Below are 41,668 nucleotides of genomic sequence, written 5' to 3' on the forward strand. Positions count from 1 at the left end.
TGCTTCGGGATGTGGTGCCGGCGGTCAGAGTTGGTCTTGAACGGCATGCCGGCATCCAAACTGCAGGGACAGAGACCCGACCCATAACTTCCCGGGCCTCCACCTCCAAGCCGCCAGTCCGTGCAACAAGGTCTGCGTGGATGAGAAGTCCCAGATCCAGGCACTCGACCGCACCCCGCCCCTGGTGCCGATGCGTCCCGGCCAGGCGGAGCGGCGCACGCATGACTATACCCGCCATGGCACCACTTCGCTGTTTGCGGCGCTGGACATCGCGACCGGGGCGGTGATCGGCCGCTGCGATCCGAAGCATCGCTCCACCGAGTTCCGGAAGTTCCTGGATCAGGTGGAGAAAGCCGTGCCCCCAAATCTCGACGTCCATCTCGTGATGGACAACTACGCCACCCACAAGACCAAGCCGATCCGCGACTGGCTGCTCAAGCGCCCGCGCTGGCATGTCCATTTCACGCCCACCGGCGCCTCCTGGATCAACCAGGTCGAACGCTTCTTCGCCCTGATCACCGACAAGCAGATCCGGCGCGGCGTCCATCGTTCCACCCAGGCGCTCGAGCGCGACATCCGTGCCTTCATCGAAGCCCATAACGTCGATCCCAGACCGTTCCGCTGGACCAATTCCGCCGATGACATCCTCGCTGCCATACAGCGCTTTTGCCAGGGCACCCAGCAGATCAGAGGAACTACAGAATCAGGACACTAGCGCAGGCTGGATTAAGCTGTAGAGTTATTCGCACGCTGCTCCGGTGAAAGGCCGGCCAGCTAAACTATCGCGATGGCCCAATGAATACTCCAAATCAAAAACTCCGCAAAAGCGCCTACGAGCTCCTTATCCAGGCTACGGCAGGTTCCGCCATCTATATGCTTGACCTAGATGGGCGGGTAATCAGCTGGAACCCTGGTGCCGAGCGGATCAAAGGCTATACGGCGGGCGAGATCATCGGCGAGCACTTCTCCCGGTTCTATACAGACGAAGAACGTAGATCTGCTGCTCCTGAGAGGTCGCTGAAGACCGCGGCCGAGACAGGCCAGTTTACGGCCGAAGCCTGGCAAGTTCGCAAAGATGGTAGCCGCTTCTGGGCCATGGTAGCGGTTGAACCCATTCGCCAGGATGGCGAGCTGGTGGGCTTCGCGATGATCACCCGAGACATCACGGAGCAGCGTGAAGCGCAGCTTGCAGCTCTTGAGACTGAGAGCCGCTTCCGCCTTCTCATCCAGAGTGTCACTGACTATGCCATCTTTATGCTCGACCTGGACGGCCGTGTCAGCAACTGGAACTCGGGTGCAGAGCGCATCAAGGGCTACGCCGCTTCCGAGATTGTCGGCAGCCACTTCTCTCGTTTCTACACCCCTGAAGATATCGCTGCGGGCCTGCCCGCAAAAGCATTCGATACGGCGCGCCGAGATGGACGGTTTGAAGCGGAAGGATGGCGGGCTCGGAAGGATGGCAGCCGCTTCTGGGCCAGCGTGGTCATCGATGCCATTCGCGATGGTGGCAAGCTGATTGGCTTCGCCAAGATAACCCGAGATCTGACCGAGCGGAGGGAGGTCCAGCTCCAGCTAGAACAGTCGCGTGAACAGCTGTTCCAGGCGCAGAAGATGGAGGCGGTGGGCCAGCTCACCGGCGGGCTGGCGCATGACTTCAACAACCTACTCACCGGCATCAGTGGCAACCTGGAATTGCTGAGCGCCCGGGTGGCCCAAGGCCGGGTCAAGGACCTGGACCGCTACGTCAATGCCGCCCAGGGGGCGGCGAAGCGGGCCGCGGCGCTGACGCACCGGCTGCTCGCCTTCTCCCGTCGCCAGACATTGGACCCGAAGCCCACCGATGCCAACAGGCTGGTGGCCGGGATGGAGGAATTGGTGCGTCGCACCATGGGACCCGCCATCACGGTGGAGATGGTGACGGCCGGCGGGCTCTGGCCGACGCTGGTGGACCCGCATCAGCTGGAGAACGCGTTGCTAAACCTCTGCATCAACGCGCGCGACGTCATGCCCGCCGGCGGCCGGCTGACCATCGAGACCGCCAACCGCTGGCTGGACAGCCAAGCGGCGCGGGACCAGGACCTGCCGCCCGGCCAGTATATCTCGCTCTGCGTCTCCGACACCGGCACGGGCATGACGCCGGAGGTGGCGGCCAAGGCCTTCGACCCCTTCTTCACCACCAAGCCGCTGGGCCAGGGCACCGGGCTCGGCCTGTCCATGATCTATGGCTTCGCGCGGCAGTCGGGCGGGCAGGTGCGCATCTATTCCGAGCCCGGCCAAGGCGCCAATGTATGCATTTATCTCCCCCGCCATCGCGGCGAGGCCGAGGCCGCCGAGGCACCGCCAGAGCGCTCCACCGCGCGCCGCTTCGGCCAGGGTGAGACGGTGCTGGTTGTGGATGACGAGCCAACGGTCCGTATGCTGGTGACGGAGGTGCTGGAGGAGCTGGGCTATGCCGCGTTGGAAGCCGCCGATGGCCCCGCCGGGCTGCGGCTGCTGCAATCCGATGCTCCCATCGACCTGCTGGTGAGCGATGTCGGCCTGCCCGGCGGCATGAACGGCCGCCAGATGGCCAATGCCGCGCGCGAGGTGCGGCCGGACCTGAAGGTTCTCTTCATCACCGGCTATGCCGAGAATGCGGTGGTCGGCAATGGCTACCTGGAACCCGGCATGCATGTGATGACCAAGCCCTTCGCCCTGGATGCCCTGGCCACCCGCATCAGAGACGTCATCCGCGGCGCCTGAGGCATTGCCAAGTTGAGCGGCAGTAGCCGGGGCTGGCTGGCTGGCTGGGCGAGGCTGGTGGGATGAGGCAAGACCCCGCTACCTACCCTGGATACCGCTTCCCTGCGGAGATCATCAGCCACGCCGTTTGGCTGTATCACGTGTTCAGCCTGAGCCTGCGTGATGTGGAGCTGATCCTGGCGGAGCGGGGCATCACCGTCACGCATGAGAGCATCCGGAGCTGGTGCCGGAAGTTCGGTTCGGAGTTTGCGGCCAAGCTGCGGCGACGCCGGCCGAAGCCGGGCGACACCTGGCACCTCGATGAAGTGTTTCTGCGCATCAATGGCGTGCTCCACTATCTCTGGCGAGCGGTGGACCAGCACGGCGTGGTGCTGGACATCCTCGTTCAGGATCGGCGAAACGGCAATGCGGCCAAGCGGTTCTTCAAGCGCCTCCTGGCAGGCCTCAAGTACAAGCCACGTCGGCTGGTTACAGACAGGCTGAAGAGCTATGGCGTGGCGCAGCGCGAGTTCCTGCCCGAAGCCCAACATCGGAGCTGCCGCTATCTGAATAACCGGGCGGAGAACTCGCATCGGCCGACCCGACGGCGAGAGCGGCAGATGCAACGGTTTAAGTCAGCCGGGCAGGCCCAGCGGTTCCTCTCGGCGCACAGCATGATCTACGGCCATTCCCGTCCTCGCCGGCACCTCATGACGGCCGGCAAGTACCGCCATGCTCGGAACAAGGCTTTCCGTATCTGGCGGCAGGAAATGTGCGCCCAGGCGGCATCCTGATCCTGCCGCACCCTCAGTCACGCGGCCAAACTCGCCTTCTTGTCAAACAACTTGCCAATGCCCCACGTCCGATAGAAGGGCTGTCGATCCGTGCGACGTCGCGCGACACGAGGGTGGTTGTCATGGTGGCCTCCATGGATTGTCTCTTTCAAGGTCTGGCCGGGCTGCGCTTGACCAGGATTCTGACCTGGAAGGCGTGGCTAGATGCGAGCCTAAGTGGAATTCACGCCTTCGCGGGCATGGGTGACAAAGCTTCGCGATTTGCCGACAGAACCGCCGCGTACCTGGCAATGCGCTCCCCTTGGAAGCGCGCCGCTGCGAGTTGGGCGGCAGGCATCTCACCACCTTTGGGATCCGTGAAGCTCACGCCGTAGGGATTACCGCCAGCGGCGTAGAGGGACGGGTCGGTGTAGCCGACCGGAACGATCACAGCGCCCCAGTGATAGAAGACGTTCTGCAGCGCGAGCAGCGTTGCTTCCTGGCCGCCATGGATATTGCCAGCGCCACCGAATGCCCCGGCCGCCTTGTCCTGCAACTTGCCGGTGAACCACTTGCCGCCACACAGGTCGATGAACTGCTTCAGCTGGGCCGCTGGCAGGCCGAAGCGCGTCGGCGTTCCGAGCAGGAAACCGTCCGCCCATTCCAGGTCGTCCGGCGTCGCTACGGGGACATCTTGGGTGGCTTCGACATGCGCCCGCCACAACGGGTTGCCATCGATTGCAGCTTCAGGAGCCAGTTCGGCGGCCTTGCGAACCCGGACCTCACCGCCGACCGACGCTGCACCCTCGGCAGCCGCCATGGCGATGCGGTGGGTGCCACCGGTGCTGCTGTAATAGACGATCGCGATCTTGACCAAGGTCTGTTCTCCGTTGGTGAGAGGATATTGCTGGGCAGGGCCCCAAGGTCGGCGACAGGGGCCTGCCCACCACACCTACGTAAGCCGGGGACAGTGTGCCGATTAGATCGGAGCTTCCGGACTGGGCGTTCCGGCAGAAGGCAATCAATATCCCGTCCGCTCGCCGATGCACTTAGTGACCGCTGGCTGAGCTTTTTGGGCGCGACTAAGGCTTTGCTGCGCCTCAACCATCCTGTGCGGCGATCCGGTGGTGAAGCGGCAAAACATGCTCACGCCCGAGCGACGCAACCTTATCCACGCCCAGATGCAACATCGTTTCGACGAGTTCCCGCTGGAAGTAGTCCATGAGTCCGGAGACGCCTCCGGCTCCTCCCAGGGTGAGTGCCCACCATACCGGCCGACCGACCGCGACGGCGCTGGCGCCAAGCGCGAGCGCCTTCGCCACATCCGTGCCCCGGCGTATGCCGCTGTCGAGCATGACCGGCACCGCGCCCTGCACAGCGTCCACGATCTTGGGGAGGACACTGATGGATGCGGGGGTGCCATCAAGCGCCCGGCCGCCATGGTTCGAAACCTGGATCGCCCCCGCACCGGCTCTGACCGCCTCGGCGGCGTCTTCCGGCCTCGTGAGTCCTTTTATGACGACCGGCAACCCGGTGACGCTCCGGACCATCTCCAGTTCCCGCCAGGATAGATCCGTCTTGAAAGAGGGTGCCCTGCCTTCCGGATAATTCCCGTAGGGAAGCCAGGGTCTCGGGCGCCCCATGTTCGCATATTGATCCGACGAGCCTTGGCCGATGGCGTCCACGGTAAGTACGATCGCCTTGAACCCGGCGGCACGCGCACGCTGGAGGATCTCCCTCGAGCGGCCCTCGTCCTGGTCGAGATACATCTGGAACCACTTCGGCCCGTCAGAGGCCCGGGCGATGTCCTCCATGGGGATTGTCGAAGCGCTCGAGACGGCCACCAAGCCGCCCGACTTCCCCATGCCCCGCGCAGTGGCGACCTCCCCTTCCGGATGTACGAGACCATGGCTACCCATGGGCGAGACGAAGATCGGGAAGGGCAGGCTCTCGCCGAGAAGCGTTACGGCTGTGTCGATCCTGTCTCGCACGACGCCACCCATCCGGTGCGGAGCGAAGGCGTAGTCCCCGAAGGCGCGCCGGTTCTCCCGCAAGGTCCACTGCTCGCCGTTTCCGTTGGCGATGAACACGTGGACGCCCTCGGGCAGCTTCCGCTTTGCCTCCTCCTCCAGAAGGTCGACGTTGATGACCGCGAGATCCTTGTCGATGCCCTTCCGGATGATCGTTACCGATGGACGGCTGGCTTCTTCCCGCACCTGGGCGCGGGCCGACCCCGCTGTCGACAACGCCACTGCAGATGCCAGACCAGCACCAGCGATCTGAAAAACGTTTCTGCGTGAAGAGATCATGTCCCGACGGCCTCTAGATGTAAGTGGGGAAGATGAGATGACGTGCTTGGCCACCCCGGCCGGGCAACCAACATTGGCTTCACTTCTCAATCTAGGCTGTGGATAGTTGGGCGATTAGGACGCCATTTCTGGACACGGCGTTTCCGTACGGAGACAATCAACGCGCACAACGCAGCTCCGAGCGATGAACGACCTAAACGACCTGTATTATTTTCATGCTGTGGCGACCCATCAGGGCTTCTCCGCCGCGTCCCGGCACATCGGTGTTCCTAAAGCAACGCTCAGCAAGGGTGTTGCAAGATTGGAGGAGCGCCTGCAGGTGCGCCTGCTCGAGAGAACTACCCGGAGCCTGCGCACCACCGAGGTCGGTCGCGCGTTTCTTGAGCACTGCCAGACGATGCTCGCGGGAGTGGAGGCCGCCGAGGCAGTCGCGGCGCAGGCCCAGGCGGAGCCGAACGGCATCGTTCGCATGAGTTGCCCGCAGGGGCTTATCCAGAACTTGGTCGCTGACATCCTGCCGACCTTCATGCGGGCCTACCCGCGGGTGCGGGTGCAAATGAAGGTGCTAAACCGGCGCGCTGACCTGATCGAGGACGGGGTCGACATTGCACTCAGGGCCCGAACGCTGCTTGAGGGTGACGCGTCGCAGATCGTGCGGCCCCTCGGACGGACCCATCTGGTGTTTGCAATAAGTCCGCTGCTGCGGGACAGGCTTGGCGCTGAACTCAGTATCGAGCATCTCACCGAACTGCCGACACTGTCGATGACAGAGGATGCCGACGAAGACACCTGGAATGTGGCGGGCCCGGCAGATGAGGCGCGCACGATCCGCCACCGGCCGCGGCTGCAATGCAGCAACTTCGACCTGCTGCTGGCGGCGGCGACCGACGGCCTCGGTGTGGCACTGCTCCCCGAGCACATCTGCCGGTCCGCCTTCGTCTCAGGAGAACTCGTGCACGTCCTGCCGGACTGGCATACGACGCATGGAACCATCTATGCCGTGTTCGCGAGCCGGAAGGGACTCGTCCCCGCGGTACGGGCCCTGATCGACCATCTTGCGGTGGAGGTGGCGCGAAGGGCGTCACCCCTCTCCCCATAGAGATCCTTTCCAGATTTCCAGGATTGCAGAGTGCTGGCCGAGGATGGGCAATCATTTTGACCGTTGTCATGAATGACCGTCGTGGTGGACAGCAGGCAGAGACAGGACGGTCTCCGAGGGGGGGGGTGTACGCTTATCTCGGCCATCCCCGAGGTGCAGTCCGCACCCCGAAAGCGGATAATATCTTTTATCCTGTTGATTGCCACTGAGAGCCGGGATCTCCCGCACTTTCCGTGCTGCGCCTAGGGCAAACTTATCTGCAAGTGCTTGGAGCTGCTCGGAAACCCCATACTCAATCCGCATCAACCGCTCAACTTTCGGGAATGGCCACCATTTGCCGAATTCCCGTCCGCAATCAGTGGTTTGCGCTGCCTTTTCCGGATCTGCGAACACGGAAAGTGCGGGAGATCCAGTATTCACCCTGCGCCTACAGCGCTGCGCGCGCTTCACTCGGACCGCCGTCTGGCTGCAGCACAATAGCCGGTCTTGCTTCGGCGCGTGGCAACCACAGTTCGGCAGTCGTGCCTTCGGCCTTGTGGCTGTGGAGGACAAGCCGGCCACCAGTCTGCGCAGCGAGCCCGTACACCATGGAAAGGCCGAGCCCGGTTCCCTTTCCAACCCCCTTGGTCGTGAAGAACGGGTCCAGGCAACGGGCGAGTGTCGCCTCATCCATGCCCTCCCCATTGTCTATGACAGACAGCACCACGTAGTCTCCCGGCGGCAGGTCGCTGACCTGCCGGACACTAACCTGCTCCTCGCGGCCGGAGATCGTCAGTTGGCCGCCTTCCGGCATCGCATCCCGTGCGTTCACGACCAGGTTCAGGAGTGCCAATTCCAACTGGTTGGCATCAACGTAGGCTGGCGCCAGGGCGAGTGGAAAGCGGGTCTCAACTTGCACAACCGGGCCCGATGAACTGCGCAACAGATCTGCCATACCCCGCACCAACTCTGGGATGTCCACCACGCCCGGCTTGAGCGCTTGACCGCGGCTGAAGGCTAGCAGACGTTGGGTGAGCGACGCCCCACGTTCTGCGCCCTGCACCGCATTGTCCACCAGTCGCAGGGCACGTTCATCGCCTGCTGGAACGCGCTTACGCAGCAGCGACAGGCTGGCGAGTATGACAGTGAGGAGGTTGTTGAAGTCGTGCGCGATCCCGCCTGTCAGCTGACCCACGGCCTCCATCTTCTGCGCCTGGCGCACGCGTTGCTCGGCCGCCTCACGCTGCGCTGTTTCGCGTTGGAGCTCATTCATGGTCGCAGTCAGGCGCGTCATCGCCATCGCTGTTGACTTGACGCCGCGAAGTGCCATCCAAGACATCAGCAACAACATGAGCGATGCCACGCCTGCAACAGCGCCGAACGAGATCAGATTGGCGTACCAGCGATTCAGCAGTGCCGCCATGTCCGCGCTGAAGACCACATAAAGCGGGTACGTTCCCACTGCACGATAGGCATAGGCCTGTTCTTTTCCTCCCTCGCCCGCATCGCTGACGAAGAAGCCACCTTGCGGCGCTTGCTCGATCCGACGCTTGAAACGATCTCTCGTTGGTAAGGGGACATTGATATCATGCGGGGATGTGCGCGCGATAACGAGGCCATCGGCCCGCAGCAAAGTTGCTATTTGGCCAGGTTCAAGGATTGTGGTTGCATAGTATTGTGTAAAATAGTCCGGGCTGAGGGCGATATGGATGATGCCATCGAAGTGTCCGTCGGACGTTGAGCGACGCCGGCTGACAGCAAAGCTGGCGATCTGCGTGGCCTTGCCGCGGAACGGCGCGCTGATATAGGTGCCGACGTCGCGCTCGCGCTGAGCCTGGAAGAAATCACGGCCCTCGATGGTTACTCTTGGATCCCAGTTCTGACTGCCTGCGCGTACCACACCCTGAGCATCTGCGACCCAGATCGAGACGACCTGCTCCAGCGGAGCCTTGAGCTGGGCCAGGAACGCGCTGGTTTCTGGTGCGGAGATTTCATCCCAGCTTAGGTGGTGGATACGGTCGTCCAAGCGCCCAAGCGCGAGTTCCCCTGTCTCGAAGACCTTTTGGGCATGCTCATCCATCACCGCTGTCGTGCGAATGATGGCGTCTTGTCCCTCGCGGAGGGTTTCTGCCCGATTATGGAGCGCCGCTGCAGTGAAGAGGCCAGCCGGCACGATCAGAGAAGCGGCAATCAACAGCTTGTGCAGGCGAAGCGTAAGTTTGGGCATAAAGATCCAGGCAGCCGCTTCAGGAGCGGTGGCGAGCGGGCAACGAAATGCTGCGCTTCCTACCATAGGCATGAGTCACAACGGTACTTATTAGCTGGAATGGCCAGGCCTCTCGGAGCGCCTCCCCTGCTCGCTCGCCCAACACGATAAGGGGGATTATCGACCGCTCGTCAGCAAAGGCGTCCGCCTCAAAGAGGCCGCAACGGTGAAAGGCCGTAGCTGACAGCCCTCCGCCTCTCATCACACGAGCGTTACATGAACAGTGTGATCAGAGATTGACGAACGCAGACTCAAAAATGGACATTAAAGGAAAGAAATTTTGTGGCCATGTCGGGGCGGCAGCCTGCCGAGCCCTGGTCGGGAGAGGGATGTACAGGTGGATCTCAGCGTCCTACGCCCTGCTCTCAATGCAGCGCCCGATGCGATCTGCTCCTGCGCGCAGGCGGGTCGCGGACAGGCTAAGCTATTATGAGGGCTTCCTGATGATGGCGAAGCTCTCGGTGTTCGCGCCGCTGCATTACCTGCCGCAGCCTGTTTATGGCTGGCGGCGTGGTATGGGCGACCTCACCACCTCCCGCGCAGCAGGCGGGGCATTCGGTGCGGATAGTCAGCATGGCGGCCACGGACTCGCTGCTGCGCGGGCCACGGCGATGGAAAGCGGCGACTGCTATAGCGGCGCCGAGCGTTTTCATGTGGGAGCCGCCGCATGATCCCCACCACGATGCGTGAGACCGCGTTGCGTGCCGCCTGCGCTGGGCTGCGGATGTATTTCCAGCATGCACCTTTCGCCTTCGGGAAGCAGCGACTCTGGGACCAGGTGGTGCAGCGCTACATCGCTTGGCGGCGGCTGGAGATCGAGGCACGCACACGCTTCGGCGCCCGCTTCGCCGGCAGCTTTCCCGATGCGGTCCATAGCTACGCCTATTTCTTCGGAGTCTGGGAACCCGCCGTCACCGCCTTCTACCACCAAGCCCTACGGCCGGGCGACGTGGTGGTGGATATCGGCGCCAATGTCGGCATGCATGCGCTGCTCGCTGCCCATCTCGTCGGTCCGGACGGCCAGGTGCATGCCATCGAAGCCTCGTCCTGGATTCATGAGCGCCTGCGCCAGAACCTGCGGACCAATGGCATCTACAACGTTGCCACCTACAACATGGCGGTGACGGAAGTACCAGGCATGGTGCCGGTCTTCGTGCACGACGACACCAACCTGGGTGGCACTACCATCGTGGCGGCCGAGGCCTCCAAGACGCAGCGGCAGGAACTCGTGGAAGGCCGCTCCCTGGGCGATATCCTGCCCGTCGAGGTGCTACGCGCCGCCCGGCTGATCAAGATCGACGTCGAGGGTGCCGAGATCATGGTGGTGAAGGGCATGCGCGGTCTGCTGCCGCTGCTGCGGCAGGACGTGGAGATCCTGGTGGAGGTGAAGACGGCCGCCCTGGCGGCCCTGGGCAGTTCCCTGCAGGAATTCCTCAACATCTTCGCCGAGGCCGGCTTCAAGCCATTCGAGATCGCAAATGCCTATGACGGCGCCTTCTATATCGACCGGAAGCACCAAGCCGCGCCAGCGCCACTGCAAAGGTATGACTTCGAGATGGCGGACCTGCTCTTTCGCCGCGTGGCCGGCCATTGTCCTGATCGCAAGATCCCTACGATCTCAAGCCCGGAAGGCCGCGTAGGAGGACGGCGACTGTCCTTCTCAGCATCGTCAGCCTGAGGCAGTTTCGAGTGATAAGTGTTCCTCAGCAAAGCTTTCCCAACACCGCCTTCCGCAGCGTGTCATTGACGCGGCTCTGCCAGCCTGGCCCACTGTCGCGCAAAGCCCGCACCAAGTCTGCGTCTAACCGCAGCGACACCGCCTCCTTCACGGCGGTCTTCTGTCGCCCGCGGCGCCGCACCAATGAGGCTACTACGCGCTCCCCCAACACCTCGGCGGCTGGCCGCGCTCGGGCGAAGTCCTCTTCCGTGTATGCATCCGGTGAGCACCGCGGTCCTGCCTATTTGGTATCGCAGGGCTGAGGAGGGGCTTTCCCCGCTACCCGTTCATCCTTGATGATCTGTTTCAGGTTATCGATGCCGTCCTGGGTGAATGCGGTCACGCCATCCTCGCCGACGCCGTAGACGTGCAGGCAGCCGTCTTCGGGGAACATGTCGATGGAAAGGTCGTGCAGCCAGTCTTCGTCTTCACCGAGCAAGGCGGCGACATGGCTGATCGTGAATACGGCCGAGATGGCAGCCACCTCAGGCTGCCTGGTCGCGCCGCGCCTGGCGGGCCTGCCAGTTCCAGGGCAGCAGCTCGTCGAGCTTGCTGGCCGGGTGCTCTGCGATTCGGTCCAGCACATCGGCCAGCCAGGCCTGGGGGTCGACATCGTTCAGCTTGGCGGTGATGATCAGCGAGTACATCGCCGCGGCACGCTGTCCCCCGCGGTCCGAACCTGCGAACAGCCATGACTTTCTGCCCAGGGCGATACCGCGCAGGGCGCGCTCGGCCGCGTTGTTCGACAGGCATATCCGGCCGTCGTCGAGAAAGCGGGTGAATGCCACCCAGCGCTTGAGCATGTAGTCCATGGCGCGCGCCAGGTCGTTCGTGCGTGACAGCCTCGCACGCAGTTCGCGCATCCAGAGCTCGAGATCGGCCGCCAGGGGGCGCTCAACGTCTGTCTTACGGCACGGCGCCGCTCGGCACTCTCGCCGTTGATGTCACGCTCGATATCGAACAGGGCGTCGATCCGCCGAACCGCCTCCAACGCGATGGGCGAGATCACCCCGGGCGACTTGCCCTCGGCAACACGCCAGGCGTTCTGCGCCAGATCCGCCAGCGCAAAGAACGGCCGCCGTGCATGCACCCAGCAGGCCGCCTCCAGGATCGGTCCCGGCTGGCGATTGGCCTCGTAGAGCTTGCCATAACCGCTATAGGCGTCGGCCTGAAACAGCCCGGCATAGTTGGCCAGATGCGCCTGCGGATGCGTGCCGCCGCGATCGCGCGAGTAGTAGAACATGGCCGCCGGCGCCGCCGTGCCGCCAAATGGCCGATCGTCGCGCACATAGACCCAACATCGCCCCGTGTCGGTCTTGCCGCTGGCCAGCACCGGCACGGTCGTATCGTCGCCGTGCAGACGCCCGGCGGCCAGGACATGCGCCTCGAGACGCTGCGACAGGGGCGACAGCATCGCGCAGCAGGCCCCCACCCGGTCGGCCAGGGTCGAGAGGCTGAGCGGTACGCTCTCCCTGGCGTAGCGCTCGGCCTGGCGGTTCAGTGGCTGGTGCTGGCCGAACTTCTCGAACAGCACCATCGCCAGCAGGTTGGGGCCGGCCCAGCCGCGCGCAATCACATGGAACGGCGCCGGCGCCTGGCTCACCTTCTCGCAGGCCCGGCAGGAGAACTTCTCCCGCACGTGCTGGATGACCTTCCAGCTGCGCGGGATCACCTCCAAGGTCTCGGCGATATCCTCGCCCAGTTTGTGCAGCCGTGCGCTACCGCAGCACAGGCAGGTGGTGGGCGCGGGCTCGACCACGCGCTCGCGCGGCAGATGGGCGGGAAACGGCTGGCGTGCCGGGCGCCTGCGGGTGAAGGGTGCAACATCCGTGGTCCGCGCGGTCGCTTGCTCGGCAGCCATCTCGTCCGCGGTCGCGGAGCTCTCCAGTTCATCGAACCTCAGGGCCAACTGATCGAGCAGCCGCGCGCTGCGCTCCGACCGCTGGCCATAGAGTTGATGCCGCAGCTTGGCGATCTGCAGCTGCTGGTGTGCGATCATGGCCTGGTCATCGGATGCCCGGGCAGTGGCAATCGCCAGATCCGCCTCAACCTGCAGGGCGTGCGCCGTCGCTGACAGCAGCGCCGCCTTTAGCGCATCGATATCGTCCGGCAGGGCATCGGAGGGTCTGACCACGGCGAGGATGGAATCACAAAATCCCACCGCTTGCCTCTGAAAACTGCGCCGCCAACCGGCTGTGTTGCATGGATCGGCCTACCGATCCGTGTGGGCTAGGGTCCTGGGGGGCGACAGCCCAGCGTCGTCCCGGGAGAGTTCAGCTTGCCATTCAAGGCCAACACAGACCGCCGGCACCACATTCCGAAGCAGCGGTTCCGAGCGACGAACTGGGCAGAGTACGATGCGGCTCTCCGCGGGCGCGGCAGCCTGACGGTGTGGTTCACGGATGCAGCAATCGTGGCCTGGAAGGCCGAGCCCCGGATCACGCGGGGCGGCCAGCCACGCTATTCGGAGCTGGCCATCACCATATCCCTGACGCTTCGGGCCGTGTTCCGCTTGGCTTTGCGCCAGACGGAAGGCCTGATCGGCTCCATCATCGCCCTGCTTGGTCTCGACCTGGCCGTGCCAGACCACAGCACCCTCAGCCGCCGTGCAGAGACGTTGGAGGTGCAGCAGCTTCGGTCTGGCACCCGCCCCGTGCACCTGCTGGTGGACAGCACAGGGCTGCGGCTCTGTGGACCGGGCGAGTGGCTGGCCGAAAAGCACGGGAGCAGGGCACGCCGGTCATGGCGCAAGCTGCACATTGGTGTGGACACCGACAGCGGACGGATCGTCACGGCCAAATTGACAGCGCACGACGTCGATGACGCCTCACAGGTTGGCCCCTTGCTCGATCAGGTCGCGGCCCCGATCGCCTCGTTCACCGCCGATGGCGCCTACGACGAGGACGGCGTCTACCGTGCGGTGGCGGCGCGGCACCCCGATGCTGCCGTGATCGTCCCACCACGATCCAGTGCCGTGCTGAGCGAGACAGCCGAAACAGCGCCAACTCAACGTGACCAGCACCTCCGGATCATCGCGGAGCGCGGACGCATGGGTTGGCAGAAGGCTTCAGGGTACAACACACGCTGCGTAATCCGGTGGATCGTGATCAGCGATTCCGTTTGATCGTGATCAGTGGATCCGGTGGATGCTGATCAGCGATTCCGGTGATCATGATCACTGGAATTGGGGTGGGATGGAGGAGTGACGCGGCCGGCAAGTCTCAACCAACGGTAGTTTCGTCCCGGTGCTGAGCAGGGGGACGGGATGCCAGGCGAGAGGGTGCCGATGCGCAAGATCCGGGATGTTCTACGGCTTGGCTGGGGTCAGGGTCTGTCCCAGCGGATGATGGCTCGCAGCCTCGGGCTGAGCCAGGGAGTGGTGCACGCCTATCTGAGGCGGGCCCGCAGCGCTGGGCTGACCTGGCCACTGCCAGAGGGGCTGAGCGATGCGGGGCTGGAGGCGCTGCTGTTTCCACCGGCCAGCGGCGCCGCGGCCGAGGAGCGGCCGCAGCCCGACTGGGCCTGGGTGCACCGGGAACTGCGGCGTCCAAACGTGACGCTGTCGCTCCTGTGGGAGGAATACCGGGCGGGAGCGCCGGATGGGTTTGGTTATTCCTGGTTCTGCGACCTCTACCGGTCCTGGGCGGGCCGGCTGAAACCGACGCTGCGGCAGGTCCACCCGGCCGGGGAGCGGATCTTCGTCGACTTCGCCGGCAGCACCATGCCGGTGCTGGAGGGGGTGAGCGGGGAGGCACGGCGGGCGGAGATCTTCGTCGCCGTGCTGGGGGCGTCGAGCTACACCTTCGCCTGCGCCGTCTGGAGCCAGGCGCTGCCGGACTGGATTGACTGCCATGTGCGGGCTTTCGCGCATTTCGGGGGTGTGGCGCGGCAATTGGTCAGCGACAATCTGCGCGCCGGGATCAGCCGGGCCTGCTTCCATGAGCCGGCGGTGAACCGGACCTATGCGGAGATGGCGGCGCATTACGGCACGGCCGTGCTGCCGGCGCGGCCCTACAAGCCACGCGACAAGGCCAAGGCCGAAGTTGGTGTGCAGGTGGTGCAGCGATGGATCCTGGCGCGGCTGCGGAACCAGAAGTTTTTCTCCCTGGCCGAGCTCGATGCGGCGATCCAGGCCCTGGTGGCGCAGCTCAACGAGCGGCCGATGCGCGCCCTGGGCACGACCCGGCGAGCGCTGTTCGAGGCCCTTGACCGGCCGGCCCTCTGCCCCTTGCCGGAGTCCGCCTATGAGTATGCGGCCTGGAAACGCTGCCGAGTGGGGCTCGACTACCATGTGGAGGTCGAGCGGCACTTCTACTCGGTGCCGCACGCCCTGGTGCGCCAGGAGGTGGAGGCGCGGATCACCACCGCGACGGTGGAGATCTTTCACCGTGGCCAGCGCGTGGCCAGCCATCTCCGCAGTCTCCGCCGCCATCAGCCCCGCAACCTGGCCGAGCACATGCCCAGCTCCCATCGCCGCTACCGGGAGTGGAGCCTCGAGCGCATTCATCGTGAGGCAGGCACCATCGGGCACGACACGGCGGCGCTGGTGGAGATCATCCTGCGCTCCAGGCCGCATCCGGAGCAGGGGTTCCGCTCCTGCATCGGTATTCTCGGCCTGGTGAAACGCCACGGCGCCGAGCGGGTCGATGCCGCTTGCGCCCGGGCGCTCGCCTTGGGGACGCGCTCCTACAGCTCGGTCGCCGCCATCCTCAACAACCGCCAGGAGCAGCGGACCATGCCGGACGAGCCGGCCATGCTGCTGCACGAGAATATCCGCGGCCCCGGCTATTACCATTGAAAGGCGATCCGATGCTGATCCATCCCACGGCCGAGCGCCTGCGCGGGCTCGGCCTGAACGCCATGGCCCAGGCTTTTACCGAACTCCTCGGCGTCTCCGAGGCGGCGGCGCTTTCCCGCGAGGACTGGCTGGGCCTGCTGGTCGATCGCGAGGCAACCAGCCGGGAGAACAGCCGCCTTGCCCGCAGGCTGCGTGAGGCCCGGCTGCGCCAGGCGGCGGTGATCGAGGACACGGATTTCCGCACCCCGCGCGGCCTGGATCGGGCGATGTTCCTCCGCCTGGCCGGTTGCGGCTGGATCCGCGAGCACAGCCATGTGGTGATCACCGGTCCAACCGGGGTCGGCAAGTCGTGGCTGGCCTGCGCGCTCGGCCACAAGGCCTGCCGGGAGGGCTACTCCGTCCTCTACAAGCGGGCGCCGCGGCTGTTCGCCGATCTGGCAACCGCCCGGGGCGAGGGACGGCTGCCCAGGATGATGGCGGCGATCGAGCGCACCCGCCTGCTCATCATCGATGACTGGGGCCCGGAACCGCTCAGTGCCGAGCAGCGCCGGGACCTGCTCGAGATCGTCGACGACCGCTACGACCGCGGCTCCCTGCTGATCACCAGCCAGGTGCCCGCGAACCGCTGGCACGACCTCGTGGGCGATCTGACCCTCGGAGATGCCATCGTCGACCGCATCATCCACCGTGCCCACCGCATCGAACTCAAGGGCGCCAGCTTGCGTCAGCGCCAAGCCGGCAATGATGCCTTGACCGACAAAGCTGGCGAGTGAGATCTACAACCGCCGGCCGTACCGCTCCCGGCCCCATCCCCTGCCACGCCCAACGCGCGGCAGGTGATCATGATCACCGGATTACGTGATCACCTTCGGCTGGAACAGCCGATCATGATCGCCGGAATACGCACACACGCGCCTTGGTCGAGGCTGACATCAGCAGGTTCAAGCGCATCATCGGCGGCGCGCTGCGTTCACGCACCGACGAGCGCCGTGCAACCGAGGTGGCCGTCACTGTCAGGGCGCTGAACCGTATGCTTGAGCTTGGGCGACCGGAGTATGTCCGTATCGCGTGACCGCGCATGCGCCGCGGATCACTGCGCTTGCAAGCTGATCCATGCAACGCAGTCGCAGCCGACGGCGGATCTGGTTGGCAAAAGCCTGGCCGAACTTACGGCCCCACTGCCGCAGTGTCTCATGGCTGACGACGATGCCGCGGAAGGCCAGCATTTCCTCCACCATCCGCAAGCTGAGGGGAAAGCGGAAATAGAGCCACACCGCCTGGCTGATGATCTCGGACGGGAAGCGATATCCGGCGAAGCTGGGGCAGGCAGGTGCGGTCATCCCACCCGACTACCCGGAGGTGGAACGCTCGGGCAAGCTGGCGGCCGGCCAACCTGACGGTGCCAATCCACCTGCTGAACGCAAAGGCGCGGCGGGAGGCAGGGCTAACGTTCGCTGATGATGTTCAGGATTCTGAACAAATACTGGTGGAAGCGTTCGTAGATCTCAACATCTCTCCTGACCCCTAGCGCCGAAGTTGTTGACTTTGCTTGCTCTCTGCTCTGGCAAAGGTCTTGCACAGTGGCCGCCGATGTACGACGCCAAGGCCCTACCGCAGTTATGCATGTCAGCTGCCCCCCAACAGGCGGCAGGTGCACAAGCTGCGACTGACCGGCAGAGCTTTGCTGCGCCGGTTGGACACGGACCCGCCGGAGCATGCCTGACGTCCATGATTCCTCACCTTCGTTCGCTTCCCCTGGCCGTGCGGCTGCCGCTCCTGGCAGGGCTGGCGGTGTTCATCTCCTCTGTTGGAACCACACACCTCGCCCTGAACTTCATGCAGCGGGAGCTAAACAGCAGTGTGGCCCACATGGCTGATGTCTACATCGACAGCCTGGCTGGCACCGCCCTGCCCTGGCTGCGCGCTGGCGACATCGCGGGGCTGGAGGCTGCGCTGGAGCGCAGCATGGGCTTCCAACGTGGCGTCAGCGACCTGGCCATCATCGTGGCTGATCCGAGCGGTCGCGCCTTGGCCCATGTTGGTGAGCCGCAGGGCCGCCCGCCTGTAGGCCTTGGGCAGGGCGGCTCGCACTGGTCGCTCAACTCCGCCAACGACACAGCTTGGGTACAGCGGGAGCTGATGCTGGATGAGGAGGTTGTGGCGCTGGTGGCGGCGCAACTCGCTTTCCCCGAGCAGGCCAGCCGGCAGCGCCACGTGACCTGGATGCTGGCGGTGGCCGACCTCGTGCTGGCCACGCTGGCCGCTGGCCTCGCCATGTTGGTGGCGCGCCGGCTGATGCAGCCCTTCCTGGCCCTGAGGGTGGCACTGCACCGTGCCGGTGCCGGGCGATTCGAACCCCTCCCTCTAGCCCCGCGTGACGCCGAAGCCAACCAGTTGGCAGAAGCCTTCAACCTGATGGCCGCTCGTCTGCGTGAGCGGGAGGAGCTGTCTGGCCGCTTGGCCGAACGAGAACGTGCCGCCATGCTCGGCCGCCTTGCCGCCAGCGTGGCGCACGAGGTGCGCAATCCGCTCGCCGGCATGTTGACGGCCCTGGAAACCGCGCGTCGTTTCGGTGACGACTCAGAAGTGCGCAGCCGGGCGCTTGACCTCGTAGAGCGAGGGCTGCGACAGATCGAGGCGGTGGTTCGCAGCACTCTCGCCACCTACCGGCAGGATGGCGAACGCCGTCCCCTCTCGGCCGAGGACCTGGAAGATCTGCGCCTGCTGGTCATGCCGGAGGCGCGACGCGGCCAGGTCGGGCTGGACTGGCACGTTTCTCTGCCGGAGCCCTTCCCCACTGATGCGCTGCGCCTGCGCCAGCTCCTCCTCAACCTGCTGCTGAATGCCGTGGCCGCCACACCGCCGGGCCGACAGGTCCGGCTGCGTGTGGACCGTGCAGCGGATGCACTCCTGACGGTCCGCGTTGAGGACGAGGCGGGCGGTCTGCCCGCAGAGGCGGAGCAGCGCCTCGCAGGCAGCGGCCCGGGCGCCACTGGCGGCGTCTCCGGTGGACTGGGGTTGGAAATCGCGGCGCAGCTCGCCGCCAGCCTGGGCGCCCGCATCAGGGTGGAGAATGTGACACGAGGCAGCCGTATCACGCTGGACCTGCCGGCCCGCGAGGAGGAGATGCCATGAGCCGGGTTGCCACCCCGCATTCCGTGGTGTTGATCGAGGACGACACGGTGCTGGGCGAAAGCCTGGTGCAGCGGCTGACGCTGGAGGGCATTGCCACCTTCTGGGCACGCACCGCGCATGAAGGCGAAGCGCTGCTCCGCCGCCAGCGGCCTACCCTGATCGTTTGCGACATCCGCCTGCCCGACGGCAATGGCGAGGCGCTGCTCACCCGGCTGATGCCGGAACTGGGCGGCACGCCCATCATCGTTGTCACCGCCTATGGTGACGTGGCACAGGCGGTGCGCCTGCTGCGTGCCGGCGCCGATGACTATGTGGAGAAACCCTTCTCGGCGCAGCTCCTGATCGACAAGCTGGCGGCCTACGCCGGCTGGGCGGCGCCCGCCCCGCCCGCCGCGGACATGGCCGGCTGGTCGTCGCCGGCCATGCGCACGCTGCGCCGCCACCTGCTGAAGCTTGGCCTCGTGGATACCACCGTGTTGCTCGGCGGCGAAAGCGGAGCCGGCAAGGAGGTGGCGGCACGTGCGCTGCACGACAATGGCAGCCGTGCCGCAGGCCCGTTCGTTGCCATCAATTGCGCGGCCATTCCCGCCGAACTGCTGGAAAGCCAGATCTTTGGCCATGAGCGCGGGGCCTTCACAGGTGCGATGGAGCGGCAGACGGGCCTCGCCGAGCATGCCGCCGGAGGCACACTGTTCCTCGACGAGGTAGCGGAACTGGGGCCAGCCCCACAGGCCAAGCTGCTGCGCTTGCTGCAGGAGCGGCGCTTCACGCGCCTCGGCGGACGGGAGGAGCTGCCGCTCCAGGCGCGTATTGTTGCTGCGACCAATGCCGACCTTCGTGAGCGCGTGGCAGAGGGCCGCTTCCGGGAGGACCTGTTCTATCGCCTCGCCGTGGTGGAACTGACGGTGCCGCCACTGCGTGAACGGCCAGAAGACCTCGGCGCGCTGGCAGCGCATTTCCTGCGCCACTTCGCCTCGGCCTTTGGGCAGGAAGAGCCTCAGCTTTCAGCGCCGTCTTTCGATGCCATGCTGGCACATCCCTGGCCTGGCAATGTGCGCGAACTGCGCAACCGTATCGAACGCGCCATGGTGCTGGCGGAGGGCACGCGGCTGGAAGCAGCCGACCTGTTTCCCGAATCCCAGGCGCAGGAGGCTCCGCCACTCTCGCTGGCCGAGGCCCGCGATGCCGCAGAGCGCGAGCATATCCGGCGCGTGCTGGCCCGTGCCGGCAGCCGCGTGGGCGAGGCAGCCCAGTTGCTCGGCGTCTCCCGCACCACGTTGTGGGAGCGGATGAGGCGCCTCGGCATCAAGGGCTGAAATTTCCGAGTTCAAAGGAGGAGCGCCGTTGAAAGGCACAAGAGACTATAATGATATCATCGGCGGTGCGCTGATGATGGCGGGAGGCGCGTGGTTCTCGCTCTACGCGATGAACTACAATCTTGGCACGCTGCGCCGCATGGGGCCCGCTTACTTCCCGCTCTGCATCGGCCTGCTGGTGATGCTTTTCGGCCTGCTGCTGCTGCTGCCTGCCCTCCGCCGGCCAGGCAGCATGCCACTTCCCGAGTGGCGGCCATTCCTGGCCATCTGCACTGCGGTTCTTGCTTTTGCGCTGACGGTGGAGCGCTTCGGCTTGGTGCCAGCCACCTTTGTTCTGACCGCTCTCGCGGCCTTGGCTGAGTTGCGCCCCAATCTGCGCCTCACCGCCGTCCTTGCCGTGGCGCTCAGCGCCATTGCCGTGGCCATGTTCACGCAGGGGTTGGGTATTCCCATTCCTGCCTTCCGTTGGAATCACTGATGGATATGTTCGCAAACCTCGCGCTGGGCTTCAGCGAGGCCTTCGCACCGCAGACTCTGCTCTACTGCTTCATCGGTGTCTTTCTCGGTACCTTCATCGGTGTGCTGCCGGGAATTGGCGCACTGGCCACCATCTCGATGCTGCTGCCGCTCACCTTCCATGTGCCGCCCACCGCGGCGCTGGTGATGCTGGCTGGCATCTACTATGGCGCGCAGTATGGCGGCTCCACTGCTTCCATCCTGCTGAACCTGCCAGGCACACCTTCGGCTGCCGTCGCCTGCCTCGACGGCTATCCGATGGGGCAGCAGGGCCGCGCTGGTGTGGCGCTGCTGATGACCACGGTGGCTTCCTTTGTCGGCAGCAGCCTGGGCATCATCATCCTGACGGCCTTCTCGCCGCTGCTGGCGGATGTGGCACTCTCCTTCGGCCCGGCCGACTACTTCGCCATGATGCTGCTCGGCCTGGTGGCTGCGGCGACCCTGGCGCAGGGATCGCCGGTGAAGGGCATCTCGATGGTGCTGCTGGGCTTGGCGCTCGGCATGGTGGGCACCGACGTGCAGACCGGCCAGCAGCGCTTCACCTTCGGCATCCCGCAGTTGTCCGACGGCATCAGTCTGGTGGCACTTGCCATGGGGCTCTTCGGAGTGGCCGAGGTCATTGCCTCGATCAACCGCATGCTTGTTGGACAGAAGGCAAAGGAAAAGATCACGCTGCGCTCCATGGTGCCGACCGCGCGCGACATGAAGGACTCCGCCCTGCCGATGCTGCGCGGCACGGGCGTTGGCGCCATCTTTGGCGCGCTGCCAGGTGCGGGCGCCACCATCGCCTCCTTCATGTCCTATGCCATCGAGAAGAAGGTGGCGCGTGATCCGAGCCGGTTCGGCAAGGGCGCGATCGAGGGTGTGACGGCTCCGGAATCCGCCAACAATGCCGCCGCCCAGACGGCCTTCATCCCGACGCTGACCCTGGGCATTCCTGGCGACGCGGTGATGGCGCTGATGCTGGGGGCCATGATCATTCAGGGCATTCAGCCCGGACCGCGCCTCGTGACCGAGCATCCGGAGCTGTTCTGGGGGCTGATCGCCAGCTTCTGGATCGGCAACGTCATGCTGGTGATCCTGAACCTGCCGCTGATCGGTATCTGGGTGAAGATGCTCTCCATCCCCTACCGCATCCTCTACCCAGCCATCCTGCTGTTCATCTGCATCGGCGTGTACAGCGTCAACAACAGCGCCTTCGACATCCTGCTGGTCCTGATCTTCGGCATCGTCGGCTATGGCATGATGCTGCTGAAGTTCGAGCCAGCGCCATTGATCCTGGGCTTCATCCTGGGCCCGCTGATGGAGGAGCACCTGCGGCGTGCCATGCTCCTCTCACGTGGCGACCCGATGGTGTTCCTGGAGCGGCCGATCAGCGCCAGCTTCCTGGCCGTTACCTTCGCGCTGCTCGCCTGGGCCATCTTCGCCCTGTTGCGGCAGCAGCGCGCCCAGCGCCGCGCGGCCCTGGCAACCAGCCTGTAGCCAAGGCGGCACGATGCAGGAGCGGATCATCGGCCCCTTCCTGGACTGGGTCTCCTACTACCAGGACTGGGCGGGGCCGGTGGCCTTCCTGCTGGCCTTCACCGAATCCCTGCCGGTAGTGGGGCTCTTCATTCCCGGCTCGGCACTGCTCTTCGCGGCGGGCATGCTGATCGTCAGCGGTACGCTGCCGGCATGGCAGGTGCTGCTGGGCGCTGGCCTTGGCGCAGCTCTGGGCGACAGCACCGGCTACATCATGGCGCGCCGCTGGGGGCCAGGGATGGTGCGCCGCCGCCTGCCGCGGCGCTATCGGCGGCTTTATGCCCGGGCGCGAATTGGCTTTCGGCGTTGGGGATTGTGGGCGGTGTTCCTCAGCCGCTTCTTTGCCCCGCTGCGCGCCTTCATTCCGGTAGTGGCCGGACTGTCAGGTATGCGGCACTGGCACTTCCAACTTGCCAACATCTCATCCGCCATGGTTTGGGCACCGTTACTGTTGATGCCTGGTCGGGTTGCAGGCTGGGCTATGGGACTGTTCAGCGAAATGGAAGGCTGGCCGAATGCGCTGCTCGCCAGCCTGGCTATAGTGGGTACAGCCCTGGTCGCTTGGCACCTGTTCCGGTTCCTGCGCAGAACTGCGCCGTAAGCCCTGCCCCCATATTCGAGGAGGCAGACCCGGCAGGAGTTGTCAGAACCGGCATCCCGCCCCACCGCAGCAGAAGAGCAGGGCCGGCACGCCTTCCCAACCTTGGGCTCAGCATGACGGAGTTCCTGGCCAATCCTGCGGCGCCACGCGCAGCAGGGCATAGCCCAGGAGCCCTGCGAGGAAGGAGCCGCCGAGGATGCCAATCTTCGCCTCCGCCTGCACAGCGGGTGACCGGGAAAGGCCAGAAGAGTCATGAACAGGCTCATGGTGAAGCCGCTTCCGCAGAGCAGCGCCGTCCCTGCCAGCTGGAGCCGCCTCGCATAAGCTGGCATGTCCGCCCGTCCGAGGCGGATGGCCAGCATGAAAAAGCCCATTACGCCGACCACCCTGCCGACCAGCAGCCCCAATCCGACACCAAGCGTAACAGGCGCCGCCAGCGCTTCGGCAGGCAGGCCCAGGAAAGGCACACCGGCATCGGCAAGCCCGAAGATCGGCACGATGAGGAAGCCGACAGGCAGATGCAGCTGCTCCAGCCGGTGCAGAGGGCTGCCGTGCCCCGCGTCCGGCCGCCCGGGCGTACCTTGCAAGGAGATCGTGAAGGCAAGGATCACCCCGGCGAGCGTGGCATGGACGCCGGAGCGGAGCACCAGCACCCAGAGCAGAAGCCCGAGAAGAAGGTAAGGTGCCAGGTGGCGCACGCCAAGCCGATTCATGGCGAAGAGCACAGCAACCACCGCGGCGGCATTGTCACGTTGTTTGGTGACCAGGCGAGTTTGGTGGCGCGACGCAGCCTGCGCGCCCGGTCACCAAACAACGTGACAATGCCCCCAGCATGGCTGCGAACACCTCGACCTGCAAACGATACAGCAGAACCTCCCGTCTCGCCCGAGGCGGTGGAGGCCCTGGCGCGCGACCAGGGCCTGATGGTGCTGCGCCGGATGACGGCGGCCGACCAACAAGCGCGGCCGGAGGCCTCCTAGAGCGGGATGGCGCTCTACGCTAAAGGGCCTCCCCGGCGCCGGTACCTTCCCGTGGTGTCGGAATGCACCATTCCTCTCCCCGCGGAGTGGAGACGTATTCCGGCCAGCGCAAGTCGACCGGCGGCTCGAAATCTTTAGGGAGAAGTGGTCCGACCCATTGCGTGCCGCCCACGCCGCCACCTGTACGTTCCCGGAACTCGGCCTGCGCTGCTTGCAGCGCGCCGGGCTTCGCAGCGAGATCCAGGAGGGTCAGCGCCATGGTGCGGCCAGCCACAAACATGCCCGGATCAACCGCGGCCGGCAGTCCACCCAGCGCGTTGTAAGCCCATGCTGGATAGGCATAGCCTGGCGTCGGCGGGCGCAGCCGGGGCCGAGCGGCCAGCAGCCGCACCGTTGGGCAATGCCAGGAATACTCGACATAGTCGTCAGCTGAGAGGTGCTTCTGCCAGGGCGGAAGGCCATCGCGCAGCTTCGCTTCATTCTCCTCGGGCGAGGTGAGGCGCGTAACGCCTGGGATGAACGGATCGGCCATCGGCTCCAGGCCCAACTCGCGTTGGATGGCCCGACCGAATTTCAATGCCTCCTCAGAATAGGATGGCGCGCCCACGGCCTGCAGATTGGCCCAGGTTAGCTCGGTCATTGCCGTGTTGGGCAGGCCGACCCGCGTCTTCGTCACCCATCGCACAAAGGCACCGCAGCCCGTTGTGGCCGCTACGTGCCGAGCATTGTTGGCCAGCACCTTCCAGATCTGCTCCTGAATTCCGAGCGACGAGGATCGCCAGGAATATTGGATCTGGCTGAAGCGTGGGGTGAGATTGTCCGAGGTGGCGCCGCCGTCGCCTAGAATGAACTCGTTCAGCGTCCAGGATCCGCTGTGCGGGAACATTGCCTCTTTTGTGTACTTTGTTGTGGTATACATCAGGCACAGCGCATCAACCGCACCCGGACAACGCGCGATGGCATGCGAGGCGTCAATCGGCATCAGGCGCGGGTCGACCCATTTCTCGGGTGCCTCAGCCTCGAAGCTGATAATGGCGCTCCAGTAGGCGCCGAAATGCGTCTCTCCAGTCACGGTGTTGCTGGGCCAGGGGTGCCAGACCACGGCGGCGTCCAGGCCATCGAAATAGCCCTTGGCGGCATGGATCGGCTTGGAGCCGCACACCTTCTCAGCCGGCTCGCCGAACAGCTTCAAGGTGCCAGAGACGCCATGCGCTTGCATCGCGGCCTTCGCCGCAAGGATGGCGGTCAGCGAGGCGGTTCCGAGAACAGAGTGCGGATCGGTATGCCCCGCGGCATAGGGATGCAGTCCTTCGCGCGGCGCCCGGTAAGGTACGACCTGCTGCGAATTACCAGGCACCGCGTCGTACTCAGAGAAGCTGGCGAGCACCGGCCCCTCCCCCTGCCCCCAGCTGGCCATGAAGGCGGTGGGCATATCACCGGAACCTTCCTCCACCACGAAGCCTTCCGCGCGCAGGATCTCCACATAGTGGGCGCGATCAGAGCGAAGGCCGCACGTAGGGCAGGTTCCGCAGGTCTGCACAGGATGGGCCGGGATGCTGATCAGATCGGGGCCGACTGCGACCTCATCCACCACCAAGCCGGGAGGCAACAAGGCACTCGGGTCGAGGTCGGGCATCGAGGGAGTCTCCGCGGAAGCAAGCCTCCCCAGAAACGTGGAACGAGCACGCATTCAGCGACAGAGCCCAATCGGACCCCACCCTGAATAACTCATAACCTGTTGGATCCGCTTGCAGATTAGGTTGTGTGCCGGGGTCCCGGTCGGCGCCGATTGGGACCCCGCCCTCTGAGCGAAATCAGCAGAAACCTCAAAGGTATAGGAGCAGTTTTCACGGGGTCACATTTGGACGTCTATTCACAGCGTCGGTGACAGCGCTGATCAGGTCCGGCGACACCTCGATGCCGTAGAGCTCGCGCAGATGGCCCACGATCGCCCGTGCGCTCATGCCGCCGGCATACAGCGAGATGACCTTGTCATCGAAGCCGGGGAAGCGCCGCGGGTACTTGGCGATCAGCTGCGGATCGCAGCTCGCCTGCCGGTCTCGCGGGATCTCCAGGGTCAGCTTGCCGCTGTCGGTCACCACCGACTTCTGGCCATAGCCATTGCGGCTGTTGCCTTCACCACCCTCGCCAGCCACGTGCTGACCATCCGCGGCGACAGTTATCGGCTGCGAGAGAAACGCCGCTCGGGGCTGCTCAAGGCAACACCCGCACCGGAACCCGCCGGGGCATCACAGTAGCGGAGGCGGCTGGGTTCTCAGTGTCGCCGGTGGCCGGGTTCCTGATGTCGCTTGATACACTCCCCCGCGCGCTATAAGGCGAACAGCGCGACGATGCCGGACAGCAGCCCCTGCACGATGATCTGCTCCGCCAGCAACCTGAGCTGGTGGCGCATCTGCGACTCGGGCTCAGGCCTCAAACCCGGTGTCGGTCGCTTGCGCCTCCCATGCCGCCATGTCGGCCTGAAAGGCAGCGAATTTGGCGCGAGCGCGGGCATAGGCGTCCTTGCCCAGCGGCAGGTGCAGTGGCGGCGAAGCCTCGTCGACCGCCTTTAACAGCACCGCGATCGCTTTTTGCGGATCGCCCGCCTGGCTGCCGTCGTCGTCTTCGCGATATTGGCGCGTCCAACCAGCGGTCTCGGCATAGGCCGGCAGGACGTTCGCTGCGCTGGCGATCGACCGGCCCAAGAAATCGGTACGAAACGCTCCCGGCTCGACGATGACGACCTTGATGCCGAACGGCTCCACCTCTTCGGCCAGCGCTTCGGACAGTCCTTCGACTGCGAACTTGGTTGCATTGTAGAGCCCAAATCCCATTCGACCAGTGATGCCGCCCACCGACGAGAAGTTGACGATGCGTCCACCGCCGCTCCGGCGCAGCGCTGGCAGCACCGCGCGCGTAGTCTCAATGAGACCAAACACATTCGTCTCGAACATCGGTCGGTATTCAGCGGGCTCGCTTTCCTCGACGGCGCCGACGAAACCGAAGCCAGCATTGTTCACCAGGATGTCGAGGCCGCCGAAACGTGCTTCCACCTCCGCCGCCGCTGCCGCCGCATCTCCGGCCTTGGTCACGTCCAGCGTCATTGCGTGGGCCGCGTCCGGATAGCGCGCCACGAGGTCACGAAGGCTCTCGGGATCGCGGGCGGTGATGATCGCCTGGTCACCGCGGGCGAGCACTGCTTCTGCAAGGATTCGGCCGAAGCCGCTTGAACAGCCTGTGATTAGCCAAGTCTTGGTCATTGGTCAGGTCCTATCGATCGGGAAAAGAAAGCAGGCGGATACGAACTGCATCGAACGGCGGTGCTGTGCCACGCGTCACAGACTGCCGAAGTGCTTGATTGTTCTTCTTTCCCCGGTGGGCTCAGAAACCGGCGAGCACGAGCTTGCCGACCGCGCGGCCGCTTTCGGCGGTGGCGTGCAGGCGCTTGAGGTTGGCGGCGTTGATCGGCGAGTCCTGCTGCGTCATCGTCGTCCGCAGCACGCCGCGATCCAGCAGTGCGGAGACCTCCTCAAGGATCTCATGCTGCGCGATCATGTCGGGCGTTTGGAAGGCGGCGCGAGTGAACATCAGCTCCCAGGCGACGGTGATCGACTTACGCTTCAGCTTGGCAATGTCGAACTGCTCGGGATCGTCGATCAGCGCCAGATGGCCTTGGGGCGCGATGATCTTGGGGAAGAGCGGCAGGTAGCGCTCGCTTCCCGTGAGGCTCGCGACATAGTCGACCTCCGGGATGGCGATGCGGGCGAGTTCCTCGTCGAGCGGCTTGTGATGGTCGATCACATGATGTGCGCCCATCTCCTGCACCCAGGCGATCGTCTCCGGGCGTGAGGCGGTGGCGATCACGGTCAAGCCGGTTAGCTTGCGGGCGATCTGGGTCAGGATCGAGCCGACCCCACCGGCGCCGTTGATGACCAGCAAAGTGCCCTGGCTGCGTCCCTCGCCATAGGGCACGCGTAGCCGGTCGAACAGCAGCTCCCAAGCAGTGAGCGCGGTCAGCGGCATCGCCGCGGCCTCGGCCCAGCCGAGCGAGCGCGGCTTGTGTCCGACGATCCGCTCGTCGACTGTGTGAAGCTCGGCATTGGCGCCGGGCCGGGTCATGTCGCCGGCATAGAAGACCTCGTCTCCGACCCCGAACAGGGTCACTTCGGAGCCGACCGCCGCAACCACGCCTGCGGCATCCCAGCCGAGGACCTTGGCGGCGCCTTCAGGCGGGGTCGCGCCGCCGCGAAACTTGGTGTCGGCCGGATTGACCGAGATCGCCTTCACGCGGACGATCAGGTCGCGCGGCCCCGGCTCGGGCGCAGGCAGTTCGAGATCCAGCAGCGCGTCTGCTCGGTCGATGCTGCCTGAAGTGTAATAACCGACGGCCTTCATGGAAAAGCTCCTCGTTGGATCGATGTGCTTGTGGTCGCCCACGCGGCTGCCTTGCTCCAGCACCAGCTTCGTATGAGCACCATGCACGGGTGAATGGCGGCACGTGGTGCCGCCATAAATCAGTCGACGGCAGCCTCGGCCGCGAGGATCACATCAGCCACTTCGGTCGGATGCGAGACCATCGCGCCGTGATCGCCTGCGATCCGGGTCACATGGGCGCCGATCTGCTTCGCCATCGCTTCCTGCATGGCAGGCACGATCATTTGGTCATGGGTGGTGAGCGCGAACCAGCTTGGCTTACCCTGCCAGCCGGCGTGCGTCACGGGCTGCCCAAAGGACGCGGTGTTGATCGGACCCTGCACCGCCGACATCAGCCCGCGCTCGGCCTGCGTAGCGCCCGGTGCGAAGAACTTGGCGAACCCCGTGTCACTCATGCGGGCATAGCCCTGGCCATCGACTTCGAGTGCGGAAAGACCAAGCGCCTGCGGAAAGCCCTTGCTCATATCGGCCACGCTCTCGCCCGGCCGGTTGGCGAAGGCTGCGACATAGACCAGTGCGCGCACCTTGGGATCGTTGCCGGCCTCGGTGATCACGGTTCCGCCCCAGCTATGCCCGACGAGCACCACCGGACCGGCTACGCGATCGATCGCGCGCTGCGTCGCGGACGCGTCATCGGCAAGCGAGGTGAGCGGGATCGACACGCTGACCACCGGCACGCCCTGCTTCTGCAGGAGGGGGATCACCTTGTCCCAGCTTTCGGGGTCGCCGAACGCGCCGTGGATAAGGATGACCGTGGGCTTGGCGGGTGCGGCCCCCGTGGTCTGGGCCAGGGCGGCAGTGCTGGCGGTGAGCGCAAGGGCAGTCAGCGCAACGGTAGGTACGAGCTTCTTCATGATAGTCATTCCTGTCGAGATGTTGGGCCGGGGAAATTAGTCGGGCAGGTCGATGCGGTAGAGCCGCACCGGCCATTCGCGCGGGCGATCGGCGCCTACGAAATTCGGCGAGCGATCCATTTGCGGGACCGGCAGCCAGAGCCGGCGGCGTTCGTCGATGAATGGAGCGTCGACCCAGTGGAGACGCGGGTCCTGAACGATGGTGGTGATCGTCCCGTCGGGCGCGCGGCGCTTGATCGCGTCGGAGCCGAGATCGCTGAAATAGAGGCTGCCGTCCGCGTCCATCGCCGTGCCGCCGACAGGCGGAAGATCGGCCCAGGGCTCGACATGCGCGGCGAGGTCGGTGGCAGTGAGCGCGGCGTCGTCGAGGTAGCGCGTCTCGATCCTCGACCACGGCCCTTCCAGCGGCGCATAATGGAGCCAGCGGCCATCAGGGCTAAGCTCAAACGGGTCGGAATGGACCCGCAGCGGCGTGCTGTCGGCAGTGCGTAGCACCTGGCCGGACAGCACAATATCTCGGTCGGCAGGTGCGGTCACCGAAAGATGGCCGTCGAGCACGCGGCGGGCAGCGCCGGTCTCGAGGTCCAGAACGATCAGCCCCGGTCGGCCCGCATCGGTGAGATAGGCGTGGCGCCCGTTAAGCCGGACATCGTCGACATAGCTGCCGGGCAGCGCGACGTGCGACGCGAAGGGATAGATGCGCACGACGCGGTCGGTGGCCAGGTCGATCTTCACCAGCTTCGCGCCGCCTGGGATCGGATCGCCGCCGAAATCCGGCGCACCGGTATCGACCACCCACAGCGTGCCGTGGCGATCGAAATGGATCGCGTTAACGTTGACGAAGGCACGTGCCGGGTCGCTGCCGGGGCGCCAGCGGTTCGAGGCGGCATCCGGATAGGGGCGCACGGCCTCGCCGCTGACGATCCCGACGGCCGGTCCGCTGGAGCCGGTCCAGCGCGGCCCGGCCACGAACACGCGCTCACCCGCTACGGCAACTCCGTTCCAGACCATCGAGGCGCTCTCGGCAGCGACCGTCAGCGCAGGCGCCGGAGCGGATTGCTGCGCCATGGCCGCCGCCGAGAACAGCATCGCGGCGGCGGAAGCCATCGACAGGAGGGCGCTACGGTGAGCGAAGCTTCGGCGAATCCGGGCGGGTGTCGGAAACGGCATGATCGGGCTCCTCGTCTGACGGGAGCAAAGATCGTCGCTTCAATTTCGATCGGCCACGGCCAACATGGCATGACCGTCATTCAATTCTGAATGCATAATCGGGACGGCTAGAGCGGGTCGCTGACGGCCTCGGACAGATGATCCACAAGCGCGCGCAGCCGCCGCAGCCGCTTCAGGTCGGTGTGGTAGCCCAGCCAGATTTCCCGCCCGGGCAAAGGCTCGTCCACTTCAAGGCGAGTCAAGCCGAGCTGCTGTCCCATAAGGCTCGGCAGCACCGCCAGTCCGGCCCCGCGGGCGCAGGCGGTCGCCTGCACCTCACGACTGTTGCTGCGGACAGCGAAGCGCGCCCGCGGAAAGCGCCGACGCAGCCAAGCAACGTCGGCCAGCGCGTCGAACTGCGTATCCATGCCCACCAACGCATGTCCGTCACCGTCGTCTGCCGCTTCGGGCGCGCCGCGCTCCGCCAGATAGGCGGGCGAGGCGAAGAGATCGTAACCGATATGCGTGAAGCGCCGCTGGACAACATCCGGCGCGTCGAAGGGCAGCAAGCGGAACACCAGGTCCGCCTCCCGCCGGTCGAGGCTGAGCAGGCGGAAGTCGGCGACGATCTCGATCGTGACCAACGGATGCAGGAGGCTGAAGGCGGCAGTGGCCGGCGCCAGCACAAGATTGGCGAACCAGTCGGACGAGGAGATGCGGAGTTGGCCCTGTAACTCGCCGTCATTGCCGGCGAACTGCCGCTGCAGCGCGAGCGCTTCCTCCTCCATGCGCTCGGCATGCCGGAGCATGGCTTCGCCCTCGTCCGTCAGGCGAAAGCCGGTGGGCGTCCGCTGGAACAGGGCGCAACCGCATACCTCCTCGAGCGATCGGAGCCGCCGCCCGGCGGTGGGCTGGCTGAGGCGGAGTTGCGGCGCAGCGGCGGTGAGCGTGCCTGCGCGTGCGATCGCGAGGAAGAGGCGCAGGTCGTCCCAGTCCAGGCGTGCATGGTTCATGCGCTGATGAATAGCATCCGTGCGAAACTGGCGGTAGCTAATCATAGGTGAAGCGCTGAGATTCTTCGCAGCTGGAGAGGTCCTCCGGATCCGTGGAGAAGCCGATGCGAAATCGATTGCTCGCCCTTTTACCGATCGCCCTCGCGGCATGTTCGGCAGCGCCCGCCTTCGCGCAGCTTGCGCCGGCCCAATCCACCCCGCCGGCGGTCACGCCTGCGCCGGGCCGGGGCGTCATCCCCAGCGTCAGCGCCCATAATGCGGCCGCGCCGATGCTCTACGATGTCGGTGCGCAGCCGATCGAGCAGGTGTCGCCGCTGATCCAGCGGCAATATCTCAGTGGGAGTCAGTCGACGATCGTCAAATGGACGGTGGAGGCCGGCGCGGTCTTTCCGCTCCACCACCACGCCAACGAGCAGATCACCTGGATCACCCAAGGCCGGTGCGAAGTCTTCTCGCAGGAGAACAGATATGTGCTCACCGCCGGCTCGGTGCTGATCATCCCGCCGAACGTGCCGCACGAGTTCCGCTGCACCGAAGACAGCATCGATATCGATTTCTTCGCCCCCGCCCGACAGGACTGGGCGGACGGCGCGCCCTCCGTCGCGGCTAGGCCGTGACTCGCCCCCTTCACCATGACCCATCCAAGGAGAAAAATAGTATGGCTGAGAACATGCGCGCCGCCGTCGTCGAGGAGCATGACGGTCCCTTCCGCATCAAGAACCTGCCCGTCCCCGTGGCGCGGGCGGGCGAGGTGCTGGTGCGGATTTATGCGAGTGGCGTGAACCCGCTCGACACCAAGATCCGCGCCGGCCGCGCCGATCACGCCCGCCACCCGCTCCCTGCCGTGCTGGGCATCGATCTCGCCGGGACAGTCGAAGCCGTCGGCGCCGGCGTGTCTCAGTTTGAGGCCGGCGACGAGGTCTTTGGTATGACGGGCGGCGTCGGTGGCCATCAGGGCAGCCTGGCCGAGTTCGCGTCGGTGGATGCCGCGCTTCTCGCCCCCAAGCCCGCGCGCCTGTCGATGCGCGAGGCCGCCGCGGTGCCGCTGGTCTTCATCACCGCATGGGAGGGTTTGGTCGATCGCGCTGACGTCCAGCCTGGGCAGACCGTGCTGGTCCAGGGCGGCGCCGGAGGCGTCGGACACTTGGCCGTCCAGATCGCCAAGGCGCGCGGAGCCGAGGTCTATGCGACGGATATTGCAGAGCGTGCCGAGTTCCTGGCGGGCCTCGGCGCCACGCCGATCGACCGCGACATGCCGGTCGAGGACTATGTGGCGCACCACACCGGCGGGAAGGGCTTCGATCTCGTCTATGACACGGTGGGCGGTCCGGTGCTGGACGCGTCCTTCCGCGCGGTTGCGCGCTTCGGCCATGTGGTGAGCTCGCTCGGCTGGGGCACGCATGCGCTCGCCCCGCTATCGTTCCGTGCCGGCACCTATTCCGGCGTGTTCACGCTGCTGCCGCTCCTCACAGGTGAGGGACGCGCGCATCATGGTGAGATACTGCGCGAGGCGGCCCAACTGGTGGAGGCTGGGCTACTGGTCCCGCAACTCGATGAACGCCGCTACACGCTCGCTGAGGTCGCCGACGCCCATGCCGCCATCGAGGAGCGGACCGCACGCGGCAAGCTGACCATCGATCTGATCGCCTAGGTCTCACGCGGGTGTCGCGGGTTCGTGTAGCTTCGGCGCCCGCCTGAAGTTGGTGATCAGGCGATGGGAGCTAATGCGGTTTCGCATATGCTCCTCCAGCCGAAGCGTGATCTCACGCGGTCCTTCGCTGCGCTTCTCAGGAGCATCTCCCGCTCCGAGGGGCTACTCGAAATCCCCTCGTGCACGCCGGGTGGCCTCCACAACTGACCCGCGCTCCCCGCCTACTCAGTCATTCATAATCGCATGCCGAACATGCGAAGCTGACTGTGGCCCTGCAGACCCTGTGCGCCAATCTTGGCGCTTGAGGAGACCATCGCATGAATGGACCCATACGCGTCGGTCACATCGACCTGAGCTTCCATGCCGCTTCAGCCCACGAGGTGGAGCGGGTGCTTTCCGCTCATGGCCACGCGATCACTCGAAGCGCAGCCCCGCACGAGGAGATGTTCCGCCGCCTCGGCTGTGGCGAGGTGGACTTGCTTGTCTCAGCTTGGCTACCCGCAAGTCACGGCGCTTACCTTGCACCCATCGAGGGGGATGTCCGCGAGCTTGCAACTATCTACGAGCCCTACTGCATCTGGGGAGTGCCCGACTATGTTCCCGAGGGGGCCGTAGCCGAAATCGCCGACCTCCTCAGCCCATCGGTCCTCGATCGTATGGAGCGGCTGATCCAGGGCATTAATCCGGGAGCGGGCATCAGCCGCTTTTCACAGGCGATCGTGGACCAATACGGGTTGGCGGCGGCAGGCTATGAATTCCGCACCGGTACAGAGGGTGCCTGTTTCCGGCGGTTCATACAGGCGGTCGAGGTGAAGCGCTGGATCGTTATCCCGCTCTGGCATCCACAATGGTTGCACGCTCGCTACCGGATACGCGCTCTTCGTGAACCCAGAGGTCTTTTGGGCGGACAGGATCGGGCCACGGTGCTCGTTCGTCGGGACGCCGAGCACCGCATTGGTGAAGCCGCCCTTGAAGCGCTGTCGCGGCTCCACCTTGGCAACGAACGGGTCAGCCAGCTTGACGACGATCTTCAGCACGGCTCGACCGCGCCGCACCCGCAGACGGCAGCATGAACCATTTAAGCGCCATATCTCCCGGCACGGTGGAACGCGAACTCGCTGCGCTCGGCCTAACGTTACCCGAGGCGCCGCCGGCAGTCGCGGACTACGAGCCCTTCTCGATCGTGGGCACCATGGTCTACACCTCCGGCCAGCTTCCTTGGGCCCCGGATGGTAGGCTCGCCTACCGCGGGAAGATCGGGCAGGAACTCACCTTGGAGCAGGGTTATGCCGCGTGCCAGCTGTCCGCGCTGTTCGGGCTCGCTCAGGTTGCGAAGGCGGCAGGATCGCCGGACAGGATCGTGCGGCTGGTGCGCGTCGAGGGCGTGTTGAACGTCGCGCCCGGCTTCATCGAGACGCCCCGGGTACTGGACGGCGCCTCTCATCTGTTCAACCGGGTGCTTGGAGATCGAGGTCGCCATTCCCGCGTCATCGCGACCAACCCCGAGCTACCGCTGGATTGTGCTTGTCTCGTCTACCTCTGGGCGGAGATACTGCCATGCCACTGACTGCTGTGAAGGTGCACGGGTTCGCCGACGCGCCGGATGACTGGACTAAGGAAGCGCTTCGAGAACTCGAGGCGAACCAAGATAACGGTCGTGTCGGCCAGCAGCTTGTGTCGGAAACGCCGCTCGTGCGGGTCTGGATGATCAACTTGGAGCCGGGGGAGCGTCTCCCGTTTCACCGGCATGTCCTCAACTACTTCTGGACGGCACTGCTACCCGGCCGAGCGCGATCGCGTTACGGCGACGGCAGTGTCCGGCTGTATGAATATGAGCGTGGTGAGACCCTTCACCTGCACTTTCCCGGCGGATCGTCGATGGCGCATGACCTGACCAATATTGGCGACACTCCAATCGCATTCGTGACGGTCGAGTTTCTGGACAGCCCCAATCGGCCTCTGGGGCTCTGATATTCCCGAGATGGATGAAGTTCGTAGCCACACGAGACGAGAGCCCGGAGGTTCAGGTGATCAACCAGGAAGCGGTAGAGCTGCGGAGTGTCCACACGAACTCGCTCGAGCTGGCAGTGGAGATGGCGGGGCCGGCGAACGGGCCGGCGGTTCTCCTGCTGCATGGCTGGCCTGACAGCCCGCGAACGTGGGATCGGATGCTGCCCACCTTGCACATGAACGGCTTCCGCACCTTCGCTCCATATCTGCGCGGCTGCGGGCCGACCCGTTTCCGCAGCGAGGCCATGATGCGATCAGGCCAGCTGTCGGCACTCGGCCGGGACGTACTCGAGGCTGCCGACGCGCTCGGACTTGAGCGTTTCTCGGTCGTTGGTCACGACTGGGGTGCGCGAGCGGCCTACATAGCAGCCAACCTAGCGCCGGAGCGCATCGACTGCTGTGCCGCCATGTCGGTGGGGTGGGGCACCAATGGGCCGGACCAGCCGCTCTCCCTATTGCAGGCGCAGAACTACTGGTACCACTGGCTCATGGCGCTTCCACGCGGTGAAGCCATGGTCCGCGCGGAACGGGTCACGCTCACGCGCTACATTTGGGACATCTGGAACCCCGGTTGGACCGTCGCTGACGCGGAATTCGCCGCGACGGCAGCATCGTTCGACAACCCCGACTGGGCCGATGTGGTGCTCCACTCATATCGTGTGCGCTGGGGGCTGGCCGACGAGGACCCCAGCTGCCGCGACATTGAGCGACAGCTCGCCGAAACACCGACGATCCGGGTGCCAACGCTTGTACTGCATGGCAAGAGTGACCCCTGCAACGCCCCATCGACATCCGAGGGTAAGGAGGGGCTGTTCGGCGGACCTTATGGCCGGGTCGCGCTTCCAGGTCTGGGTCACTTCCCCCACCGTCAGGCTCCTGAACTCGTTCTCGCGCACTTGGTGCCGCTCCTCCACAAGTGGGCCTCCTAAGCCGTCGAGAAACCGATGGTGGATGGATAGCTCTCGACCAAGCCGTAGCGCCAACGGCCCGGGCGGGCGATAAGAGGTGGAGCATGGCGGTATCCAACGGTTCTATAGTAGTACGAACGGCGACACGTATCGGGGCCGGCCTAACCCACCGGGTCTGTATCTTCGTCATCCTGATACGGCATCATCAGGACACGCACCCGGCTTGGCTTCTTGGTCATTTTATTCTTCTTTGATTGGAGGATTTCTGATGCAGTCCAGACCTTGCCAGTTCGCTTAGGCGCCGGATCGTGCCAACGCTGAAGGATAAGGGGAGCACGTCAACGAGTTTTGAGAAAAGATCGGCCGGCCATACCGGCCGCTCCACTGTGCGGTAAGCGGCGTTGATGCTTCAACAGCTAAGCGACCGATCAGTACAAGCCAGCTTGCAGGTGCAACTATGTCTCGACCGCCATTTCCTCCCTTCTCCTCTGAAACAGCGGCGCAGAAAGCCCGTATGGCTGAAGATGCCTGGAACAGCCGCCACGCGGAGAAGGTGTCGCTGGCTTACACGCCCGATAGCATTTGGAGGAACCGGAGTGAGTTCCTGTCCGGCCGAGACGCGATCGTTGCCTTCCTGACGCGCAAATGGACGAAGGAGCTGGACTACCGCCTTCTAAAGGAGGTCTGGGCGCACGCCGGCAACCGGATCGCAGTGCGGTTCGCTTACGAGTGGCGCGACGCTAGCGGCGGGTGGTTTCGATCCTACGGCAACGAGAACTGGGAGTTCGATGACGCCGGGCTGATGGCACTGCGCATCGCCTCCATCAACGACCTTCCGATCGCGGAGAGCGAGCGCAAATTTCACTGGCCGCTCGGCCGTCGTCCGGACGATCACCCCTCGCTCAGCGATCTCGGCCTCTGAACGCGAGGCGTGCCCTTACTGATCGTGCTGACGCCCTGCCATCTCTGGCGGAGGCGTTTCGCGAGCCTGGCTTCGAGGGTGCGAGCTTGTCGATCCTTTCCAAGGCGACCGGGCTCCGTGAGGGCAGCCTCTACAACTTCTTTCCCGGCGGGAAGGAGGAAATGATGGAGGCCGTCGTCGCGGACATTGACCAGTGTGTTGATTGCCACTGAGACCTGGGATCTCCCGCATTTCCCGTGCTGCTGGGGTGGCAGGCACAGCGCCTGAGGCACAGGTTGTTCCTCGCTGTTAAGGCTTGCCTATGCTCAAGTATCTGCTGTCCCTGATCACGTCGGGCTTCGGCTCGCGCTGGGGATCAGCCTTTGCCACAGCAGAACTTGAACTTGCGGCCTGAGCCACAGGGACAAGGTGCGTTGCGCCCGATTTTCGGAACGCGGCCATAGGTGCGCCTGGCTTTCCAGAACTGGGTGATGGCGGCAATGCAGGGGGCAATCATATCCGGCGCTTCGACAAGCAACGCGTCGAGACGTTCATCATCAATTTCGAGATCAAGATTGTCTGGATCCTGCGCCAGGATGAGGATCGGCATCATCAGCGGGCTGGCGTCCCGGTGGCTGAACAGCGGATCCCAGGCGGCGGGTCGGAGGCTGATGGCTTCCAGGAACCCTTTGGCCCAGAAGTCGGCGATCACCTCTCCTGCGGTGTCCGTCAGGAACAGCGGCTCGAGGGGGCCTGCCTCATCCCGCAGCGTGTGGATGATCCCGTTGTAGCGCGCCATGATGGCCCCGAGCACGGTCTCCGCCTCGGCAGCGTCCGCGAACACCGGCTCCTCGCCTCCCCAGATGACAGGCAGCCATTCGCTGGGCATGATCATGTGCGGGCCGGCCACAATGCCGGTCAGGAACCCATCGAGTTCCGACAAGCCCATCGCATCCTCAGGCGCATGATCCGAGTTGAGCCAGGCCTCAAGCAGGTCGAGCTGCGGCGACCCGGTCCCCGACGGCGGCGGCGCTTCTGCCATGGCTCCCCTCCGGTGTCTGCAGGCACAGCCTATTCCTGACGCGCAGGCGGGTCACGGACGAAGGTTCCAGGACAGCAGATCGCGCTCCGGCTGTCGGGACGGCTTGGCAAGGCGTTCAGCCGGGCGTGTTGATGGCCGTTGGGAATTGGGCTCTCCCGCATATCTTGTTCCGCTGGATGAGGGTCATGCGCCTGGAGGGCGCGGGCACGGAGGAGTGCAAAGCCCGCGCGGCCGTACATGGTGCGCTTGATCATCTTGAGCCGGTTGATCTGGCCCTCGACAGGGCTGGTACTCCAGGGCAACTCGAGTGCGGCTTGCACAGCCGCGATGTCTTTGCGCAACTCGGCGACAAAGCTCGCGAGAGGGGTGGCAACGGCCTCGTCCGATACCGCATTGAGCCTGTCGTCGCTCTGCCGCCGCAGCAGGCGGGCGATGCGCTTCGCGACAGCCACTGTTGCTTGCAGCACGGGTACTTCGCCCAGCAGGCGCATGACGAAGGCGCGGTCCAGTTCAGTGGGTATTTCGCCGTTCGCCATCAGCAAGCGCGTGGCGCGGCGAGGCGTGGGTGGCCGCCAGGTAGGATCTCCGGTTAGTGCAGGGCGTGGGCATGCGACGGGCTCGGTCCTGCGTCTCTCGGTGGCCCAGGCCCTGACCACCGAGGGGCGACCTGCAAAGCCACTGCGCACCAGTTCCCGCCACAGCCGGGCAGCGTTATGGCAACCCTCGGTCCAGCGCCGCTCCAGAACGGCGCGATGGCGATCCAGGATGCTGCCGCGCCGCGGCATAGGCCAGCTTGGGGCAGCTCCAGCCCGCAGCCAGCGATGCAGCGTCTTGCGATCGGCACCGAGCTGGCGGGCCACCTGACTGATGGAAGTGCCCGCCGCGTGCAGGCGGGCGGCCTCCTTGTAGCGTGCCTGCCGTCAAGGATGTCTCGCCTCCTGGCATTGCCGGGCTGCTGAGGGCATGGCCGGGACGGCAACATCGGCCGCCACGTCCTTGCCGATCTGCCGGATCACAGCATGATGGCGCTCCACCACCGCCTCGACGGCACCGCCAAGGTTGCGGAGCAGGTGCCAGCGGTCGGCGACCTGCACCGCATCGGGCGCGCCCTGGCGAGCACCGTCGGCATAGGCGCAGGCCCGATCACGGGCGACGATCGTGATGCCAGGATGCCGCCGCAGCCAGTCCCTCAGCGTCTCCGCCTGCCGGTCTGGCAGGAGATCGAGCACCCGGTTCCGCTCCAGATCAACGAGAATGCTGCCGTACCGACGGCCGCGGCGCCAGGCCCAGTCATCGACCCCGAGCACCCGCGGCGGTGGACTGGGCTCCGAGGACGGGTTCTGCCGGCGAGGCATGCGGAGCAACGTGTCTGCGCTGATGGGAACAGCCAGTCGCATCGCGAGGCGCGCGCCGGCTTCGCCGCCCAGGGCCAGACCAAGGTGCCGCTGGAGATCGTCCAGCCGGCGGGTGCGGCGTGCCGCAACGGCCGCACCTTCGACCAGGCGCTCGGCAAAGGTTTGACGCTGACAAGCTGGGTTCTGGCATCGCAGCCTGCGCGCCTGGATCTGCAGGGTCACCGGGCGGCCCTGCCAAGGCAGATCCTGCAGGTGGCGCTCATGCCGGCTGTGCACCACCGTTGACGGGGCGCCGCAGTCTGGGCAGGCCGCCTTGCCGTCGCGAGAGGCGGCCACGATGACGAGGCCGCCCGGCGCCGGCAGGATCTGCCGGACCAGCAGCCCCTCCGGGATCAGGGGCAGCAGATGCTTGAGCATGACAGATCTCAAGAGTGAGGGACAACCAGTGCCTCATCTGCGTCCCCGACGCTGCACCTGCCATCCAGCAGCACGGAAAGTGCGGGAATTCCCGGCTCTCAGTGGCAATCAACACGACGAGCTTCACGCCTCGCAAACCGCGGCGGGTCAGGGAACGCAGAAACTCGAGCCAGAAGGCTTCCGCCTCCGAGGCCCCCACCGCCATGCCCAGCACCTCGCGGCGGCCATCCGTGTTGACGCCCAACGCGATGGTCACCGCGACCGATACGACGCGTCCCGCCTCCCGGACCTCAGTCTCGCAGCGCCGGCAGGACCTTCTCGCCGAAGGTGTCGATGAAGCCGCGCTGATCCGTACCGACTTGGTGCAGGTCGATACTATCGAATCCGAGCTCAACACATTCAGCAAGCCAGCTCGCATGGCGAGCTGGATCGGCCGAGATCAGGACGGCTTCTCGCATGTCCTCTGGCCGCACGAATCGCGCGGCGGTCTCAAACTGTTGTGGCGTACGGAGCTCCCAATTTACATCGCCGCCTAGCAGATTGAAGCGCCATTGCTCATGAGCCTGCCGTAACGCCTCCTCCTCCGAGGCGGCCCAGCTGACATCTGCCTTCAGATAGATGGGCTTGCCTTCGCCACCACCGCGACGGAACGCCTCAATGGTTCGCCTGAGCGCCGCGGGGCGGGTTCCAACTGTCAACAGCCCATCGGCCCAGCCACCAAGCCATTCCGCTGTTGCCTCGCTGGTGGCGGCGCCAACAAGACGAGTGGGTTGCTCTGGCCGTGACCAGATGCGAGCGTCGACCACCGAGACGCGGCCGCGATGGGTGACCGTCTCGCCAGCCAGCAGAGCACGGATGATCTCCGCGCCTTCCTTTAGACGGGCGTTTCGCTCGGCCTTCTCGGGCCAAAGCTGCCCGGTAGTCGCCTCGTTGACTGCCTGGCCGCTGCCCAGAGCCACCCAGGGAACCCTGCCGGGGAACATCTGGCCGAGTGTCGCAATGGCCTGCGCCAGGACAACGGGGCTGTAGCGCCAGCCTCCTGGCACACTGATGACGCCGAAGCTCAGCCGCTTCGTGGCCTGGAGTGCGGCGCCTAGCCAAGCCCAGGCAAAGCCGGAATGGCCCTGTGCTGGTGCCCAGGGCTGCAGGTGGTCGGACGAGAACGCTGCGTCGAACCCTGCGTCCTCGGCACGCCGAACCAGGTCGAGGAGATCACCTGGAGAGAACTGCTCGTGCGAGATATGATAGCTGAACTGCGTCATCGTCTGCCTTCTTGAGCGACGCGAGCGCGCTTCCAATGACGTTCGCCCACAATGTCGACTGGTCTAAAGCACGACTGATCTCGGTCTATACCGGCCAGCACCAGCCTCCATGTCAGCTCAGCAGTCGTCGCAGCAGATCTGCGCCAGCGCGCGAGGCCGCAGAATAGGCTACAATCCAGCGTCGGAACAGGTTGCTGTGCCTTCTCACTCCTCTGCTCCACCAGGTTCTTCCTCAGTCGGTAGTTCGCAGTGATTGTGGATGTGAGTCGCAGCGATGGCGGAATGGCCCATGGCCACTACGATCTGGTCAAGGCCGCGCACAATCGCTCCGGCCGCGTAAAGCCCCGGAACAGTGGTTTGATTGTGGTGATCAACGATAAGCGCGCCGGTGTCATCGTGCTGAGCACCCAGGGCTAATGCAAGGCCGGTACGAAATCTGAGGCCGAGTGCCGAGTAGAGAACGTCAAAGCTCATATTAGCCCCATCAATACGCAGCGCCGCAATCCGGTCGTCTCGGATCTCCAGCGCATCAATGGGGCTTTCAACAACCTTTATTCTGTGTTCTTCCACTCGTTGTCTTTGCTTCTGATCAAGCTCCATCCGCTTCCCTAAAGTCAGCAGGGTGACGTCGTCAGAGTAGGTCCGCGCAATGAAGATGGCCTCGCCAAGACCGTGAGTTCCATGTCCGATAATCGCAATCTTTTGGTCACGAGCCTCGTAACCGTCACAGATGGGACAGTAGCGGACCAAACCACGCTGCACAGCATCAGGCAGCTCCGGAAAGTTCGGCTCGATGTCCTGTGCGCCTGTTGCAAGCAAGACCCGACGCGCTCTGATCTGCTGCCTCCCGCTGTCCTTCGATTCCACGGTCGCGATGAAGCTCCCAGATTGTTTCTGAAGATCGGCAATCAGGCCTTTAGCGATCCGGGCGCCATAACGTT

Annotated in this window: 35 protein-coding genes and 8 pseudogenes; 23 read left to right on the forward strand and 20 right to left on the reverse strand. The window is 65.0% G+C overall.

Annotation, left to right across the window (positions count from 1 at the left end; genetic code table 11):
• Positions 1-73: 73 nt before the first annotated feature.
• The 4 genes and pseudogenes from EBE87_RS22510 to EBE87_RS22520 form a co-directional block, all read left to right on the forward strand.
• A pseudogene (locus tag EBE87_RS22510) lies at positions 74-715 on the forward strand (IS630 family transposase); the annotation flags it as partial.
• A gap of 158 nt (positions 716-873) precedes the next feature.
• Positions 874-1,512: pseudogene (locus EBE87_RS29945) on the forward strand (PAS domain-containing protein); the annotation flags it as partial.
• A gap of 99 nt (positions 1,513-1,611) precedes the next feature.
• Positions 1,612-2,742 carry a response regulator gene (locus EBE87_RS29950; RefSeq protein WP_233553342.1) on the forward strand — a complete coding sequence of 377 codons (1,131 nt, stop codon included), beginning with the start codon at positions 1,612-1,614 and terminating at the stop codon, positions 2,740-2,742.
• 62 nt (positions 2,743-2,804) lie between these two features.
• Positions 2,805-3,515, forward strand: a complete 711-nt coding sequence (locus EBE87_RS22520; protein ID WP_120639734.1) for an IS6 family transposase — start codon at positions 2,805-2,807, stop codon at positions 3,513-3,515.
• Between the two features lie 223 nt (positions 3,516-3,738).
• Here EBE87_RS22520 and wrbA read toward each other — a convergent pair whose 3' ends face one another.
• Together wrbA and EBE87_RS22530 are read right to left on the reverse strand one after the other, a co-directional pair.
• On the reverse strand, positions 3,739-4,371 hold the full coding sequence (gene wrbA / locus EBE87_RS22525; protein ID WP_120639735.1) for an NAD(P)H:quinone oxidoreductase: 633 nt from the start codon (positions 4,369-4,371) through the stop codon (positions 3,739-3,741).
• A gap of 223 nt (positions 4,372-4,594) precedes the next feature.
• Positions 4,595-5,803 (reverse strand): alpha-hydroxy acid oxidase, encoded by a 1,209-nt coding sequence (locus EBE87_RS22530; RefSeq protein WP_120639736.1) that lies wholly within the window; start codon positions 5,801-5,803, stop codon positions 4,595-4,597.
• 184 nt (positions 5,804-5,987) lie between these two features.
• Between EBE87_RS22530 and EBE87_RS22535 the strand changes: the two genes are divergently transcribed.
• On the forward strand, positions 5,988-6,902 hold the full coding sequence (locus tag EBE87_RS22535) for a LysR family transcriptional regulator (protein WP_120639737.1): 915 nt from the start codon (positions 5,988-5,990) through the stop codon (positions 6,900-6,902).
• Between the two features lie 427 nt (positions 6,903-7,329).
• Here the strand turns inward: EBE87_RS22535 and EBE87_RS29475 are convergent, their stop codons facing one another.
• Complete coding sequence (locus tag EBE87_RS29475) at positions 7,330-9,108, reverse strand: hybrid sensor histidine kinase/response regulator (RefSeq protein WP_199707657.1); 1,779 nt, start codon at positions 9,106-9,108, stop codon at positions 7,330-7,332.
• A 482-nt stretch (positions 9,109-9,590) separates the two neighbouring features.
• On the opposite strand from EBE87_RS29475, the gene EBE87_RS22545 reads away from it, so the two are divergent.
• Positions 9,591-9,818: a hypothetical protein gene (locus EBE87_RS22545; protein ID WP_120639738.1), complete on the forward strand. Its 228-nt coding sequence runs from the start codon at positions 9,591-9,593 to the stop codon at positions 9,816-9,818.
• Complete coding sequence (locus EBE87_RS22550; protein WP_120639739.1) at positions 9,815-10,825, forward strand: FkbM family methyltransferase; 1,011 nt, start codon at positions 9,815-9,817, stop codon at positions 10,823-10,825. Before EBE87_RS22545 ends, EBE87_RS22550 begins: the two co-directional genes overlap by 4 nt.
• 25 nt (positions 10,826-10,850) lie before the next feature.
• Here the strand turns inward: EBE87_RS22550 and EBE87_RS22555 are convergent.
• The 3 genes and pseudogenes from EBE87_RS22555 to tnpC form a co-directional block, all read right to left on the reverse strand.
• A pseudogene (locus EBE87_RS22555) lies at positions 10,851-11,069 on the reverse strand (BrnA antitoxin family protein); the annotation flags it as partial.
• Positions 11,070-11,105: 36 nt separating this feature from the next.
• Positions 11,106-11,348 carry a hypothetical protein gene (locus tag EBE87_RS22560; protein WP_120639740.1) on the reverse strand — a complete coding sequence of 81 codons (243 nt, stop codon included), beginning with the start codon at positions 11,346-11,348 and terminating at the stop codon, positions 11,106-11,108.
• A gap of 1 nt (position 11,349) precedes the next feature.
• Positions 11,350-12,998, reverse strand: a protein-coding gene (gene tnpC / locus EBE87_RS22565; protein ID WP_199707665.1) for an IS66 family transposase whose coding sequence is annotated in 2 segments (ribosomal slippage) — positions 11,350-11,756 and positions 11,756-12,998 — 1,650 coding nt in all. Because the reading frame shifts where the segments join, the coding sequence is not laid out codon by codon here.
• A gap of 144 nt (positions 12,999-13,142) precedes the next feature.
• On the opposite strand from tnpC, the gene EBE87_RS22570 reads away from it, so the two are divergent.
• The 3 genes from EBE87_RS22570 to istB all read left to right on the forward strand — a co-directional run bounded on the left by EBE87_RS22570 (position 13,143) and on the right by istB (position 16,435).
• Positions 13,143-13,988: an IS5 family transposase gene (locus EBE87_RS22570; RefSeq protein ID WP_199707667.1), complete on the forward strand. Its 846-nt coding sequence runs from the start codon at positions 13,143-13,145 to the stop codon at positions 13,986-13,988.
• 162 nt (positions 13,989-14,150) lie between these two features.
• Positions 14,151-15,662 carry an IS21 family transposase gene (gene istA, locus EBE87_RS22575; protein WP_408887758.1) on the forward strand — a complete coding sequence of 504 codons (1,512 nt, stop codon included), beginning with the start codon at positions 14,151-14,153 and terminating at the stop codon, positions 15,660-15,662.
• A gap of 11 nt (positions 15,663-15,673) precedes the next feature.
• Entirely contained in the window at positions 15,674-16,435 is a 762-nt protein-coding gene (istB, locus tag EBE87_RS22580) for an IS21-like element helper ATPase IstB (protein WP_122140125.1), read from the forward strand.
• Positions 16,436-16,792: 357 nt separating this feature from the next.
• On the opposite strand, the pseudogene EBE87_RS22590 reads toward istB, so the two are convergent.
• Positions 16,793-17,002, reverse strand: a pseudogene (locus EBE87_RS22590) (IS6 family transposase); the annotation flags it as partial.
• 529 nt (positions 17,003-17,531) lie between these two features.
• Here EBE87_RS22590 and EBE87_RS22595 point away from each other — a divergent pair.
• Genes EBE87_RS22595 through EBE87_RS22615 form a run of 5 tightly spaced genes read left to right on the forward strand, consistent with a single transcriptional unit; the run spans position 17,532 to position 22,751 of the window.
• Positions 17,532-18,797, forward strand: coding sequence for a sensor histidine kinase (locus EBE87_RS22595; RefSeq protein ID WP_158611665.1), 1,266 nt, complete (start codon positions 17,532-17,534; stop codon positions 18,795-18,797).
• Positions 18,794-20,113 carry a sigma-54-dependent transcriptional regulator gene (locus tag EBE87_RS22600; RefSeq protein WP_120640662.1) on the forward strand — a complete coding sequence of 440 codons (1,320 nt, stop codon included), beginning with the start codon at positions 18,794-18,796 and terminating at the stop codon, positions 20,111-20,113. Before EBE87_RS22595 ends, EBE87_RS22600 begins: the two co-directional genes overlap by 4 nt.
• Positions 20,114-20,141: 28 nt before the next feature.
• Positions 20,142-20,591: a tripartite tricarboxylate transporter TctB family protein gene (locus tag EBE87_RS22605; RefSeq protein WP_120640663.1), complete on the forward strand. Its 450-nt coding sequence runs from the start codon at positions 20,142-20,144 to the stop codon at positions 20,589-20,591.
• Entirely contained in the window at positions 20,591-22,111 is a 1,521-nt protein-coding gene (locus EBE87_RS22610; protein WP_120640664.1) for a tripartite tricarboxylate transporter permease, read from the forward strand. The genes EBE87_RS22605 and EBE87_RS22610 overlap by 1 nt, the downstream gene beginning before the upstream one ends.
• 13 nt (positions 22,112-22,124) lie before the next feature.
• Positions 22,125-22,751, forward strand: a complete 627-nt coding sequence (locus EBE87_RS22615) for a DedA family protein (protein ID WP_120640665.1) — start codon at positions 22,125-22,127, stop codon at positions 22,749-22,751.
• A 287-nt stretch (positions 22,752-23,038) separates the two neighbouring features.
• On the opposite strand, the pseudogene EBE87_RS22620 reads toward EBE87_RS22615, so the two are convergent.
• From EBE87_RS22620 to EBE87_RS22655, 8 genes and pseudogenes are all read right to left on the reverse strand, one after another.
• Positions 23,039-23,464: pseudogene (locus EBE87_RS22620) on the reverse strand (Na+/H+ antiporter NhaA); the annotation flags it as partial.
• Between the two features lie 286 nt (positions 23,465-23,750).
• Positions 23,751-25,367 (reverse strand): M20/M25/M40 family metallo-hydrolase, encoded by a 1,617-nt coding sequence (locus EBE87_RS22625; RefSeq protein ID WP_233560158.1) that lies wholly within the window; start codon positions 25,365-25,367, stop codon positions 23,751-23,753.
• Between the two features lie 238 nt (positions 25,368-25,605).
• Positions 25,606-25,878 (reverse strand): annotated as a pseudogene (locus EBE87_RS22630) (transposase); the annotation flags it as partial.
• A 279-nt stretch (positions 25,879-26,157) separates the two neighbouring features.
• Positions 26,158-26,991 carry an oxidoreductase gene (locus tag EBE87_RS22635; RefSeq protein ID WP_120639483.1) on the reverse strand — a complete coding sequence of 278 codons (834 nt, stop codon included), beginning with the start codon at positions 26,989-26,991 and terminating at the stop codon, positions 26,158-26,160.
• A 121-nt stretch (positions 26,992-27,112) separates the two neighbouring features.
• Positions 27,113-28,126: a zinc-binding alcohol dehydrogenase family protein gene (locus EBE87_RS22640; protein WP_120639485.1), complete on the reverse strand. Its 1,014-nt coding sequence runs from the start codon at positions 28,124-28,126 to the stop codon at positions 27,113-27,115.
• A 119-nt stretch (positions 28,127-28,245) separates the two neighbouring features.
• Entirely contained in the window at positions 28,246-29,019 is a 774-nt protein-coding gene (locus EBE87_RS22645) for an alpha/beta fold hydrolase (RefSeq protein WP_120639482.1), read from the reverse strand.
• A 36-nt stretch (positions 29,020-29,055) separates the two neighbouring features.
• The gene (locus EBE87_RS22650) at positions 29,056-30,189 is read right to left on the reverse strand and encodes an L-dopachrome tautomerase-related protein (RefSeq protein ID WP_120639481.1); all 1,134 of its coding nucleotides are present in this window, start codon (positions 30,187-30,189) and stop codon (positions 29,056-29,058) included.
• Between the two features lie 107 nt (positions 30,190-30,296).
• Positions 30,297-31,181 (reverse strand): LysR family transcriptional regulator, encoded by an 885-nt coding sequence (locus EBE87_RS22655; protein ID WP_120639480.1) that lies wholly within the window; start codon positions 31,179-31,181, stop codon positions 30,297-30,299.
• 92 nt (positions 31,182-31,273) lie between these two features.
• On the opposite strand from EBE87_RS22655, the gene EBE87_RS22660 reads away from it, so the two are divergent.
• From EBE87_RS22660 to EBE87_RS29955, 8 genes are all read left to right on the forward strand, one after another.
• On the forward strand, positions 31,274-31,798 hold the full coding sequence (locus EBE87_RS22660) for a cupin domain-containing protein (protein WP_199707582.1): 525 nt from the start codon (positions 31,274-31,276) through the stop codon (positions 31,796-31,798).
• Positions 31,799-31,839: 41 nt separating this feature from the next.
• A complete protein-coding gene (locus tag EBE87_RS22665; protein WP_120639478.1) occupies positions 31,840-32,832 on the forward strand; it encodes a zinc-dependent alcohol dehydrogenase family protein in 993 nt (330 codons plus the stop codon).
• Between the two features lie 317 nt (positions 32,833-33,149).
• A complete protein-coding gene (locus EBE87_RS22670; protein ID WP_120639477.1) occupies positions 33,150-33,905 on the forward strand; it encodes a glycine betaine ABC transporter substrate-binding protein in 756 nt (251 codons plus the stop codon).
• Positions 33,902-34,399: a RidA family protein gene (locus EBE87_RS22675; RefSeq protein WP_120639476.1), complete on the forward strand. Its 498-nt coding sequence runs from the start codon at positions 33,902-33,904 to the stop codon at positions 34,397-34,399. Before EBE87_RS22670 ends, EBE87_RS22675 begins: the two co-directional genes overlap by 4 nt.
• Complete coding sequence (locus EBE87_RS22680; protein ID WP_199707580.1) at positions 34,390-34,803, forward strand: cupin domain-containing protein; 414 nt, start codon at positions 34,390-34,392, stop codon at positions 34,801-34,803. The genes EBE87_RS22675 and EBE87_RS22680 overlap by 10 nt, the downstream gene beginning before the upstream one ends.
• A gap of 56 nt (positions 34,804-34,859) precedes the next feature.
• Positions 34,860-35,771 carry an alpha/beta fold hydrolase gene (locus tag EBE87_RS22685; RefSeq protein WP_199707578.1) on the forward strand — a complete coding sequence of 304 codons (912 nt, stop codon included), beginning with the start codon at positions 34,860-34,862 and terminating at the stop codon, positions 35,769-35,771.
• A 436-nt stretch (positions 35,772-36,207) separates the two neighbouring features.
• On the forward strand, positions 36,208-36,672 hold the full coding sequence (locus EBE87_RS22690; protein WP_120639474.1) for a nuclear transport factor 2 family protein: 465 nt from the start codon (positions 36,208-36,210) through the stop codon (positions 36,670-36,672).
• 44 nt (positions 36,673-36,716) lie between these two features.
• A complete protein-coding gene (locus EBE87_RS29955) occupies positions 36,717-36,884 on the forward strand; it encodes a TetR/AcrR family transcriptional regulator (protein WP_267898274.1) in 168 nt (55 codons plus the stop codon).
• Positions 36,885-37,027: 143 nt separating this feature from the next.
• On the opposite strand, the gene EBE87_RS22700 is transcribed toward EBE87_RS29955, so the two are convergent.
• From EBE87_RS22700 to EBE87_RS22720, 5 genes and pseudogenes are all read right to left on the reverse strand, one after another.
• Complete coding sequence (locus EBE87_RS22700; RefSeq protein WP_120639473.1) at positions 37,028-37,693, reverse strand: UPF0149 family protein; 666 nt, start codon at positions 37,691-37,693, stop codon at positions 37,028-37,030.
• A gap of 188 nt (positions 37,694-37,881) precedes the next feature.
• A pseudogene (locus EBE87_RS22705) lies at positions 37,882-39,465 on the reverse strand (ISL3 family transposase); the annotation flags it as partial.
• A gap of 112 nt (positions 39,466-39,577) precedes the next feature.
• A pseudogene (locus EBE87_RS22710) lies at positions 39,578-39,757 on the reverse strand (transposase); the annotation flags it as partial.
• Positions 39,756-40,727 (reverse strand): TIGR03885 family FMN-dependent LLM class oxidoreductase, encoded by a 972-nt coding sequence (locus EBE87_RS22715; RefSeq protein ID WP_120639472.1) that lies wholly within the window; start codon positions 40,725-40,727, stop codon positions 39,756-39,758. The gene EBE87_RS22715 and the pseudogene EBE87_RS22710, both read right to left, overlap by 2 nt.
• 204 nt (positions 40,728-40,931) lie before the next feature.
• Positions 40,932-41,668 (reverse strand): NAD(P)/FAD-dependent oxidoreductase (locus tag EBE87_RS22720; RefSeq protein WP_147465044.1); only part of this gene is annotated, 737 nt, incomplete at its 5' end.

It is taken from the genome of Teichococcus wenyumeiae (assembly GCF_003696345.1).
GTDB lineage: Bacteria > Pseudomonadota > Alphaproteobacteria > Acetobacterales > Acetobacteraceae > Pseudoroseomonas > Pseudoroseomonas wenyumeiae.

Excerpts from the sequence above, each read along its gene's own strand:
- EBE87_RS29950 (WP_233553342.1), top strand. The coding sequence starts at position 1,612 with ATGGAGGCGGTGGGCCAGCTCACCGGCGGGCTGGCGCATGACTTCAAC.
- EBE87_RS22520 (WP_120639734.1), top strand. The coding sequence starts at position 2,805 with ATGAGGCAAGACCCCGCTACCTACCCTGGATACCGCTTCCCTGCGGAG.
- EBE87_RS22530 (WP_120639736.1), bottom strand. The coding sequence starts at position 5,803 with ATGATCTCTTCACGCAGAAACGTTTTTCAGATCGCTGGTGCTGGTCTG.
- EBE87_RS22535 (WP_120639737.1), top strand. The coding sequence starts at position 5,988 with ATGAACGACCTAAACGACCTGTATTATTTTCATGCTGTGGCGACCCAT.
- EBE87_RS29475 (WP_199707657.1), bottom strand. The coding sequence starts at position 9,108 with ATGCCCAAACTTACGCTTCGCCTGCACAAGCTGTTGATTGCCGCTTCT.
- EBE87_RS22545 (WP_120639738.1), top strand. The coding sequence starts at position 9,591 with ATGATGGCGAAGCTCTCGGTGTTCGCGCCGCTGCATTACCTGCCGCAG.
- EBE87_RS22550 (WP_120639739.1), top strand. The coding sequence starts at position 9,815 with ATGATCCCCACCACGATGCGTGAGACCGCGTTGCGTGCCGCCTGCGCT.
- istA (WP_408887758.1), top strand. The coding sequence starts at position 14,151 with ATGCGCAAGATCCGGGATGTTCTACGGCTTGGCTGGGGTCAGGGTCTG.
- istB (WP_122140125.1), top strand. The coding sequence starts at position 15,674 with ATGCTGATCCATCCCACGGCCGAGCGCCTGCGCGGGCTCGGCCTGAAC.
- EBE87_RS22595 (WP_158611665.1), top strand. The coding sequence starts at position 17,532 with ATGGCTGATGTCTACATCGACAGCCTGGCTGGCACCGCCCTGCCCTGG.
- EBE87_RS22600 (WP_120640662.1), top strand. The coding sequence starts at position 18,794 with ATGAGCCGGGTTGCCACCCCGCATTCCGTGGTGTTGATCGAGGACGAC.
- EBE87_RS22610 (WP_120640664.1), top strand. The coding sequence starts at position 20,591 with ATGGATATGTTCGCAAACCTCGCGCTGGGCTTCAGCGAGGCCTTCGCA.
- EBE87_RS22615 (WP_120640665.1), top strand. The coding sequence starts at position 22,125 with ATGCAGGAGCGGATCATCGGCCCCTTCCTGGACTGGGTCTCCTACTAC.
- EBE87_RS22625 (WP_233560158.1), bottom strand. The coding sequence starts at position 25,367 with ATGCCCGACCTCGACCCGAGTGCCTTGTTGCCTCCCGGCTTGGTGGTG.
- EBE87_RS22635 (WP_120639483.1), bottom strand. The coding sequence starts at position 26,991 with ATGACCAAGACTTGGCTAATCACAGGCTGTTCAAGCGGCTTCGGCCGA.
- EBE87_RS22640 (WP_120639485.1), bottom strand. The coding sequence starts at position 28,126 with ATGAAGGCCGTCGGTTATTACACTTCAGGCAGCATCGACCGAGCAGAC.
- EBE87_RS22645 (WP_120639482.1), bottom strand. The coding sequence starts at position 29,019 with ATGAAGAAGCTCGTACCTACCGTTGCGCTGACTGCCCTTGCGCTCACC.
- EBE87_RS22650 (WP_120639481.1), bottom strand. The coding sequence starts at position 30,189 with ATGCCGTTTCCGACACCCGCCCGGATTCGCCGAAGCTTCGCTCACCGT.
- EBE87_RS22655 (WP_120639480.1), bottom strand. The coding sequence starts at position 31,181 with ATGAACCATGCACGCCTGGACTGGGACGACCTGCGCCTCTTCCTCGCG.
- EBE87_RS22665 (WP_120639478.1), top strand. The coding sequence starts at position 31,840 with ATGGCTGAGAACATGCGCGCCGCCGTCGTCGAGGAGCATGACGGTCCC.
- EBE87_RS22670 (WP_120639477.1), top strand. The coding sequence starts at position 33,150 with ATGAATGGACCCATACGCGTCGGTCACATCGACCTGAGCTTCCATGCC.
- EBE87_RS22675 (WP_120639476.1), top strand. The coding sequence starts at position 33,902 with ATGAACCATTTAAGCGCCATATCTCCCGGCACGGTGGAACGCGAACTC.
- EBE87_RS22680 (WP_199707580.1), top strand. The coding sequence starts at position 34,390 with ATGCCACTGACTGCTGTGAAGGTGCACGGGTTCGCCGACGCGCCGGAT.
- EBE87_RS22690 (WP_120639474.1), top strand. The coding sequence starts at position 36,208 with ATGTCTCGACCGCCATTTCCTCCCTTCTCCTCTGAAACAGCGGCGCAG.
- EBE87_RS22700 (WP_120639473.1), bottom strand. The coding sequence starts at position 37,693 with ATGGCAGAAGCGCCGCCGCCGTCGGGGACCGGGTCGCCGCAGCTCGAC.
- EBE87_RS22715 (WP_120639472.1), bottom strand. The coding sequence starts at position 40,727 with ATGACGCAGTTCAGCTATCATATCTCGCACGAGCAGTTCTCTCCAGGT.